At 65.8% G+C, this 54,678-nt stretch carries 56 protein-coding genes and 2 tRNA genes (2 of these 58 running past the window's edge); 29 read left to right on the top strand and 29 right to left on the bottom strand.

All coding sequences use genetic code 11. The features are described from left to right. Window positions 1-260: the start of a PhoH family protein gene (locus KT882_RS27405; protein ID WP_161073811.1), read on the bottom strand. It extends 799 nt beyond the left edge of the window; only the first 260 of its 1,059 coding nucleotides appear in the window; it begins with the start codon at window positions 258-260; the stop codon falls past the left edge of the window. Window positions 261-416: 156 nt separating this feature from the next. Between KT882_RS27405 and KT882_RS27400 the strand changes: the two genes are divergently transcribed. Next, entirely contained in the window at window positions 417-719 is a 303-nt protein-coding gene (locus KT882_RS27400) for a hypothetical protein (protein ID WP_161073810.1), read from the top strand. Window positions 720-956: 237 nt separating this feature from the next. After that, a complete protein-coding gene (locus KT882_RS27395; protein ID WP_161073809.1) occupies window positions 957-1,286 on the top strand; it encodes a hypothetical protein in 330 nt (109 codons plus the stop codon). A gap of 44 nt (window positions 1,287-1,330) precedes the next feature. Here KT882_RS27395 and KT882_RS27390 read toward each other — a convergent pair whose 3' ends face one another. Then, on the bottom strand, window positions 1,331-2,176 hold the full coding sequence (locus KT882_RS27390; protein WP_161073808.1) for an HDOD domain-containing protein: 846 nt from the start codon (window positions 2,174-2,176) through the stop codon (window positions 1,331-1,333). Beyond that, a complete protein-coding gene (locus KT882_RS27385) occupies window positions 2,173-2,517 on the bottom strand; it encodes a hypothetical protein (protein WP_228893803.1) in 345 nt (114 codons plus the stop codon). Before KT882_RS27385 ends, KT882_RS27390 begins: the two co-directional genes overlap by 4 nt. Window positions 2,518-2,657: 140 nt before the next feature. Between KT882_RS27385 and KT882_RS27380 the strand changes: the two genes are divergently transcribed. The 4 genes from KT882_RS27380 to KT882_RS27365 all read left to right on the top strand — a co-directional run bounded on the left by KT882_RS27380 (window position 2,658) and on the right by KT882_RS27365 (window position 5,515). Further along, complete coding sequence (locus KT882_RS27380) at window positions 2,658-4,250, top strand: sensor histidine kinase (RefSeq protein WP_161073807.1); 1,593 nt, start codon at window positions 2,658-2,660, stop codon at window positions 4,248-4,250. A gap of 61 nt (window positions 4,251-4,311) precedes the next feature. Then, a complete protein-coding gene (locus tag KT882_RS27375) occupies window positions 4,312-4,863 on the top strand; it encodes a DUF1697 domain-containing protein (RefSeq protein ID WP_228893802.1) in 552 nt (183 codons plus the stop codon). Between the two features lie 28 nt (window positions 4,864-4,891). Next, window positions 4,892-5,293, top strand: a complete 402-nt coding sequence (locus KT882_RS27370) for a DUF3224 domain-containing protein (RefSeq protein ID WP_161073805.1) — start codon at window positions 4,892-4,894, stop codon at window positions 5,291-5,293. A gap of 45 nt (window positions 5,294-5,338) precedes the next feature. Beyond that, window positions 5,339-5,515, top strand: a complete 177-nt coding sequence (locus tag KT882_RS27365; protein ID WP_228893801.1) for a hypothetical protein — start codon at window positions 5,339-5,341, stop codon at window positions 5,513-5,515. On the opposite strand, the gene KT882_RS27360 is transcribed toward KT882_RS27365, so the two are convergent. Beyond that, window positions 5,512-6,390, bottom strand: a complete 879-nt coding sequence (locus tag KT882_RS27360) for a LysR family transcriptional regulator (RefSeq protein ID WP_228893800.1) — start codon at window positions 6,388-6,390, stop codon at window positions 5,512-5,514. The two genes, KT882_RS27365 and KT882_RS27360, sit on opposite strands and share 4 nt — an antisense overlap. Window positions 6,391-6,467: 77 nt before the next feature. On the opposite strand from KT882_RS27360, the gene KT882_RS27355 reads away from it, so the two are divergent. Further along, window positions 6,468-7,865 (top strand): MFS transporter, encoded by a 1,398-nt coding sequence (locus KT882_RS27355; protein ID WP_228893799.1) that lies wholly within the window; start codon window positions 6,468-6,470, stop codon window positions 7,863-7,865. Window positions 7,866-7,891: 26 nt separating this feature from the next. Here KT882_RS27355 and KT882_RS27350 read toward each other — a convergent pair whose 3' ends face one another. Beyond that, on the bottom strand, window positions 7,892-8,500 hold the full coding sequence (locus KT882_RS27350) for a PEP-CTERM sorting domain-containing protein (protein ID WP_228893798.1): 609 nt from the start codon (window positions 8,498-8,500) through the stop codon (window positions 7,892-7,894). Window positions 8,501-8,684: 184 nt separating this feature from the next. Here KT882_RS27350 and KT882_RS27345 point away from each other — a divergent pair, with 184 nt between their 5' ends. The 11 genes from KT882_RS27345 to urtE all read left to right on the top strand — a co-directional run bounded on the left by KT882_RS27345 (window position 8,685) and on the right by urtE (window position 19,297). Further along, the gene (locus KT882_RS27345) at window positions 8,685-9,509 is read left to right on the top strand and encodes a ChaN family lipoprotein (protein ID WP_161073801.1); all 825 of its coding nucleotides are present in this window, start codon (window positions 8,685-8,687) and stop codon (window positions 9,507-9,509) included. Between the two features lie 28 nt (window positions 9,510-9,537). Continuing rightward, window positions 9,538-9,861, top strand: a complete 324-nt coding sequence (locus tag KT882_RS27340) for a thioredoxin family protein (protein ID WP_161073800.1) — start codon at window positions 9,538-9,540, stop codon at window positions 9,859-9,861. Next, complete coding sequence (locus KT882_RS27335) at window positions 9,862-10,488, top strand: peptidoglycan recognition protein family protein (RefSeq protein ID WP_161073799.1); 627 nt, start codon at window positions 9,862-9,864, stop codon at window positions 10,486-10,488. Window positions 10,489-10,500: 12 nt separating this feature from the next. Beyond that, window positions 10,501-11,778 carry an MFS transporter gene (locus KT882_RS27330; RefSeq protein WP_228893797.1) on the top strand — a complete coding sequence of 426 codons (1,278 nt, stop codon included), beginning with the start codon at window positions 10,501-10,503 and terminating at the stop codon, window positions 11,776-11,778. 189 nt (window positions 11,779-11,967) lie between these two features. Beyond that, the gene (locus KT882_RS27325; RefSeq protein WP_228893796.1) at window positions 11,968-12,510 is read left to right on the top strand and encodes an REP-associated tyrosine transposase; all 543 of its coding nucleotides are present in this window, start codon (window positions 11,968-11,970) and stop codon (window positions 12,508-12,510) included. Window positions 12,511-12,651: 141 nt separating this feature from the next. After that, entirely contained in the window at window positions 12,652-13,770 is a 1,119-nt protein-coding gene (locus KT882_RS27320) for a porin (RefSeq protein ID WP_228893795.1), read from the top strand. An 80-nt stretch (window positions 13,771-13,850) separates the two neighbouring features. Continuing rightward, window positions 13,851-15,050 (top strand): urea ABC transporter substrate-binding protein, encoded by a 1,200-nt coding sequence (gene urtA / locus KT882_RS27315; protein ID WP_228896771.1) that lies wholly within the window; start codon window positions 13,851-13,853, stop codon window positions 15,048-15,050. Further along, on the top strand, window positions 15,050-16,672 hold the full coding sequence (gene urtB, locus KT882_RS27310; RefSeq protein ID WP_228893794.1) for an urea ABC transporter permease subunit UrtB: 1,623 nt from the start codon (window positions 15,050-15,052) through the stop codon (window positions 16,670-16,672). Before urtA ends, urtB begins: the two co-directional genes overlap by 1 nt. Further along, a complete protein-coding gene (urtC, locus tag KT882_RS27305) occupies window positions 16,669-17,817 on the top strand; it encodes an urea ABC transporter permease subunit UrtC (protein ID WP_228893793.1) in 1,149 nt (382 codons plus the stop codon). Before urtB ends, urtC begins: the two co-directional genes overlap by 4 nt. Next, window positions 17,814-18,590, top strand: a complete 777-nt coding sequence (urtD, locus tag KT882_RS27300) for an urea ABC transporter ATP-binding protein UrtD (protein WP_161073793.1) — start codon at window positions 17,814-17,816, stop codon at window positions 18,588-18,590. The genes urtC and urtD overlap by 4 nt, the downstream gene beginning before the upstream one ends. Before the next feature lie 8 nt (window positions 18,591-18,598). Then, window positions 18,599-19,297: an urea ABC transporter ATP-binding subunit UrtE gene (gene urtE, locus KT882_RS27295; RefSeq protein ID WP_161073792.1), complete on the top strand. Its 699-nt coding sequence runs from the start codon at window positions 18,599-18,601 to the stop codon at window positions 19,295-19,297. A gap of 127 nt (window positions 19,298-19,424) precedes the next feature. Here urtE and KT882_RS27290 read toward each other — a convergent pair whose 3' ends face one another. The 3 genes from KT882_RS27290 to KT882_RS27280 all read right to left on the bottom strand — a co-directional run bounded on the left by KT882_RS27290 (window position 19,425) and on the right by KT882_RS27280 (window position 24,151). Beyond that, on the bottom strand, window positions 19,425-20,393 hold the full coding sequence (locus KT882_RS27290; RefSeq protein WP_161073960.1) for a response regulator transcription factor: 969 nt from the start codon (window positions 20,391-20,393) through the stop codon (window positions 19,425-19,427). Continuing rightward, on the bottom strand, window positions 20,374-23,832 hold the full coding sequence (locus KT882_RS27285; protein ID WP_161073959.1) for a hybrid sensor histidine kinase/response regulator: 3,459 nt from the start codon (window positions 23,830-23,832) through the stop codon (window positions 20,374-20,376). Before KT882_RS27285 ends, KT882_RS27290 begins: the two co-directional genes overlap by 20 nt. Window positions 23,833-23,893: 61 nt before the next feature. Beyond that, on the bottom strand, window positions 23,894-24,151 hold the full coding sequence (locus tag KT882_RS27280; protein WP_161073958.1) for a hypothetical protein: 258 nt from the start codon (window positions 24,149-24,151) through the stop codon (window positions 23,894-23,896). Window positions 24,152-24,294: 143 nt separating this feature from the next. Between KT882_RS27280 and cynS the strand changes: the two genes are divergently transcribed. Next, entirely contained in the window at window positions 24,295-24,765 is a 471-nt protein-coding gene (gene cynS / locus KT882_RS27275; protein ID WP_161073957.1) for a cyanase, read from the top strand. Here cynS and KT882_RS27270 read toward each other — a convergent pair. The 10 genes from KT882_RS27270 to KT882_RS27225 form a co-directional block, all read right to left on the bottom strand. Next, complete coding sequence (locus KT882_RS27270) at window positions 24,750-25,184, bottom strand: MarR family winged helix-turn-helix transcriptional regulator (RefSeq protein ID WP_161073956.1); 435 nt, start codon at window positions 25,182-25,184, stop codon at window positions 24,750-24,752. The genes cynS and KT882_RS27270 overlap by 16 nt on opposite strands. Further along, on the bottom strand, window positions 25,181-25,612 hold the full coding sequence (locus KT882_RS27265) for an Rrf2 family transcriptional regulator (RefSeq protein WP_161073955.1): 432 nt from the start codon (window positions 25,610-25,612) through the stop codon (window positions 25,181-25,183). The genes KT882_RS27270 and KT882_RS27265 overlap by 4 nt, the downstream gene beginning before the upstream one ends. Before the next feature lie 164 nt (window positions 25,613-25,776). Continuing rightward, window positions 25,777-27,258: an efflux transporter outer membrane subunit gene (locus KT882_RS27260; protein ID WP_161073954.1), complete on the bottom strand. Its 1,482-nt coding sequence runs from the start codon at window positions 27,256-27,258 to the stop codon at window positions 25,777-25,779. 1 nt (window position 27,259) lies between these two features. Further along, window positions 27,260-30,451: an efflux RND transporter permease subunit gene (locus KT882_RS27255; RefSeq protein ID WP_228893792.1), complete on the bottom strand. Its 3,192-nt coding sequence runs from the start codon at window positions 30,449-30,451 to the stop codon at window positions 27,260-27,262. 2 nt (window positions 30,452-30,453) lie between these two features. Beyond that, window positions 30,454-31,632 (bottom strand): efflux RND transporter periplasmic adaptor subunit, encoded by a 1,179-nt coding sequence (locus KT882_RS27250; protein WP_228893791.1) that lies wholly within the window; start codon window positions 31,630-31,632, stop codon window positions 30,454-30,456. A gap of 144 nt (window positions 31,633-31,776) precedes the next feature. Beyond that, window positions 31,777-31,853: transfer RNA gene (locus KT882_RS27245), tRNA-Met, on the bottom strand. 7 nt (window positions 31,854-31,860) lie between these two features. Further along, window positions 31,861-31,937, bottom strand: a tRNA-Met gene (locus tag KT882_RS27240). 105 nt (window positions 31,938-32,042) lie between these two features. Then, window positions 32,043-33,011 carry a tRNA (adenosine(37)-N6)-dimethylallyltransferase MiaA gene (gene miaA / locus KT882_RS27235; protein ID WP_228893790.1) on the bottom strand — a complete coding sequence of 323 codons (969 nt, stop codon included), beginning with the start codon at window positions 33,009-33,011 and terminating at the stop codon, window positions 32,043-32,045. Between the two features lie 24 nt (window positions 33,012-33,035). Then, entirely contained in the window at window positions 33,036-35,012 is a 1,977-nt protein-coding gene (gene mutL / locus KT882_RS27230) for a DNA mismatch repair endonuclease MutL (protein WP_228893789.1), read from the bottom strand. A gap of 58 nt (window positions 35,013-35,070) precedes the next feature. Further along, entirely contained in the window at window positions 35,071-36,000 is a 930-nt protein-coding gene (locus KT882_RS27225; protein WP_228893788.1) for a peptidylprolyl isomerase, read from the bottom strand. A 142-nt stretch (window positions 36,001-36,142) separates the two neighbouring features. Here KT882_RS27225 and KT882_RS27220 point away from each other — a divergent pair, with 142 nt between their 5' ends. Both KT882_RS27220 and KT882_RS27215 read left to right on the top strand, forming a co-directional pair. Then, window positions 36,143-36,787, top strand: a complete 645-nt coding sequence (locus KT882_RS27220) for a VTT domain-containing protein (protein WP_161073948.1) — start codon at window positions 36,143-36,145, stop codon at window positions 36,785-36,787. Window positions 36,788-36,883: 96 nt separating this feature from the next. Beyond that, window positions 36,884-37,984, top strand: a complete 1,101-nt coding sequence (locus tag KT882_RS27215; RefSeq protein WP_161073947.1) for a carbonic anhydrase — start codon at window positions 36,884-36,886, stop codon at window positions 37,982-37,984. Between the two features lie 44 nt (window positions 37,985-38,028). Here the strand turns inward: KT882_RS27215 and KT882_RS27210 are convergent, their stop codons facing one another. The 3 genes from KT882_RS27210 to tsaE are packed head-to-tail and all read right to left on the bottom strand — an operon-like array spanning window position 38,029 to window position 40,741. Next, entirely contained in the window at window positions 38,029-38,823 is a 795-nt protein-coding gene (locus KT882_RS27210) for a D-hexose-6-phosphate mutarotase (RefSeq protein ID WP_161073946.1), read from the bottom strand. A gap of 14 nt (window positions 38,824-38,837) precedes the next feature. Beyond that, on the bottom strand, window positions 38,838-40,292 hold the full coding sequence (locus KT882_RS27205; RefSeq protein ID WP_161073945.1) for an N-acetylmuramoyl-L-alanine amidase: 1,455 nt from the start codon (window positions 40,290-40,292) through the stop codon (window positions 38,838-38,840). Continuing rightward, complete coding sequence (tsaE, locus tag KT882_RS27200; protein ID WP_161073944.1) at window positions 40,256-40,741, bottom strand: tRNA (adenosine(37)-N6)-threonylcarbamoyltransferase complex ATPase subunit type 1 TsaE; 486 nt, start codon at window positions 40,739-40,741, stop codon at window positions 40,256-40,258. Before tsaE ends, KT882_RS27205 begins: the two co-directional genes overlap by 37 nt. A 42-nt stretch (window positions 40,742-40,783) precedes the next feature. Here tsaE and queG point away from each other — a divergent pair, with 42 nt between their 5' ends. Beyond that, window positions 40,784-41,872 (top strand): tRNA epoxyqueuosine(34) reductase QueG, encoded by a 1,089-nt coding sequence (queG, locus tag KT882_RS27195; protein ID WP_161073943.1) that lies wholly within the window; start codon window positions 40,784-40,786, stop codon window positions 41,870-41,872. Here the strand turns inward: queG and KT882_RS27190 are convergent. The 6 genes from KT882_RS27190 to KT882_RS27165 form a co-directional block, all read right to left on the bottom strand. Then, window positions 41,822-42,412 carry a hypothetical protein gene (locus KT882_RS27190; RefSeq protein ID WP_228893787.1) on the bottom strand — a complete coding sequence of 197 codons (591 nt, stop codon included), beginning with the start codon at window positions 42,410-42,412 and terminating at the stop codon, window positions 41,822-41,824. The genes queG and KT882_RS27190 overlap by 51 nt on opposite strands. After that, complete coding sequence (locus tag KT882_RS27185) at window positions 42,375-42,647, bottom strand: BrnT family toxin (protein WP_161073941.1); 273 nt, start codon at window positions 42,645-42,647, stop codon at window positions 42,375-42,377. Before KT882_RS27185 ends, KT882_RS27190 begins: the two co-directional genes overlap by 38 nt. 62 nt (window positions 42,648-42,709) lie before the next feature. After that, window positions 42,710-43,564, bottom strand: a complete 855-nt coding sequence (locus KT882_RS27180) for a CPBP family intramembrane glutamic endopeptidase (RefSeq protein ID WP_161073940.1) — start codon at window positions 43,562-43,564, stop codon at window positions 42,710-42,712. Window positions 43,565-43,591: 27 nt separating this feature from the next. Beyond that, window positions 43,592-44,032, bottom strand: coding sequence for a MarR family winged helix-turn-helix transcriptional regulator (locus KT882_RS27175; protein WP_228893786.1), 441 nt, complete (start codon window positions 44,030-44,032; stop codon window positions 43,592-43,594). Between the two features lie 100 nt (window positions 44,033-44,132). Continuing rightward, on the bottom strand, window positions 44,133-44,720 hold the full coding sequence (locus tag KT882_RS27170; protein WP_161073938.1) for a response regulator transcription factor: 588 nt from the start codon (window positions 44,718-44,720) through the stop codon (window positions 44,133-44,135). A gap of 10 nt (window positions 44,721-44,730) precedes the next feature. Continuing rightward, entirely contained in the window at window positions 44,731-46,731 is a 2,001-nt protein-coding gene (locus KT882_RS27165) for an ATP-binding protein (RefSeq protein WP_228893785.1), read from the bottom strand. A 127-nt stretch (window positions 46,732-46,858) separates the two neighbouring features. On the opposite strand from KT882_RS27165, the gene KT882_RS27160 reads away from it, so the two are divergent. The 7 genes from KT882_RS27160 to KT882_RS27130 all read left to right on the top strand — a co-directional run bounded on the left by KT882_RS27160 (window position 46,859) and on the right by KT882_RS27130 (window position 52,503). Next, entirely contained in the window at window positions 46,859-47,845 is a 987-nt protein-coding gene (locus tag KT882_RS27160) for a TRAP transporter substrate-binding protein (RefSeq protein ID WP_161073936.1), read from the top strand. 72 nt (window positions 47,846-47,917) lie between these two features. Next, window positions 47,918-48,490, top strand: coding sequence for a TRAP transporter small permease (locus KT882_RS27155; protein WP_161073935.1), 573 nt, complete (start codon window positions 47,918-47,920; stop codon window positions 48,488-48,490). Further along, a complete protein-coding gene (locus tag KT882_RS27150) occupies window positions 48,487-49,767 on the top strand; it encodes a TRAP transporter large permease (protein WP_161073934.1) in 1,281 nt (426 codons plus the stop codon). Before KT882_RS27155 ends, KT882_RS27150 begins: the two co-directional genes overlap by 4 nt. Before the next feature lie 360 nt (window positions 49,768-50,127). After that, window positions 50,128-50,649 (top strand): methylated-DNA--[protein]-cysteine S-methyltransferase, encoded by a 522-nt coding sequence (locus KT882_RS27145; RefSeq protein ID WP_161073933.1) that lies wholly within the window; start codon window positions 50,128-50,130, stop codon window positions 50,647-50,649. After that, entirely contained in the window at window positions 50,625-51,527 is a 903-nt protein-coding gene (xerD, locus tag KT882_RS27140; RefSeq protein ID WP_161073932.1) for a site-specific tyrosine recombinase XerD, read from the top strand. Before KT882_RS27145 ends, xerD begins: the two co-directional genes overlap by 25 nt. Window positions 51,528-51,600: 73 nt before the next feature. After that, window positions 51,601-51,780 carry a hypothetical protein gene (locus KT882_RS27135; RefSeq protein WP_161073931.1) on the top strand — a complete coding sequence of 60 codons (180 nt, stop codon included), beginning with the start codon at window positions 51,601-51,603 and terminating at the stop codon, window positions 51,778-51,780. 120 nt (window positions 51,781-51,900) lie between these two features. Further along, the gene (locus KT882_RS27130; RefSeq protein WP_228893784.1) at window positions 51,901-52,503 is read left to right on the top strand and encodes an immunoglobulin domain-containing protein; all 603 of its coding nucleotides are present in this window, start codon (window positions 51,901-51,903) and stop codon (window positions 52,501-52,503) included. Between the two features lie 128 nt (window positions 52,504-52,631). Here KT882_RS27130 and KT882_RS27125 read toward each other — a convergent pair whose 3' ends face one another. Both KT882_RS27125 and KT882_RS27120 read right to left on the bottom strand, forming a co-directional pair. Continuing rightward, window positions 52,632-53,414: a hypothetical protein gene (locus KT882_RS27125; protein WP_228893783.1), complete on the bottom strand. Its 783-nt coding sequence runs from the start codon at window positions 53,412-53,414 to the stop codon at window positions 52,632-52,634. After that, window positions 53,414-54,678: the end of an efflux RND transporter permease subunit gene (locus KT882_RS27120; protein WP_161073928.1), read on the bottom strand. It continues 1,867 nt past the right edge of the window; only the last 1,265 of its 3,132 coding nucleotides appear in the window; its start codon lies beyond the right edge, outside the window; its stop codon occupies window positions 53,414-53,416. Before KT882_RS27120 ends, KT882_RS27125 begins: the two co-directional genes overlap by 1 nt.

Genomic DNA, 54,678 nt, shown 5'->3' with positions numbered 1-54,678 from the left:
TCCACCAGGGCCAGCTGCACTTCCTCCACCGGCACCACTTTCTGCGCCACGTTGTAGAACTGCTCCAGGATCTGCACCGCGCGCTCGGCGTTGGCGCCGTTGACGATGAATTTTTCGCCGCGGCGGAAGATGGTCACATCCAGCGCGGCGGAAATCTGGCGCAGATTCTCATCCAGCGGCCCGCACAGGTGCGCCAGGCGCGTGTTGTCGAGCGGTTCTGGGATGAAATAGTGCGGCTGGACTGGTGTCTTGGTTTTCAATGGGCGCTGCCTGGTAGGTGTGTACTGAATGCCGGTAGTTTACCGTATCGCGGCGGCGGCGGTGTTTTTCCCGGACTTGTTGATGCTTCGTCATTGCTTTCGGCCGGGCTTGCCCTACAGTCGTTGTGAGGGTCTTACTTTTCAATGGAGCAAGCCATGGCAGTCAGTGCGATTCCCAGCACCAGCAGCACCCCGGCGCAGCAGACCGGCGCCGTCGCCGACCAGCGCGCCGAACAGGCCCGCCAGGCGCGCCGCGAGGAGGCGGCGCGGCGCGAACAGGAAACCGCCAGCGCCGAGCAGCAGACCCAGCAATCCCAGCAGGCCGCGCGCGCCGAGCAGGAGCGCCAGACCCAGCAGGCCGACGCCGTGAAGCGGCAGCAACTCGAATCGCAGCAGAGCAGCCAGAACAGCACGTCGCCATCCGCCCGGATCGGCCAGAATATCAATACGACTGCGTAACCCCCCCGCCTAAGCCCGCCTTCTGCGGGCGATTTTATTTCCTAAAAGTTCTTTCGTGCGCCACGGAATATTCCCGTGTGTTGAAATGGCATTGTTGCTAAGAATTCTAGCGGGTGCTTGACCTAACGCAAGCTTCGCTAGTTGCAGCTTGGCCTGAACGGGCTGGTTTGGTATTAGAATTGTTATTGAAATTGCAATGCCATTCCGGGATAGACAACTCACTAGACGAGGAAAATCATGGCACACCACGCCCTTGCTTCTCAAGAAAGCTACAACCCCAACCACCTGCTGGATATGCTGCTGGGAAAAATGCAGCTGAAGAACGACGCCGCGCTGTCGCGCATGCTGGAAGTGGCGCCGCCGGTCATCAGCAAGATCCGCCACCACCGCCTGCCGGTCGGCGCCTCGCTGCTGATACGCATGCACGAAGTGACCGGCATGAGCATCCGCGACCTGCGCGACCTGATGGGCGACCGCCGCACCAAGTACCGCCTGTCCGACGCGCAAGGCCGCCCCAAGCCCGAGGACCGGCCGGAAAAGCAGGAAGCCGGCAGCTACGCGCACTGAGGCGCGCAGTGACGACGCCGGGGCCGGGACTGAAAAGTGCCGGCTTAGCTCAGCAGCACCATGGCGATTTCTTCGTATTGCAGTTCCGTTTCGCGGAACAGTTGTAGATAGATGGTTTCATCGAGGCCCAGCGCAGTCCAGGCCACGGTGGAGACCGGCGGCACCAGGCCGTCAGGCATTTGCGCCAGATCGAGCGCATGGGCAATGGCGTCCGCCACGTGGATGATGGCCGCCAAAAAGCCCGCACCCGGTGCTTCCGGGTTGTGGTGGTGGGCGATCGCCAGCCGCATCGTGTCCGAAAAATTCCAGTGTTCCGCCAGCGCCATGCCGGCATCGACGTGGTCGATGCCCAGTACCGCGCGCTCCGCCTCCAGCGGCAGGCAGTCATGCTCGCTGCGGTAGGCCAGCGCCTGCTCGTACTCTTTCGGGAAACAGGCCACCAGCACCAGCCGGCCGATATCGTGCAGCAGGCCGGCCGTGAAGGCGTAGTCCTGGTTGAAGCGCATCTGGCGCGCCAGCACCTTGGCGCAGGCAGCGCTGGCGATCGAATGGCGCCAGAAGGCCTTGTGGTCGAAGCCGGCGCAGGAGCGCTCGGCGAAGCAGCCGGTCAGCGCGGCCGCCGTGATCAGGTTGCGCGTGGCCTGGAAACCCAGGTAGGTGATGGCCTGCTGGATGGTGGTCACCTTCACCTGCAGGCCGTACAGCGAGGAATTGGCCAGGCGCAGCGTCTTGGCGGTCAGCGCCTGGTCGTGCGAGACCTTCTTGGCCAGCACGGAAATGTCCACGTCCTCCTGGTCTATGCTGTTGAGCAGTTCCATCACCACGGCTGGCAGCGAGGGCAGGTCGTCCAGGTTTTTTACTACATCGTCGTATGTCAGCATGGTGCTCATTCTTCTGCCGGGGCCAGGCCCAGGCGGTAATCGGTGACGAAGCGGCGCAGCAGGGCGGTGGCCCAGTCGGTGTCGCTGTCCGGGTCGTTCTTGCGGAACAGGTGCTCGATGCGCGCGACGCGCTGCTCCTGGCTGGCGGCCTGCTCGGCCTCGCTGGGCTGCTCGGGCAGCGCAATCGGCAGCATGGCGATGCCGTGGCGCGGCATCAGCGCCAGCGTGGCGTCGGTCAGCACCGTGCCCTGCGGCAGCAGCACATGGCCCTGCGCGTCCAGCAGTTCATCCGACAATATCATTCCGGCTTGCACCTGGCCCAGGGGCAGGTGCTGATAAGTGGCAGTCATCGCGCCTCCGTCATTCTCGTCGCATGATCTTACCATCGGCGCCGCGGCGCGGTCGAAAATCTTGCCAAGTTGCTAGCCATACTTTACATTGGGGCGTTGCCGTCATATCCGTGCCGCGCAAGACTGGGAGGAGCTGCTCGATGTTTGGAATTCAAGGTCGGCTGACCTTGCTGTTCGTGGTGATCGTGACCCTGGTGCTGGGCATCTCCGGCACCTATGCGCAATACAGTCTGAGCCACGAACTGGAAGTGAACAACCAGCGCCTGCGCCAGGGCGTGCTGACGCGGCTGCAAACCAGCTTGCCGTCCGCGCTGTGGGACCTGGACAAGGCCAAGGTGGACAACATCGTGGCCGCCGAAATGCTGCCGCCCGAGCTGGTGGCGATCCGCGTCTACGACACCTCGGTGGGCCTGTTCTCGGGCAAGCTGCGCGCCGACAGCGGCAGCATCAGCGCCATCGAATCGGACACCGCCGTGGGCGGCGCGCCGGTGGTGGCCGACCTGGCCTACCGCGACGCCGGCGCGGCCGGCAGCGCGCCCAAGCCGGTCATCGTGGGCCGCGTGGTGGTCAACTTCAGCCGCGCGCAGATGGACGCCACCCTGCGCAGCGAGGTGCAGCGCAAGGTGATCGAAGTGCTGCTGCTGGACTCCATCCTGGTGGCGGCGCTGGCGCTCAGCCTGCGCATCGTGTTCGACCCGCTCAAGCAGTTGCGCGACGGCCTGCACGACCTGGCCACGCGCGGCTCGGACGAGGTGGGCGAGCTGCCGGAAAACCGGCGCGACGAACTGGGCCAGGTGATACGCGGCTTCAACGCCATCCAGCGCCGCGTGAAGGCGATTATCGGCCGCACCCGCGAGGCCGAGGACGAGGCGCGCCGCGCCGCGCAGGAAACCGCGAAAGCGCTGGACGACCTGCGCCGCACCCAGGAATCGCTGCTGCAGGCCGAGCGCCTGGCGTCGCTGGGCGGCCTGGTGGCCGGCGTGGCGCACGAGATCAACACGCCGGTGGGCATCGCGCTGACCAGCGCCTCCATCCTGGCCGAAGCGACCGAGAAGGTACACCAGGCGGTGGCCGACGGCGCCATCAAGAAGTCGGAGATCCTGAAATACCTGGAAACGGCCAGCGAGAGCACCAAGCTCATCATGAACAACGCCTACCGCGCCGCGCACCTGATCCACAGCTTCAAGCAGATCGCGGTGGACCAGGTGAGCGAGGCGCGGCGCCGCTTCGAGCTGCGCGAATACATCGGCGAGGTGGTGTCCAGCCTGCAGCCCAAGCTGAAGAAGACGCATATCAAGGTGGACATCGCCTGCCCGGCCGAGATTGTGCTCGACAGCTATCCGGGCGCGCTGGCCCAGGTCATCACCAACCTCACGCTGAACTGCGTGGAGCACGCCTTCGAACCGGACGCCGAGGGCCGCATCGCCATCAACGTCAAGCCGGATGGCGACTGGATAGAGATGCAGGTGGTGGACAACGGCAAAGGCATCCCGCCCGACATGCTGGACAAGGTGTTCGATCCCTTCGTCACCACGCGCCGGGGGCAGGGCGGCACGGGGCTGGGGCTGAACATCGTGTTCAACCTGATCGCCAAGCAGTTCGCCGGCACCATCACGGTGGCCAGCACGCTGGGGCAGGGCGCCAGCTTCGTGCTGCGCATGCCGCGCGTGACGCCGATCGAGAGTGGGCCGGGCAGCGCCGAGCCGCATGCGGACGCGCCGCTGCACGTGTAAAGCGCACGCCGCTTAAATTCCAGCTGCCGCATACTATGGCTTTGCCGTGAAGGAGACAAGGATGGCAATACGCAGGCAGATCGCCCTGCTGCGCGGCATCAACGTGGGCCGCGCCAAACGCGTGGCCATGGCCGACCTGCGCAAGCTGATTACCGACCTGGGTTATGACGACGTGCGCACGGTGCTCAACAGCGGCAACGTGGTGTACGACTGCCCGGACGGCGCCTGCGGCGGCGCCGAAGCCGCCGTCCGCATCGAGGAGGCGCTGGTGCTCAAGCTGGGCGTGGGCGCGCGCGTGACGGTGCTGGAGGCCGGCCAGCTGTCCCAGGTGGTGGAGGACAACAGCCTGCACGCGCTGGCGGACGATCCGGCGCGCCTGCTGGTGGCCGTGCTGAACAACCCGGCCGACAGCGGCAAGCTGCAGCCGCTGGCGCACCAGGACTGGACCCCGGAAGCGTTTGCGCTGGGCCGCTGGGCGGCCTACCTGTGGTGCGCGGACGGCGTGCTGGCCAGCCGCGCGGCCGCCGCCATGGGCAAGCTGCTGGGCGACGCCGTCACCACCCGCAACTGGACCACGATCAATAAATTGCACGCGCTCGCTTGCGAGCGCTGAGTCCCCAAATTCACACGAGGAGCGCATCATGGCAGTGGTGGAAGGCGAGTTCAACGTCACAATGAGTCCCGAACACATGTCGGTGGGCGCGTCCGGCTTCGGCCTGCACCGCATGGTGCTGGACAAGCGCTACCACGGCGCGCTGGAGGCCAGCGGCAACGGCGAAATGCTGAGCTTTATGGGTGCGGCGCAAGGATCGGCCGGCTACGTTGCCATGGAGCGCGTGGAGGGCACGCTCAATGGCCTGAGCGGCGGCTTTACCCTGCAGCACAGCGGCATCATGGACCGCGGCCAGCCCAGCCTGAGCGTGCTGGTGGTGCCCGATTCGGGCAGCGGCGAACTGACCGGCCTCAGTGGTAAACTGGACATACGCAACGAAGGCGGCAAGCACTTCTATACACTCGATTATGTGATTGCAGCCCTGCCTTAGCGTTTGCGCTACAATGGCGCATTATTTTGCTCTACGGCAACAAAAATGAACAAAGATCTCTACAAGGGCGCGCTGATCATGGCTGGCCTGGTGGTGGCGCTGGTGGTGGGCTCGTTTGCGCTGTCGGACAACGGCTTGCAGAAGGCCAGCTGCGTCGGCCGCGCCATTACCAGCGGCATTTCGGTCGGCAATATCGCCGCCGTGTGCGGCCTGGGCCGCTAGGCTTCGGGGCTAATTCCGGCGTCGAAGCACGCCGCGAAAGCGTGCCGCGCCGGATGGTGCAGCACGTCGCCGCGCCAGACCAGCATGGTCTGCACCAGGGCCGTCTGCGGCGGCAGCGCGTGGCACTGGATGCTGCTTCCAAGCTGGCGCTGCTTCAACACCTCTTTGGGCATCAGCGCCACGCCCATGCCGGCGGCCACGCAGCCCAGTATCGCCTCGAAGGTGCCGAATTCGGAGATGCGGGTGGTGGCCACGTCCGCCTCCGCGAACCAGTTTTCCAGCCGCCGCCGGTAGGCGCAGCCGCTGCGGAACACCAGCAGCGCGCGCCGCGCCACGTCGCGCGGGCTGCGCACCGGGCCTTGCGCGGCGTCGGTCAGCAGCACCAGCTCCTCCTCGAACACCGCCAGCTGCGCCAGTTCCGGCCGCAGCACCGGCGCGGCCACCAGGGCCACGTCCAGCTTGTGGTTCAGCACCGCCTGCACCAGCTGGTCGGTGGGGGCGGTTTCCAGCAGCAGGTCCACCTCAGGATGCCGGCGGTGGAAGGCCGCCAGCACCAGCGGCAGGCGCGCCGCCGCCGCCGTTTCCATGGCGCCGATGCGCAGCTGCCCGGCCGGGCGCTGGTCGCCGCGCACCGCCGCCTGCGCCTCGTCGGCCAGGGTCAGCAAACGGCCGGCGTAGGCCAGCAGGCGCTCGCCCTCGGCGGTAATCAGCAGGCGCCGGCCGGAGCGGTGGAACAGCGGCACGCCCAGCGCCTCCTCCATCTGCGCCAGCCGGGCCGACACATTGGACTGCACCCGGTTCAGCCGCGCCGCCGCCTGCGTGACGCTGCCTTCTTCGGCCACGGCCTGGAAAATGCGGAGCGCGGACAGTTCCATGATGTTTCTCGATATGTGATGAATGTCTTCATTATTATTCATTTTTCGGGATATGCAAATCCGCCTATAGTGGAAGCATGAAAACCGCCACCACACCCTCGCGCGCTGTATTGCTGGCCTGCAGCTTCGCCTTCATCATCGTCCAGCTCGACGTCACCATCGTCAACGTCGCCTTGCCCCGCATGGGGCGGGATCTCGGCGCCAGCGTTGGGGACCTGCAATGGGTGGTGGACGCCTACACCCTGGGTTTCGCCGTCTTCCTGCTCTCGGCCGGCGTGCTGGGCGACAAGTTCGGCTCGCGCCGCGTCTTCCTGGCCGGCTTCTGGCTGTTCACGCTGGCCTCGCTGGCCTGCGCGGCGGCCACCGGCGCCGTCATGCTCAACCTCGCCCGCGCCGTCCAGGGCATAGGCGCGGCGCTGCTGGTGCCCAGTTCGCTGGCCATCCTGAACGCGGCCTACGCGCACGACAAGGCGCAGCTGGCCAAGGCCGTGGGCTGGTGGACGGCGGCCGGCGGCGTGTCGATCGCCATCGGCCCGGTGCTGGGCGCGGTGCTGCTGGAGCTGGCCGGCTGGCGCAGCATCTTCTGGGTCAATATTCCGCTCTGCCTGGCGGGCGGCTGGCTCACGCTGCGCACCGTGCCGGCCGCGGCGGGCAAGGATCCCGGCCGCGCCTTCGACATGCCGGGCCAGCTGCTGGCCGTGGTGGCGCTGACCGCCTTTATCGGCGCCGTCATCGAAGTGCATGCGCTGGGCTGGACCCACGCGGTGGTGCAGGGCGGCCTGGCGCTGGCCGCCGCGGCCTTCGCCGTGTTCCTGCTGGTGGAGGAGCGCAGCAAGGCGCCCATGCTGCCGCTGGCGCTGTTCCGCAGCGCGGGCTTCAGCGGCGCGGTGGCCTTCGGCGTGCTGGTGAACTTTGCCTACTACGGCGTGATCTTCGTGCTGAGCTTTTACCTGCAGAGCGTGCGCGGCTACACGGCGCTGGCGGCCGGCGTGATGTTCTTGCCGCTGACGGGCACCTTCATCTTCTCGAATATCGCCAGCGGCCGCGTGTCGGCGCGCACCGGGCTGAGGACGCCGATGATAGTTGGCGGCCTGATCGGCGCGGGCGGCTATGCGCTGCTGGGCCTGTTCGGCATCTCGGACCATGCGGGTTTCTGGGCCATGCTGCCCGGCCTGGCTTTGATCCCGGCCGGCATGGGGCTGGCCGTGCCGGCCATGACCACCTCCATCCTGTCCAGCGTGGGCACGGGCCAGGCCGGCACCGCGTCCGCCGTGCTGAACACCGCGCGCCAGGTGGGCGGCGCGCTGGGTGTGGCGGTGTACGGCTCCATGGTCGCCTCCGTCTATCCCGGCGCCGCCATGAGCGGGCTGCGCATTGCGCTGGCCATCTCGGCCGTGCTGCTGCTGGCCGCCGCTGGCATCGCCTGGCAATGCGTCGGCCGCGCCGGCCGCGTAGGGCGGGTTAGCGAAGCGTAACCCGCCGTTGCCGGCCCGCTTTACCCTTACTCGGGTTTGCGCTTGCGGCGCGTTGCCGCCAGGCCTGCCAGGCCCAGGCCGAACAGGGCCATCGAGGCCGGTTCCGGCACGGCCGACGCAGGGCCGAAGGAGGTCACGGCATTGTTGCCGTTCCAGTTGCCGATGGCCATATAGCTGCTGGTGAACTGCGACAGGTCGATGGTGTTTGGCAGGTTGAGCGAGTTGTACAGATTCAGGTTGGTGCCGTTGGCCAGCGTCAGGTCGAAACGGCCGAACGGCGTGGTATCGGCACGGAAGACCACCTGGTCGCCGGCCCAGAAGTTATTGGTCACCATGGCGTACAGGTCGATGGTCTGATGCAGGCTGCCCAGGTTGATGCTGGTCTCCAGCAGCGGGCTGTCCCAATATTGGTAGCCCGTGACCGTGCCCATGCCGCCATAGGCGTGCTTGTAGGCTTGCGCGGCGTCGTAGGTGATGATGCCGCTGATCTTGTCGCCGGTATTGAGCGAGAATTGCGCCAGGTTCGCGCCGCCGTAGGTGGCGCTCCACGAGAAGGACACCGGCGTGGCTTGCACAGGCTGGGCGATGGCGGCTGCGGCCAGTGCGCAGGCGAGAAGGGAGTGCAGTTTTTTCAATTGCGGCTTTCTTTATAATAGTTACCTAAACATGCAATAAAGCAATATTTATGCCAGTGAGGAAATGTCCTTTAAAATCAGCTGGCTAATGGAATATTTGCAAAAGAGCAGGCCGGAAGTGTAAAGAAAATCGACACTTGGGATAGACTAGGGGGGATTTGATCCACCCACCAACCCAAGACATATGAACCGCTCCCTACCCGCGCTGCTGCTGGTCGCCGCCGCCATCGCCGGCTGTGCAGGCAGCAAGAACAAACCCCCATCCGAACCCGTCACCGCCAACCCGCAAGTCCTGCTGCTGGGCGAGGTGCACGACAATCCCGACGGCCACAAGCTGCGCTACCAGCACCTGTTCCAGCGCGTGGAGGCCGGCTGGCGTCCCGCCATCGCCATGGAACAATTCGACCGCGAAAACCAGGCCTTGCTCAACAAGGCGCAGAAGGACTGCCGCGACGCGCAGTGCGTCATCCTCGTGATGGCCGGGCCGCGCTGGGACTGGGACCAGTACCGCCCCATCATCGACCTGGCGCTGCGCTACGACCTGCCGCTGATCGCCGCCAACCTGTCGCGCAAGGACGCCTCGCTGGTGGTGCGCGACGGCGTGGCCTCCAGCTTCGACGACAAAACCGTGGCCGACTACCGCCTGAAGGAAGCGCTGCCGTCCGACATCGTGCAGGGGCAGCAAAAGGAAATCGTGGCCGGCCATTGCAATATGCTGCCGGACATGATGGTGCCCGGCATGGTCAACGCCCAGGTGGCGCGCGACATCTGGATGGCCAAGCTGTTGCGCGCCCAGCAGCCGCGCGACGTGGTGCTCATCGCCGGCAACGGCCATGTGCGCAAGGACTACGGCGTGCCGCGCTGGCTCAACGCGCTGGAGCCGAAGCTGACGGTGCGCAGCGTGGGCTATGTGGAGAGCGCCGCCGCGCCCGGCCTGTACGATGCCAGCTACACGGTGCCGAAGAAGCAGCGCCCGGACCCGTGCGCCAGCCTGAAACCGAAATCGTAGATCATGCAGGCATAAGGAGGACGGGATAATGGAAACGACCTACAAGGAAAGCGCGCCCACGCGCGCCGAGATCGACGCGCTGCGCGGACCGGCGGTGCTGGAGTTCGGCACCAATTGGTGCGGCTACTGCCGCTCCGCCCAGCCGGCGCTGGCGGAAGCCTACGCTGACCACGCGCAGGTGCCGCACTACAAGGTGGAGGATGGGCCGGGCCGCTTGCTGGGCCGCTCCTTCCGCGTAAAGCTGTGGCCCACGCTGGTCTTCCTGCGCGACGGCCAGGAAGTGGCGCGCGTGGTGCGGCCCGAGAATGCCGACGAAATCCGCGCAGGCTTTGCGCACATAACAGGAGAATAAATGCGTTCCTTGATTTACGTAGCCACCGCCACCGCAGCCTTGCTGCTGCAACTGCCCGCCTGGGCCGCGCCCCTGCCGCCCGCGCTGGCGGAAACCGAAAACCGCATCGTATCGGTGGCCGCCTGGGGCGGCACCCCGGCCGATCCGGCCAAGGCGCGCAAGCACACCATCAAGCACATCACGCTGCACCACCAGGGCGAGCCTTTCCCCGAGGGGAAGGACCCGCAGCTCTACCTGCGCAACCTGCAGACCTGGTCGCGCAACACCAAGCACTGGCTGGACATCCCTTACCACTACATCATCGACCTCGACGGCCGCATCTACGAAGGCCGCAGCATAGACTACGCGGGCGATACCAACACCGAATACGACCCCACCGGCCACGCGCTGATTGAAGTGGTGGGCAACTTCGAGGAAGTGCAGCCCAACCAGAAGCAGCTCGACGCCACCGCCGACCTGATGGCGCTGCTGGCAATGAAATACAATGTAGCCCCGGCCACCATCCACGGCCACAAGGATTACTCGGCGCAAACCGTCTGCCCCGGTGTCAATCTGTACCGCTATCTGGAAAACGGCTACCTCCGCGACCAGGTGACGCAGCGTTTGCAATCGTCCCTTCCCAAGTAATCCAGGAGTGTTATGAGCCAGTCCCAACCCGGCGCGCACAAGGTCAATTCGCCCGGCACCGTTTTGTTCGCCAGCCTGATCGGCACCACCATCGAATTCTTCGATTTCTATATTTACGCGACCGCCGCCGTGCTGGTCTTCCCCAAGCTGTTCTTCCCGGCCAGCGACGCGGCCGCCGCCACCTTGCAGTCGCTGGCCACCTTCGCCATCGCCTTCTTCGCGCGGCCGATAGGCTCGGCCGTGTTCGGCCACTTCGGCGACCGCATCGGCCGCAAGGCCACGCTGGTGGCGGCGCTGCTGACCATGGGCCTGTCCACCGTCGCCATCGGCCTGCTGCCGACCTACGCCAGCATCGGCACGCTGGCGCCGCTGCTGCTGGCGCTGTGCCGCTTCGGCCAGGGCCTGGGCCTGGGCGGCGAGTGGGGCGGCGCGGTGCTGCTGGCCACCGAGAACGCGCCGCCGGGCAAGCGCGCCTGGTACGGCATGTTCCCGCAGCTGGGCGCGCCGATAGGCTTCTTCCTGTCCGGCTCCATCTTCCTGCTGCTTAGCCAGGTGCTCACCGACGCGCAGTTCTTCGCCTACGGCTGGCGCATTCCCTTCGTTTCCAGCGCGCTGCTGGTCATCGTCGGCCTGTACGTGCGGCTGAAGATCACCGAAACGCCGGACTTCCAGAAAGTGCTGGACAAGGGCGAGCGCGTGAAGGTGCCGGTGGTGGCCGTGCTGCGCGACCACACCCGCATGCTGGTGCTGGGCACGCTGATGGCCATGGCCACCTTCGTGCTGTTCTACCTGATGACGGTGTTCACCCTGAGCTGGGGCACCACCGCGCTGGGCTACACGCGCAAGGACTTCCTGATACTGCAGCTGTTCTCGGTGCTGTTCTTCGGCCTGACCATACCCGTCACCGCGCTGGTGGCGGACCGCTACGGCCGCCGCCTGACGCTGATCGTGGTGTCCGCGCTGATCATGGCCTTCGGCCTGGTGCTGGCGCCGCTGTTCGGTTCCGGCAGCACGGTGGAAGTGACGCTGGCCATGTCGATCGGCCTGGGCCTGATGGGCATGACGTATGGCCCGCTGGGCACCATGCTGTCCGAGCTGTTCCCGGCGGAAGTGCGCTACACCGGCGCCTCGCTCACGTTCAACCTGGCCGGCATCCTGGGCGCCTCGCTGGCGCCCTACGCGGCCACCTGGCTGGCCACGCATTACGGCCTGGGCTACGTCGCCTACTACCTGTCCACTGCGGCGGGCCTGAGCCTGATCGCGCTGCTGCTGTGCCGATCGCGCAATTGATGGCGTGACGTGGCGGCGGGTTACGGCTCCGCCTAACCCGCCCTACGCGGCTGAAAATACCCGGAATTGTGAAACATGCGTAGGGCGGGTTAGACGCGCAGCGTCGTAACCCGCCAAACTTTGATCCGCCGCAAACCTCGCAATCTCACACCCCTTAGGCTCATCCTGTCACCATGACAAGGACAAGCCATGCCCAACTATCGTCGTCTCTACCTCCCCGGCGGCAGCTACTTCTTCACGGTGGTCACCGAACAGCGCCGACCCATCCTGTGCGAATTGCCTCTGCGCGCCGCACTGAAACGCGCGATAGCCTCGGTGCGCCGCAAGCATCCATTCCACATCGCCGGCATGGTCCTCCTCCCTGACCACCTGCACATGATCTGGACCCTGCCCGAAGGCGACAGCGATTTCCCTTTGCGGGTGCGGTTGATCAAATCGCACATGAGCAAAGCCTGCAGCGCGCTACTGCCGGATTCAGCGCCGAATCCGCGCCGCCAGCGCAAGCAATGCAGCGCCTTATGGCAGCACCGCTACTGGGAGCATGCATTGCAGTCGGAGGATGATTTCAGGTTCCATCTCGATTATGTGCACTGGAATCCGGTCAAGCACGGGCTGGTGCAGCGCGTGCGGGACTGGCCCTGGTCGAGTTTTCATCGCTATGTGGCGGAGGGCGTCTATCCGCAGGACTGGTGTGCGCCGGCCGATGTGGCGGGTTACGCGCTGGCGCGCTAACCCGCCCTACGATGCCCCGGACGGTCGACGATTGCGTAACCCGCCAATGTTTGGCAAGTACGTAGGTTGACGTATGTCTTAGTTTGCGCGCAATGGTTAATCTCATGTCAATAGTGAACCACAACATGAGAGAGGCCCGGAATGACGACGATACGAAAACGAGCGCTATGCGCCATGCTGGCCGCCGCGCCCATGCTGGCGCAGGCCGGTGCAACCATCAAGGTAGGCGAGGATAAGTCGGTCAGCGTGGGCTTCGGCATGCGCGGCTCTTATTCCAGCATCGAGGACGGCGCCTCCAACGGCACCTCGCGCTCGAATGACCTGAACCTGGACAGCGCCCGCCTGTTCTTCGGCGCTTCGCTGAACAAGAACATCAAGGGCATGTTCAACACCGAGTGGGACGGCGACAAGATCCGCGTGCTCGACGCGGCGGGCCAGTTCGCCATCTCGCCCGAACTCAATATCTGGGCCGGCCGCCTGCTCTCGCCGAGCGACCGCGCCAACATGGCCGGGCCTTACTACTCGCTGGGCGGCGGCTACTGGGCCGGCGTCTCTTCCCGCTACGGCTACAACGGCGGCATCTTCCGTGGCCGCGACGACGGCGTGGTCGTCTGGGGCAATGTGCTCGAGGGCGGCAAGCTGGGCTACTCCTTCGGCGCCTTCGAGGGCCACACCTTCGGCATCGGCTCGCTGACCCAGAACCAGGCCAAGGCCGCCGGCGTGAAAACCTCCGACTCGCTGATGTACGCGGGCCGCCTGCAGTACGACTTCTGGGACGCGGAACCGGGCTACTACGGCACCGGCAACTACCTCGGCGGCAAGGACATCCTGGCCATCGGCATGGCCGCGCGCCAGCAGAAGGACGGCGTGCTGACGGTGTCCCGCGTGGGCGACTACAGCGCCTGGAACGTCGACTTCCTGCTGGAGAAGCGCATCCCCGGTTCGGGCGCCGTCGCCGTCGAAGCGGCTTACTACGACTACGACACGGACAACGTCATCAAGTCCGAGCAGGGCGAAGCCTGGTCCGCAGGCGTGTCCTACATCTTCGACCAGGGCCTGGGCTGGGGCAAGCTGCAGCCCTTCGCGCGCTTCCAGAAATTCAAGCCGGACACCAACCTCAATACGCGCCAGAGCGACATTGGCGTGAACTACATCATCGACGGTTACAACGCGCAGATCAGCGCCGTGTACTCGCGCACCAAGGTCGCGGCCGCACCGGACCAGAACAAATTCGTCGTCGCGCTGCAACTCCAATATTGAACCCACACTTTACGAGGCCCGCCATGCAAACTCGCCGCACATTTATCGCCACCTTCACCCAGATCGCCGCCGGCGCCGTCATGCTGATCGGAGGCGTTTCCGCGCAAGCGGCCGACACCATCAAGGTCGGCATCCTGCATTCCCTGTCGGGCACCATGGCCATTTCCGAAACGTCGCTCAAGGACGTGGCCTTGATGACCATCGACGAAATCAACGCCAACGGCGGCGTGCTGGGCAAGAAGCTCGAAGCCGTGGTGGTGGACCCGGCCTCGAACTGGCCGCTGTTCGCCGAAAAGGCGCGCCAGCTGATCGCCAAGGATAAAGTCGCCGCCGTCTTCGGCTGCTGGACCTCGGTGTCGCGCAAGTCCGTGCTGCCGGTGTTCAAAGAGCTGAACAGCGTGCTGTTCTACCCGGTGCAGTATGAAGGCGAGGAGCTGGAGAAGAACGTGTTCTACACCGGCGCCGCGCCCAACCAGCAGGCCATTCCCGCCGTGGAGTACCTGATGAGCAAGGATGGCGGCTCGGCCAAGCGCTTCGTCCTGCTGGGCACCGACTATGTGTATCCGCGCACCACCAACAAGATCCTGCGCGCCTTCCTGAAAAGCAAAGGCGTGAAGGACAGCGACATCGACGAGGTCTACACTCCGTTCGGCCACGCGGACTACCAGACCATAGTCGCCAACATCAAGAAGTTCTCGGCGGGCGGCAAGACGGCGGTGATCTCCACCATCAACGGCGACTCCAATGTGCCGTTCTACAAAGAGCTGGGCAATGCCGGCCTGAAGGCGACCGACGTGCCGGTGGTGGCGTTCTCGGTGGGCGAGGAGGAACTGCGCGGCGTGGACACCAAGCCGCTGCTGGGCCACCTGGCGGCATGGAACTACTTCGAGTCGGTGAAGAACCCGGTCAATTCGGAATTCATCAAGAAGTGGAAGGCCTACGCCGTCGCCAAGAAGCTGCCCAACGCCAGCACCGTCGTGACCAACGACCCGATGGAAGCAACCTATGTCGGCATCCATATGTGGAAGCAGGCGGTGGAGAAGGCCGGCACCACGGACACCGACAAGGTGATCGCCGCGATGGGCGGCCAGAGCTTCAAGGCGCCGTCCGGCTTCACCCTGACCATGGACCAGACCAACCACCACCTGCACAAGCCGGTGATGATAGGCGAGATCAAGGGCGACGGTCAGTTCAGCGTGGTGTGGAAGACCAAAGACCCGCTGCGCGCACAGCCATGGAGCCCCTTCATCAAGGGTAACGAAGGCAAACAGAAGATGTGATGATGACGACCGCGACTCTTAAAGTGGCGCGGCGCGCGGTCGTCGCCGCTGCGCTCTGCCTGCAAGCCCTGGCTGCGCATGCCGCCATCGATCCCGCGCTGCTCGCTCCGCTGGCCGGCGGCGATCCGGACGCCCGCATTGAAGCGGTCGGTAAGATCGCCGCGCTGGCGGATGCGGATGCGCTCAAAGTCCTGCAGGCGCTGAACGGCGACACGCTGTACGCCACGCCGGACGGCGTCATCCTCGTCGTTGACGGCGACAAGGCCTGGAACCCCGCCACCGGCGCCGCCGGCCCCGTGCCGGACGGCGTGGACGGCGTGGTCGTCAACAACCGCCTGCGCGGCGCGGTGGAGGGCGCGCTGTCGGGCATGGCGCTGCTGTCGCCGGACCGCGAACAGCGCCTGGCCGCAGCCCTGCAGCTGCAGGCCAAATCCGCCGACGCCGCCCAGGCGCCGCTGATACGCAAAGCCTACGCGCTTGAGAAAGACACTGCCATCAAGGCCATCATGCTGTCCCTGGTCGCCACCGCCGATCTGCAGTCGCCCGACGCCGCCGTGCGCAAGGCCGCCGTCTCCGCGCTGGCCGACAGCGGCGGCGCCGCGCTGCGCCCGGTGCTGCAAGCCATGCTGGCGCAGCAGGACGGCAGCTACGCCGAACCCGACGCCTCGGTGCGCGCCGCCGTTGTCGATGCGCTGGACCTCATCGACAGCCGCATCGCCCGCACGGAATTCGTCGGCAAGCTGTTCTACGGCGTGTCGCTGGGCAGCGTGCTGCTGCTGGCCGCGCTCGGCCTGGCCATTACCTTCGGCCTGATGGGCATCATCAACATGGCGCACGGCGAACTGCTGATGATAGGCGCGTACACCACCTATCTGTGCCAGTCCCTGTTCCGCAACTACTTCCCCGGCGCGCTGGACTGGTATCTAGCCGCCGCACTGCCCGCCGCCTTCCTGGTGGCGTTCGCGGTCGGCGTGGCGCTCGAGCGCACGGTAATCCGCTGGCTTTACGGGCGCCCGCTGGAAACCCTGCTGGCCACCTGGGGCATCAGCCTGATGCTGATGCAGCTGGTGCGCACCATCTTCGGCGCGCAGAACGTGGAAGTGGCCAACCCGTCCTGGATGTCCGGCGGCGTGACCGTGCTTGGCTCGCTGGTGCTGTCGTACAACCGCATCGCCATCATCGCCTTCGCCGTCGTGGTGGTGGCCGCCGTGTGGCTGATACTGAACAAGACCCGCCTCGGCCTGTTCGTGCGCGCCGTCATGCAGAACCGCCGCATGGCCGACTGCGTGGGCGTGCCCACCGGCCGCATCGACATGATGACCTTTGGCCTCGGCTCCGGCATCGCCGGCCTGGGCGGCGTGGCGCTGTCCCAGCTCGGCAACGTGGGGCCGGACCTCGGGCAGGCCTATGTGGTGGACTCCTTCATGGTGGTGGTGCTGGGCGGCGTGGGCCAGCTGGCCGGCACCCTGATCGCCGCGCTGGGCCTGGGCGAAGTGAACAAATTCCTTGAACCGCTGGCTGGCGCCGTCATGGCCAAGATCGCCATCCTCGTGTTCATCATCATCTTCATCCAGCGCAGGCCGCAAGGGCTGTTTGCGATGAAAGGCAGGAGCGTAGAATGAGCACCCCACTGTATTCCTCCCGCGCGTGGACGCTGATCTGCGCCGCCGTGGCGGTGGCCGCGCTGCTGCCGGTGCTGAACCTGGCCTTCCCGGCGGGGCATGCGCTGCACGTGTCCAGCTACGCCATGGGCCTGATCGGCAAATTCATGTGCTACGCGCTGGCCGCGCTGGCGCTGGACCTGGTGTGGGGCTACACCGGCATCCTGTCGCTGGGCCACGGCGTGTTCTTCGCGCTGGGCGCCTACGCCCACGGCATGTACCTGATGCGCGCCATCGGCCGCGACGGCGTCTACCAGAGCACGCTGCCGGACTTCATGGTCTTCCTCGACTGGAAAACCTATCCCTGGTACTGGTCCATGACGGACAATTTCTGGTACTGCATGGCGCTGGTGGTGCTGGTGCCGGGCGTGCTGGCCTTCGTGTTCGGCTACTTCGCCTTCCGCTCGCGCATCAAGGGCGTGTACTTCTCCATTATCACGCAGGCCATGACCTATGCCTTCATGCTGCTGTTCTTCCGCAACGACACCGGCTTTGGCGGCAACAACGGCTTCACCGACTTCAAGCGCATCCTCGGCTTCAGCGTCACCGCCCCCGGCACCAAGGCCGTGCTCTACCTGGTCACGCTGGGCTTCCTCGCCGGCGCGCTGGTGCTGTGCCGCTGGATCGTCACGTCAAAACTGGGCCGCGTGCTGCAGGCCGTGCGCGACTCCGAATCGCGCCTCATGTTCATCGGCTACAACCCGATGTGGTTCAAGCTGTTCGTGTGGACCTTGTCGGCGGTGCTGTGCGGCATAGCAGGCGCGCTGTACGTGCCGCAGGTGGGCATCATCAACCCGTCCGAAATGTCGCCCGCGAACTCCATCGAGATGGTGATCTGGGCGGCAGTGGGCGGGCGCGGCACGCTGGTCGGCCCCATCATCGGCGCCTTCACCGTGAACGGGCTGAAAAGCTGGTTCACCGCCGCCTTCCCGGACCTGTGGCTGTTCGCACTCGGCCTCCTGTTCATCCTCGTCACGCTGTTCATGCAGAAGGGCATACTTGGCTTGATGGAAAAACTGAAACGGGGCGCACCGCCGCCCGAGCCGGAGCCTGCATCCGAAGCCGCGCCAGCACCTGCCGCCGTCCCTGCGAAGGAGGCAGCATGAGCGTCAAACGCGAAGGGCTGGACACGGAACACGGCGTCATCCTCTACCTGGACGACATCACCGTTTCCTTCGACGGCTTCAAGGCGCTCAATAAACTGAGCCTGGATATCGCGGTGGGCGAGCTGCGCTGCATCATCGGTCCCAACGGCGCGGGCAAGACCACCATGATGGACGTCATCACCGGCAAGACGCGGCCCACTTCCGGCAGCGCCTTCTTCGGCCAGACCTACGACCTGGCGGGCATGACGGAATACGACATCGCGCACGCCGGCATAGGCCGCAAGTTCCAGCGGCCCACGGTGTTCGAGCAGCACACGGTGTTCGAAAACCTGGAGCTGGCCGCCAAGATGGACAAGCGTGTGCGGCCCACGCTGTTCGCGCGCCTGAGTTCCGAGCAGCGCGACAAGATCGCCGAGATCCTGCGCCTGATACGCCTGAACGGGCAGGAGGACCGCCTGGCCGGGTTGCTGTCGCACGGCCAGAAGCAGTGGCTGGAGATAGGCATGCTGCTGATGCAGGAGCCGCAGCTGATACTGCTGGACGAGCCGGTGGCCGGCATGTCGGACGCGGAAACGGCGCGCACCGCCGAGCTGCTCAACGAATTGCGCGGCAAGCATTCCATCATGGTGGTGGAGCACGACATGGGCTTTGTCGCGGAGATTGCGCAGCAGGGCGAGGTGACGGTACTGCACGAGGGATCGGTGCTGGCGCAGGGCCGCATGGACCAGGTGCAAGCCGATGAACGCGTGATTGAAGTCTATCTGGGACGCTAGGGAGCCATATGCTGCAAGTCGAACAAGTGAACCAGTACTATGGCTCGTCGCACACGCTGCGTGGCGTGTCGCTGACGGTGGAGAAGGGCGAGTGCCTGACGCTGCTGGGGCGTAACGGCGTGGGCAAGACCACGCTGCTCAAATGCCTGACCGGCGTGCTGCCGGTGGCGCGCGGCAAAGTGACGTTCAACGGGCGCGACATCACGCGCCTGAAGCCGCACCAGCGCGCGGCGGCGGGCATCGCCTACGTGCCGCAGGGGCGGGAGATTTTCGCGCGGCTCACGGTGGAGGAAAATCTGCTTATGGGCATGGCCACCCTGTCGCGGCGCGAAGCGGCCACCATCAGCGGGGAAGTGTACGAGCTGTTTCCCGTGCTGAAGGAGATGCTGGGACGGCGCGGCGGGGATCTCTCGGGCGGGCAGCAGCAGCAGCTCGCCATTGCGCGCGCCATGCTGGCCAGGCCCAAGCTGATTATCCTGGATGAACCGACGGAGGGCATCCAGCCTTCCATCATCAAGGACATCGAGCGGGTGATACGGCTGCTGCGGCAGCGCGGGGATATCGGCATCCTGCTGTGCGAGCAGTATTTCGACTTCGCGCGCGCGCTGGCGGACAACTTCGTGGTGCTGTCGCGCGGGGAAGTTGTCGCCGCCGGAGCTCCGGAGCTGATGGACGGCGAAGACGTGCGGCGGCATTTGGCGGTGTGACGGAGCCGGCGGGTTACGTGCTGCGCACTAACCCGCCCTACGGCGTTTGAATCTGCCGCCGAGGATACGTAGGGCGGGTTAGCGGGGCGCGCCGAGCGCAGCGTAACCCGCCGCGCTCGCCGCCGGCTCACGCGCTCGCCGCCATCGCCTCCGCCGAGCCGCGCAGCTTGTTGATGGCGAGGGACGCCGCAGCCGTGCGCGTCTCCACGCCCAGCTTCTCGAACACATGCTCCAGGTGCTTGTTCACCGTGCGCGGGCTGGTGCCGAGGATGTCGCCGATGTCCCGGTTGGTCTTCCCCTTGATCACCCAATGCAGCACCTCGGACTCGCGCATGGTCAGCTTGAACAGCGCCACCAGCGCCTGCACCTGCGCCGCGTCCGATTCCTCGCGCAGCACCACCATCCACTGCTCCTGGTTGTTCACGTCCGCCGCGCTGAAGATCAGCCGCGCCGCGCCCTGGATCACGTTCAGCGGCGGATAGTCCTGCCCCGCGCGCCGCGCCTCCACCGTGGCCGCCAGCCACGCGGTCAGCTCTGCCGGCGTATCGGCCAGCTGCCCCGTGCCCGGCAAGCCGAAATAATTCTGCATCAGCTGCCGCGCCAAGGGCGTCTGCCACACGATGCGCCCGGTGCGCGGCCCTATCGCCAGCGTGGCGTTGCCGAAGGCGTCGAGCGCACTGCGCGCCTGGTTCATCAGCCGCGCCGTCTGCAAGTGCGCGGCGATGCGCGCCAGCACCTCGCTCTGCCGCACCGGCTTGCTCACATAGTCCGTACCGCCCGCGTTGAAGGCCGCCAGCACATGCTCGGTCTCGGTCAGTCCGGTCATGAAAATAATCGGCACATGCCGCGTGGCGATCTGCGCGCGCAATTGGCGGCAGGTCTCAAAGCCGTCCATGCCCGGCATAACCGCGTCCAGCAGGATAATGTCCGGTACCGCCTGCGCGCAGCGCTCCAGCGCGGCCGCGCCGCTGTTCGCCACCAGCACCGTGAAGCCGGATTCGTCCAGCGCGTCGTGCAGCACGGCGAGGTTTTCCGGCACGTCGTCTACGATCAGCACCAGGTGGCCGGGGCGGTGCTCAAACTGCTTCGGTATCATGGTTGACTCCTTTTTTCTGTTCATGTTGTTCCAGCAGGCGCGCCATCGCATCCAGCTGGAAGCGGGCCGCGTGGCCGCGCATGGCGGCAATGAAGGCTGAGTATTGCGGTCCGAGCATGGCGATTTCGTCCAGCTGGTGGACGATGCCGCGCACATAGCCCAGCTTGAGCTGCGCGCGCAAGGGCTCCAGCTGCGCGGCGGGTGGGAAGATGAGCGCAGGCTGCGCCGCGGTTCCCGGCTCCACGATCTCGCTGCTGATGCCCTTGGGCGCCGCGTGCGATATCCATTCCAGCTGCAGGCGGCGGCCTATCCAGTCCAGCAGCTCGGCCACGTTCACCGGCTTGACGAAGAAATCTTCGGCGGCGATGGCGGCCGGGTTTTCCAGACCCTTGTCATAGGCATTGGCGGAGACGATGGCGATCGGCACGTCGGACTGGTGCACCTTGCGGATAATGTGGCTCGCTTCCCAGCCGTCCATCACCGGCATGGCCAGGTCCATCAGGATCAGGTCCGGGCCGAAGGCCGCGTAGTTCTCCACGCAGTCCGCGCCCGACACCGCCTGCGCCATCTCGAAGCCCAGCGGCGCCAGGATGTTGACCAGCAGCTCGCGGTCCACGCGTTCGTTGTCCACCACCAGCACCTTGCGGCGCCGGCCCGCGTAGCCGGTGCGCACCGGTTCCGGCGCGCCGTCCGCGCGCGCTTCCGTGTGCACGCGCGGCAGCATCAGCCGGATCTTGAACACGCTGCCGCTGCCTGGCGTGCTGTCGAGCGTGAGTTCGCCGCCCATGAGCTGCGTCAGCATTTTGCTGATCGGCAGGCCCAGGCCGGTGCCGGCGGCCCCCGCCTGGTCGCCGGCGCTGCCGCGCGTGAAGGGCTCGAAGATGCGTTCGCGTTCCGCGTCCAGGATGCCGGGGCCGCTGTCCTCCACCTCGAACGCGGCCATGTCGCGCGCGTAGCGCACCCTGAACACGATGCCGCCGTGCTCCGTGAACTTGACCGCGTTGCCGAGGATGTTGATCAGGATCTGGCCGAGCCGCTTGCGGTCCGCGCGCACCACGCGCGGCAGCTCGCCTGTCAGCTCGTAGCGGAAGGACAGCCCTTTGCTGCTGGCCTGCTGCTCGAACATGCGCACGATCTGGCCGATAAAGTCCGGGAACTTCACCTCCTTCAGGTCGAAACTGAGCTTGCCGCCTTCGATGCGCGCGATATCGAGCGTGCCTTCGATCAGCGACAGCAGGTGCTCGCCGCTGCCGCGTATCACGCGGATGGCCTGCTGGCGGTGCTCGGGTATCGACGGGTCGTTGTCGAGCAGTTGCGCGTAGCCCAGGATGCTGTTGAGCGGCGTGCGGATCTCGTGGCTGATGCCGGCGATATAGCGGCTCTTGGCCTGGTTGGCCTGGTCGGCCTGCTTCTTTGCCTGCTGCAGCTGCGCGTCGGTCTGGCCGTGCAGTTCGATCTCGCGCGTCAGCAAGCCGGTCTGGCGGTTGGATTCCTCCTGTGCCACGCGGCGGCTTTCACTGGTGAGCACCAGCCACCACGCCACGATGCCGCTGGCCAGCAGCAGCGCGCCGAAGATCTTGATGAAGGCCAGCCGCAGCTGCGGCAGCAGGGTGGATCCGGCCTCGATCAGCAGCCGTTCCTCGTGCACGTAGATCAGGCCAAGCAGGCCGCCCAGGAACAGCACCGTCACCATCATCAGCAGCAGGTAGTGACCCAGGCCGCTGGTAATGTAGGGCCACATGGACTTGGGCAGCAGGGCCTTCATGGCACTGTCCCACTGCGCGGTAAAGCGCGCGTGCGGCTTGCACACGTCGTTGCAGCGCGCGTCCAGGCAGCAGCACAGGGAGCAGATCGGCCCCTGGTAGGCCGGGCAGTGCGCCATGTCCTCCTGCTCGTATTCGCGGGAGCAGATGCAGCAGACCTTGTTGAGCGTCGCCGCCGGCGCGGGCTGGCGCGCGATGTAGTACTTGCCCTTGGTGGCGATGGCGATCAGCGGCGAGGCGATGAAGGCCGTGCCCAGCGCGATGAAGGCAGAGAAGGCCTGCGCCTGCGCGCCGAACAGCCCTGCGAAGGCGGCCACCGACAGGGCGGAGGCCAGCACCATGGCGCCCACGCCCACCGGGTTGATGTCGTACAGGTAGGCGCGGCGGAACTCGATGCCCTTGGGGCTCAGGCCCAGCGGCTTGTTCACCACCAGGTCCGCCACCACGGCGGTGATCCACGAGATGGCGATGTTGGAGTACAGCCCCAGCACCTGGTCCAGCGCCTGGAACACATCCAGTTCCATCAGCAGCACGGCGATCAGCGCGTTGAACACCGCCCACACCACGCGTCCCGGATGGCTGTGCGTGAGGCGGGCGAAGAAGTTGGACCAGGCCAGCGAACCGGCGTAGGCGTTGGTGATATTGATTTTGACCTGGGAGATGATGACGAAGAAGGCCGTCACCAGCACGGCGGCGGTGGGGCTGGAGAACACCTGCTGGAAGCCCGCCAGGTACATCTGGTTGGGATTGACCGCCTGGGCCAGCGACACGCCGCTATTGATGGCCAGTACGGCCAGCAGCGCGCCGCCCAGCATCTTGGCGATGCCCAGCAGGATCCAGCCGGGACCGGCGGCCAGCACGCCCAAGTGCCACTGGATGCGGTTCTTCGCGGTCTTCTCCGGCATGAAGCGCAGGAAGTCCACCTGTTCGCCGATCTGCGTGATGAGGGCCACGCCGACGGCGGTGGCGGCGCCGAACATGAGGATGTTGAACTTGCCGTTGTCCGGCGACTGGCCAGCGAAGCTGCCCAGCTGCGACAGCAGTTCCGGCTTCTTGGCGATGATGGCGATGAAGGGCAGCACTAGCAGCACCAGCCACACCGGCTGCGAAATCATCTGGATGCGGCTGATGAGCGTTACCCCGTGCGTCACCAGCGGTATCACCACCAGCGCGCTGGCCATATAGCCCAGGTAGAGCGGCAGGTGGAAATACAGCTCCAGCGCATAGGCCATGATGGCCGCCTCCAGCGCGAACAGGATGAAGGTGAAGGAGGCGTAGACGAAGGACGAGATGGTGGAACCGATGTAGCCGAAGCCGGCGCCGCGCGTGAGCAGGTCCATGTCCACGCCGTATTTGGCGGCATAGTAGCTGATCGGCAGGCCGGTGAGGAAGATGATAAGCCCCACCGCCATGATCGCCCAGAAGGCGTTGATAAAGCCGTAGTTGACGGCGATGGTGCCGCCTATCGCTTCCAGCACCAGGAAAGAGATGGCGCCGAAGGCGGTGTTCGAGACGCGGAACACCGACCATTTTCGGAACGAGCGAGGCGTGTAGCGCAGCGCGTAGTCTTCTATGGTTTCGTTGGCCACCCAGGTGTTGTAGTCGCGGCGTATCTTGACGATGCGCTGCGGCGGTTCCTGATCGGCCACGCCCGTTTTTGGTGCAGACACCGTCATTTCACATTCCCAGGTAGCGTAGTCCTGGTATGTCTAGCAAGATTTACGCCTGGGAGGCGGATTACTGCACCAGCAGCCGCTCCAGTATCTGGTCCCGGTGCGTCATGACGAAATCGACAAAGACCGGTTCCTTCAGGGTCAGGCGCACCAGGCCGGGGAGCAGGGCGTAGGAATAGGTGGCCAGCGTGCGCATGGCCGCGTCGTTGCCCAGCAGCGCGCGCGCGTTGCCGTTGGCCTTCCCGCCCAGCATGGGCAGGATTTGTTCGCGGTGCCGGGTCAGCACCTGGGTCAGGGGGATCATCAGTTTGTCTGGATTCATGTCGGCCTCGCGCGTGGAAAGGAGCTTCGATAATGGCGCGGGCCGGAAGCGGATGTTCTGCGCTGGCGCAAACTGGTGCAAAAAACTGGCATGGTAGTTGCATCGTGGGAGGAACCAACCCTTCAACCTTGAAAGGAATCACCATGCTGCAATCGACCCACACGCAGGACGCGCATATGGCGCTGAGCGCCCAGATCGTCACCGCCAAGGCCATGAAGGATTTAACGTGGGCGCAGCTGGCGGAGGGCACGGGCCTGAGCGTGCCCTATGTGACGGCGGCCTTGCTGGGCCAGCACGCATTGCCGAAGCCGGCCGCACTGGCCGTGGCCGAGCGGCTCGGCCTCGATGCGCAGGCGGCTGCGCTGCTGCAAACCATCCCGCTGCGCGGCAGCATACCCGGCGGCGTGCCGACCGATCCCACCATCTACCGCTTCTACGAAATGGTGCAGGTCTACGGCACCACGCTCAAGGCGCTGGTGCATGAGCAGTTTGGCGACGGCATCATCAGCGCCATCAACTTCAAGATGGACATCCAGAAGGTGGACGATCCGGAGGGCGGCTCGCGCGCCATCATTACGCTGGACGGGAAATTCCTGCCTTACAAACCGTTCTGAGTGAGGGAGCGCAGTTCGGCGCGCAGGGCGGCGGCGCGTTCGGCGCCCACGCCGGCTTCGTATTCGGCCTGCGCCTGCGCCCAGTAGCCGTGGGCTTCCTCGAACTTGGCCTGGCCTGCGGCGGTGAGGGAGAACACCAGCTTGCGGCTGTTTTCCGGATCCGGCGCCTGCAGCACGTAGCCGTCGCGCGCGAGCGGCTTGATGGCGCGCACCAGGCTGGTCCTGTCCATCACCATGCGCTCGGACAGCTGCTGCATGCCGATGCCGGGCAGGGCGCGGATATGCGCCAGCAGGCTGTATTGCGAGGTGGCCAGGCCGGACGGCGCCAGGTGGCGGTCGTACAGCGAGGTGACGTGGCGCGCCGCCTGCCGCAGCGCGAAGCAGTTGCAGAGCGGGGTGTCGAGATCGGCGGTGCTCATGGACGCTCCTTGAGCTGGATGCTGTCAATCAGGCTGGCCAGCGTGCGCGCGGCCAGCCGTGCTTCGAAGCCGGCTTGCGCGTCGTCCAGTACTTCGGCCATGCTCTCCTTGATATGGTCGCTCACCGGGCATACCGGCTGCACGTCGTAGTCGTGGATGGCGAAGGTGGCAGGGGCGGCGCTGGCGCGGTAGATGTCGAGCAGCGAAACGTCCTGCGGCGGGCGGGCCAGTGTGCAGGCGCCGTTCTTGCCGCGCGTGGCGGAAACGATGCCGGCCTTGGCCAGCTTGGCGATGGAGCGGCGCACAAAGGTCGGCTCGGCGTTGACGCTGCCGGCCAGGATGGCCGACGTGACGTCCTCGCCATAGCGGTAGCCGAGTACGGCCGCGATGTGGGCGGCGACGGTAAATTGGACGTTCTTCTGTGACATGGTAGAGCTTTCGGACGGGCTTTCAGCGGCAAGTGTAACGTATGTGGCGGCGGCCTGGCGGGTTACGCGCTTTCGCGCTAACCCGCCCTACGCAGTGGCACGGCGGCTCGTGCATTCGTAGGGCGGGTTAGCGTGCGCAGCACGCGTAACCCGCCATGCACGCGTCAAACCGGCGCCTGCCCCCAGCCCCCGCCGAGCGCGCGTATCAGCGCCACGGTGGTCACCGCGCGCTGTCCGCGCAGCTGCACCGCCGCGCGCTCCACCGCCGCCAGATTGCGCTGCGCGTCCAGCAGCTCCAGGTAGCTCGAGCGTCCCGCGCTGTACAGCTTCTGCGCCAGCTCGGCCGAGCGGCGCGCCGACAACACGGCCTCCTCGATCTGCCCTGCCTGCCCCGCCAGTATGCGCAGGCCCGCCAGATTATCTTCAACCTCCGCAAACGCCACCAGCACGCTTTGCCGGTACGCCGCCACCGACTCGTCCAGCACCGCTTCGCTGCGCGCCACATTGGCCTTGTTGCGGCCGCCGTCTATCAGCGGCGCCGACAGCAGCGCGCCCAGCAGCCAGGAACGGCTGCTGATCTTGAACACGTCCGAAAACGCGCCGCCCACGCCACCGCCCGAGGCGCCGATGTTCAGCGCCGGGAACATGGCCGCGCGCGCCACGCCGATGCGGGCGTTGGACGCTTCCATCACGCGCTGCGCGGCGGCGATGTCCGGACGCCGTTCCAGCAGCGCGGACGGCAGCCCTGCCGGGATGGCCGGCATCAGCGCCGTATCCAGCAGCGGGCTGGCGCCTGCCGTGAAATCGGCCGCCGGTTTCCCCAGTAGCACCGCCAGCGCATGCTCGGTGGTGGCGCGCTGGCGCTGCAGGCCGATGGCTTCGGCCCGCGTGGAGGACAGCTCCGTCTTGGCCCGCGCCAGGTCGAATTCGCCGATGTCGCCCAGGTCGAAACGGCGCTGGTTGACCTTCACGTTCTCCTCGCGCGTCTGCACGGTGCGCGCCAGCGTTTCCAGTTCGGCGTCGGTGGCGCGCAGGCGGAAGTAGGTCTGCGCCACGTCGGCCTGCAGGGCCAGCAGCACGGAGCGGTAGGTCGCTTCGGCTGCCGCTGCGTCGCCGTGCGCGGCCGACACATTGGACGCCACGCGCCCGAACAGGTCCACCTCGTAGCTGGCCGTCAGCTTGGCCGTGTAGCCGGTGTGTGGCGACATGGGCGTGCCGGCCGGCAGTCCGGCCTGTGTGGGCGAGGACAGGGCACGCTGCGCGCCAGCGCTTGCGCCCACTTGCGGCACGCGGTCCGCCTCGGCGATGCCGGCGATGGCGCGCGCCTGCTTCACGCGGGCCGTGGCGCCGGCCAGGCTGGCGTTGTTGCGCGTGGCCTCGGTGACCAGCGCATTCAGCGCCGGGTCGTTGAAGGCCAGCCACCATTCGCCGCGCGGCTGCTGCTCTGCGGCGCGGGCCTGCCGCCATTGCGTGCCGTCGGCGGCGGTCTGCACGGCGCCGGTGGCGGCGCCCTGCGGCGCCTCCTTGAATGCCACGGGGACGGCGATGTCCGGCTGCTTGAACGCCGGCGCGGCGCAGGCGCTCAGCAGCAGGGCTGCGAGCAAGGGCGCCAGCAACGGCGCGGCGCGGTTGGAAAAGTTTTTCATATCAATGTCCTTCCAGGTTGGCTGCCGGCGCTTCCAGCGCATCGCCGGCGGCGGCGCGTTTGCTTTCCAGGCGCTTGGCCAGGGTGCGCAGCAGCACGTAGAACAGCGGCGTGAGGAACAGGCCGAAGAAGGTCACGCCCAGCATGCCGGCGAAGACCGCCACGCCCATTGCGTGGCGCATCTCGGCGCCTGCGCCGTGCGAGAACACCAGCGGCAGCACACCCATAATGAAGGCGATCGACGTCATCAGGATGGGGCGCAGGCGCAGGCGGCACGCTTCCAGCGCCGCTTGCAGCACGGTGCGTCCGTGGTGCTCCAGCTCGCGGGCGAATTCCACGATCAGGATGGCGTTCTTGGACGCCAGCCCCACCAGCACGAACAGCGCAATCTGCGTGAAGATGTTGTTGTCGCCGCCGGTCAGCTTCACGCCGACCAGCGCGCTCATGATGGACATCGGCACGATCAAAATCACCGTCAGCGGCAGCGTCCAGCTTTCGTACTGGGCGGCCAGCACCAGGAACACCAGCAGCACGCACAGCGGGAACACATAGACCAGCGTATTCCCGGCCAGGATGTTCTGGTAGGTCAGCTCGGTCCATTCATACGTCACGCCCTGCGGCAGCACTTCCTGCGCAATGCGTTCCAGCGCCGCCTGCGCCTGGCCGGACGAGTAGCCCGGCGCCGGACCGGCGTTCACGTCGGCCGCCGTGTAGGCGTTGAAGCGCTGCACGCGGTCCGGCCCATAGCTGTCGCTGATGCGCATGAGCGAGGACAGGGGAATCATTTCGCCCTTGTCGCTGCGAACCTTCAGCTGCGCCACGTCTTCCACGTGCGAGCGGAATTGCGCATCCGCCTGCACGCGCACTTGATAGGTGCGGCCGAACTGGTTGAAGTCGTTCACGTACAGCGAACCGAGGTTGATCTGCAAGGTCTGGTAGATGGTCGCCAGCGGCACGCCCAGCTGCTTGGCCTTGTCGCGGTCGATGTCCGCATACAGCTGCGGCACGTTGATCTGGTAGCCGGAGAACACGCCCGCCAGTTCCGGCGCGGCGCGCGCTTTCTGCACCAGCTTCTGCGTCGCCTCGTACAGCGCGTCGTAGCCAAGGTTGCCTCGGTCTTCGACCATCATCTTGAAGCCGCCTATGGTGCCCAGGCCGTTCACTGGGGGCGGCGGAAACACCATCACAAAGGCGTCCTGGATGGAGCCCACGCGCTTGTTGATTTCCGCCGCGATGCCGGGACCGCTCACTTCCTTGGTGTTGCGGGTTTCCGGCGCCAGTTCGCCCACGAAGACGATGCCGGAATTGGGCGCGTTGGTCAGGTCGTTGACCGACAGGCCGGGGAAGGCCACGGTGTTGCGCGCGCCCGGCACGCCCAGCGCGATATCGGCGGTGCGGCGGATGACGGACTCGGTGCGGTTCAGCGAGGCGGCGTCCGGCAGCTGCGCGAAGCCCACCAGGTAGCCCTTGTCCTGCGACGGCACAAAGCCGGCCGGCACCAGCTGGAACATCACGGCGGCCAGCGCCACCAGCACGAGATAGAAGCCGACAGAGGCCGATTTGCGCGCCAGTACGCCTTTCACGCCGCCTTCATAGCGGTGCGATGCGCGGCCGAAGAAGCCGTTGAACCAATTGAAGAAGCGGCCGAAGACCTTGTCCATCACGCGGGTCAGCGCGTCCTTGGGCGCGTCGTGCGGGCGCAGCAGGGCGGCCGACAGGGCGGGCGCCAGCGTCAGCGAGCTGAATGCCGAGATAACGGTGGAAATGGCGATGGTGAGCGCGAACTGGCGGTAGAACTGGCCGGTGAGGCCGGGCACGAAAGCGATAGGGACGAACACGGCGCACAGCACCAGCGCGATGGCGATAATGGGGCCGCTCACTTCCTTCATGGCCTGCACGGTGGCCGCGCGCGGCGTGAGCCCGTTGGCGATATTGCGCTCCACGTTTTCCACCACCACGATGGCGTCGTCCACCACGATGCCGATGGCCAGCACGAGGCCGAACAGCGTCAGCGTGTTGATGGAGAAGCCGAAGCCCAGCATGACGGCAAAGGTGCCCACCACGGATACCGGCACCGCCAGCAGCGGGATGATGGACGCGCGCCAGGTTTGCAGGAACACGATCACCACCAGCACCACCAGCGCGATGGCTTCCAGCAGCGTGTGGATCACGGCAGTGATCGAATCGCGCACGAACATGGTCGGGTCGTAGGCCACGGAGTACTGCACGCCTTGCGGGAACTGCTTGTTCAGCTCCGCCATCTTGGCGCGCACGTCGGCCGACAGCTGCAGGTCGTTGGCGCCCGGCGAGGCGAAGATGGCCAGCGCCACGGCGGGCTTGTTGTCCAGCAGCGCGCGCAGCGCATAGGAACCGGAACCCAGTTCAATCCGGGCCACGTCGCGCAAGCGTGTCAGTGCGCCGTTTTCATTGGTGCGCACGATGATGTTGCCGAAGTCTTCCTCGGTTTTCAGGCGGCCCTGCGTGTTGAGCGTGAGCTGGAACTCGCTGTCCTTGCTGGGCGAGGCGCCCACCACGCCGGCGGCCACTTGCACATTCTGCTCGCGGATGGCGTTGGTGACGTCGGTGGCCGTCATGTTGCGGGCGGCGACTTTTTGCGGGTCGAGCCAGATGCGCATGGCGTAGTCGCCCGAGCCGAGGATGTTGACCTGGCCCATGCCGGGGATGCGCGCCAGCTGGTCCTTCACATTCAGCACCGCGTAGTTGCGCAGATACAGTTCGTCGTAGCTGTTGTCCGGCGAAACCAGGTGCACCACCATGGTCAGGTTGGGCGAGGTTTTCACCGTCGTCACGCCGATCTGGCGCACTTCCTCCGGCAGGCGGGGCAGCGCGCGCTGGACGCGGTTCTGCACTTCGGTTTCCGCCTGCTGGATATTGGTGCCGATCTTGAAGGTGACCGTCAGCTTGAGCGCGCCGTCGGAGGTGTTTTGCGAGGACATGTAGATCATGTGCTCCACACCGTTGATCTGCTCCTCCAGCGGCGCGGCCACCGTTTCGGCGATCACCTTGGGATTGGCGCCCGGGTACTGGGCGGTCACCACCACCGAGGGCGGCACCACGTTGGGGTATTCGGAGATGGGCAGCTTGAAGATGGCGATCAGGCCCGCCACGAACACGATGATGGACAGCACCGCCGCGAAGATCGGTTTGTCCACGAAGAATCGGGAGAAGTTCATGATCAGTTGCCTTTCGCGGCAGCCGGCAGCGCGGCCAGTTTGTCGGCGGCCTGGCCGTCCATCAGCACCATCTGCGGCGACAGCGGCGCGCCGGGACGCACGCGCTGCAAGCCGTTGACGACGATTTTCTCGCCGGCCTTCAGGCCGGAACGCACGATGCGCAGGCCGTCCACGGTCTGGCCCAGCGTCACCTGGCGGTAGTCGGCCTTGTTGTCCGGCGTGACCACGAAGACGAATTTGCGGTTCTGGTCCGTGCCGATGGCCTGCTCATTGATCAGCAGGGCCGCGCCGCGCGCCTGGGCGCCGCTGTCCAGCTGCACCTTGGCGAACAGGCCGGGGGCCAGCAGATTGGCCTCGTTTGCGAACACGGCGCGCATGCGCACGGCGCCGGTGCGCGGGTCCAGCTGGTTGTCCACGAATTCCAGCTTGCCCTCGTGCGGGAAGCCGCTCTCGGTGGCCAGGCCTATGCGCACCTTGACCGGCTGGCCGCCGTGCGCCCGCGCGCCCACGTTCAGATAGGTCGACTCGTCGCCGTCGAAGCTGGCGTAGATCTTGTCGTCCGAGACCACGGAGGTCAGCACGGCGGACGCGTCGATCAGGTTGCCCACGGTGATCTCGGCCTTGCTCACGCGGCCGTCGATAGGGGCGGTCACCTGCGTGTAGCCCAGATTGAGCTTGGCGTTTTCCGCCTGCGCCAGCGCGGCGCGCGCGTTCGCGTCCAGCTCTTTCAGGCTGGAGGCGCGCTCGTCGTACTCGCGCTGGGCGATGGCTTTGTCGGCCAGCAGCTTTTCCGCGCGCGCCAGTTCCAGGCGCGCCAGCTCGGCCTTGGCCTGTGCCGCGTGCGCGGCGGCGTCGGCGCGGTTGGCCTCGGCCTGGAAGGGGCGGGTGTCGATCACGAACAGCACCTGGCCTTTTTTCACCTTGCTGCCGGGCTGGAAATTCACCGCCGTGATGTAGCCGGCCACGCGCGAGCGGATCTGCACCCGTTCGATGGCTTCCAGCCGGCCCGAGAACTCCTGCGTCTCGGTCACGGGTTTTTCCAGCACCACGGCAGCGGTGATGGGGGCGCCCTGTCCGGCGGCGGCTTCTGTAGGCTTGCTGTTGGCGTCGCCGCAGCCGCTCAGGATGGCAGCGGCCAGGCCGGCGGTGGCGAGCAAGGCCACGGTAGGTCGGAGGATCATGGTGATTTCCTTAATGTTGACGACTGTTTTACGGGAAAATGTGTGTATGCACACTTCAATTGAATGTGATTATAATCGTCGCATTTAAGAAGTCAACAAAAAAGCCCTGCGCCGTTTCCGGGGCAGGGCTTTCTTGACGTATCCTGGTGGTGATAGATGGACTTGAACCATCGACCCCAGCATTATGAATGCTGTGCTCTAACCAACTGAGCTATATCACCGAAAGGTTGGTGGTGATAGATGGACTTGAACCATCGACCCCAGCATTATGAATGCTGTGCTCTAACCAACTGAGCTATATCACCGCAACGGCCAGCATTATCGCGGTTTGGGCCGGGGGCTGTCAAGGAAAGCGCCTAAATAATTTGCTGCTGAGCTGTTTTTGATGTCAGTTGCATAACTTCGCGGGGTCAGACCCCTGGGGTCTGACCCCAGGTGTTGATCGCGGCCAGCATCGTCCCGGCCGCGTCCGGCTTCAGGCAATCGATCACCACGCGCTCGGGCATGGAGCGCAGCCAGGTCAGCTGGCGCTTGGCGAGCTGGCGCGTGGCAATGATGCCGGTCTCGCGCATGGTCTTGAAGTCTATCGTGCCGTCCAGGTATTCCCAGGCCTGGCGGTAGCCCACACAGCGCATGGACGGCAGGCCGGGATGCAGGTCGCCACGGCGGCGCAGCTGCTCCACTTCGGTGATCAGGTCGCCGTCTTCGGTTTCCTTCAGCATCAGGTCGAAGCGCTGCGCAATGCGTTCGTGCAGCACGGCGCGGTCGGACGGCTCCAGCGCGAACGACAGCAGCTCGAACGGCAGCTCGGTCTTCTCGCGCAGGGCCAGCAGTTCGGACATGGGCTTGCCGCTGAGCGCGATGATCTCCAGCGCGCGCTGGATGCGCTGGGCGTCGTTGGGCGCCAGGCGGGCGGCGGTGGCGGGGTCCTGCTGCGCCAGGCGCGCGTGCATGGCGGGCCAGCCCTCGCGCGCGGCGTCTTCTTCCAGCGCGGCGCGCAGGGCCGGGTCGGCGCCGGGCAGGTCGTCCAGGCCGTCGGCCAGGCCTTTGAAGTACAGCATGGTGCCGCCCACCAGCAGCGGCAGCTTGCCGCGCGCGGTGATCTCGTCCACCAGGCGCAGGGTGTCGTTGCGGAACTGGGCCACCGAGTAGGAGTCGAGCGGGTCGATGATGTCGATCAGGTGGTGCGGCGCGGCGGCGCGCTCCTCGCGCGTGGGCTTGGCGGTGCCGATGTCCATGCCGCGGTACACCAGCGCCGAGTCGACGGAGATGATTTCGGACGGGATCTGCCGCGCGATGGCCAGCGCGGCGGCGGTCTTGCCGCTGGCGGTGGGACCCATGATGGCCACGGCCAGCGGTTTTTTAGCTTGTTGCGTCATGATGCCTGTCTTGCTGAACTTTGATTACTGGCCGCGCAGGAACAGCTTGTCCAGCGCGTTGATTTCCACCTGCACCCAGGTCGGGCGGCCGTGGTTGCACTGGTCGGCGCGTTCGGTGCTTTCCATCTGGCGCAGCAGGGCGTTCATTTCCTGCACCGACAGGATGCGGTTGGCGCGCACGGCGGTGTGGCAGGCCAGGGTGCCGAGCAGTTCGTTGCGGCGCTCGATGAGCACGCGCGAGCCGCCGAATTCGCGCACGTCGCGCAGCACGTCGCGCGCCAGGGTTTGCGCGTCGGCGTTCTTCAGCAGGGCGGGCACGGTGCGCACCGCCAGCGTGGTGGGCGACAGGGCGGCAATGTCGAAGCCCAGCGAGTGCAGGGTTTCCTGGTGCTCTTGCGCGGTGCCCACTTCCACTGCGTCGGCGTAGAAGGTGACGGGGATGAGCAGCTGCTGCACCTGCATGTCCTGGCCGGACACTTGCGCGTCCAGCGCGTTTTTCAGCTGCTCGTACAGGATGCGCTCGTGCGCGGCGTGCATGTCCACCAGCACCAGGCCTTTGCTGTTCTGCGCCATGATGTAGATGCCGTGCAGCTGCGCCAGCGCGAAGCCGAGGGGGAATTCTTCGTCGGCCATGGTGGCGGAGGAGGCGACGTAGGGGGCGGCCTGGGGCAGGGCGTAGCCGCTGCCGGAGCCGGGCAGGTCGCCGGAAGTCGCGCCGCCGCCGTCCGCGCCGTCAACGCCATAGCTGGCGCGCGCGCCGAACGCGCTGCCGCCGCTGAACAGGGCGCCGTAGCGCTCGGTGCTCTGGGCCACGCCGCCTTGGTTGCCCACATCACCGAACTGGCGCTGCGGCTGGCCGAAGGGCGAGGCCGAGAACGTGGGCTGGTAGTCGGGATTCAGGATGGAGCCGAACGAAGTCTGCTCCTGCGGGCGCCATGGCGTGGTGGCGGTCAGGCCGTCGGCTGCGGGCAGCGGCGAGGGCACGCTGCCGTGCGAGGTGGCCGAGGTTTGCGCCAGCGCGCGCTGCACCGCGTGGAATACGAACTGGTGCACCGCGCGGCTGTCGCGGAAGCGTACTTCGATTTTCGACGGGTGCACGTTCACGTCCACCAGCGCCGGGTCCAGGTCGAGCGCCAGCACATAGGACGGGAAGCGGTCGCCGTGCAGCACGTCCTCGTAGGCCGCGCGCACCGCGTGCATCAGCACCTTGTCGCGCACGAAGCGGCCGTTCACGTAGAAGAACTGGCCGTCGGCGCGCGCCTTGGAGGCGGTGGGCAGGCCGGCGTAGCCGTGGATGCGCAGCGGGCCGGCGTTTTCATCGATGGACAGGCGCGCGCTGGCGAAATTGTCGCCCAGGATCTGCGCGCTGCGCTTGGCCATTTCTCCCACCATCCAGTGGTCCACGGTCTTGCCGTTGTGCGACAGCGAGAACGACACGTCCGGCCGCGCCAGCGCAATGCGGCGCACCACGTCGGCGCAGTGGCCGAATTCGGTCTGCTCGGATTTCAGGAATTTGCGCCGCGCCGGCGTGTTGAAATACAGGTCGCGCACGTCGATGGTGGTGCCGTGCGCGCCGGAGGACGGCGTGACGGTGGCCAGGTGCGAGCCGGTGATTTCCCAGGCGTGGGGCGCGTCGGCCGTGCGCGAGGTCAGCGTCACCGCCGCCACGGAGGCGATGGAGGCCAGCGCCTCGCCGCGGAAGCCCAGGGTGTTGACGTTTTCCAGGTCGTCCAGCGAGGCGATCTTGGACGTGGCGTGGCGCGCCAGCGCGAGCGGCAGCTGCTCGGGGGCGATGCCACGGCCGTTGTCGGTGATGGCGATACGCTTTACGCCGCCTTCCTCCAGCCGCACCGTGATCTGCGTGGAACCCGCGTCGAGCGCGTTTTCCAGCAATTCCTTGACCACGGCCGACGGCCTTTCCACCACCTCGCCGGCGGCGATCTGGGAAATCAACTGGTCGGGCAGGGCCTGGATGGGACGGTGTGGGGCGGGAGCGTTCATGCCGTGATTATAAACCGGGAACCCCTGGGGGCAGTCCCGGCGGGACTGACCCCGGCGTTTACTTGCCGATCTCGCGCACGGGGATGGTAACGTTGCACAGCTCGATATAGCCGGCCGGCACCTTGGTCCACGGGCCGCCCCGGTTGCGCTGGGCTTCGGCCACGGCCTGGAAGCTGGCCGAGTCGGTGCGCATCACTTCGAGCTTCACGCGTTCGGCTTCGGGCACGTCGGCCGCCAGGCGCACCGACTTGATCGGCGTCCGCTGCTCGGGCTTCTCGTAGAAGCCGAGCGCGCCGGTGCCGCGCGGCAGCGACGACAGCAGCGGCATGCCGGACACCACGCGGCCCACCACCGTGATGTTGCGGTCCAGGTGGCGCGGCGCGTGGCCGGTGACGGCGTACAGCGAGCTGCCGTTGGCGCTGTCGCTGTCCACGTCGCGGCCCACGCCCACCATGCCGTAGCAGTGCGCCAGCCAGGCGCGCCCGGTTTTCGGGTCGCGCGCGGACGGGAAACCGTTCGAGTGGCCGACCTGGGCGGCGTAGCCGTCGCGGTCCGGCAGCAGGGTGAAGTGCTTGTCATTGGCCATGGGGACCGTGAATTCGCCGGGCAGCTTGGCTTTCGCGGTCTTGAAGGCGCGCGGGTTCTTTTCGTCCGGGTCGCCCCATTGGGCCACGTAGTTGTCCTGCGAACGCAGCACGGCCAGGCCGTCGAAATAGCGGTCGCGCGCCAGGGCGCGCAGGTTGGCGGCGTGGGCGGGCGCGAAGTCGGGCGCCAGTTCGATCACCACGCGGCCGGCGGGCAGGTCCATATACAGCGTGTGCTCGGGGTCCAGCGGGCGCCATTCGGCCGGCTTGGAGGCTTTGACCACGTCGGCCACGGTGGGCTTGGGCGGGTTGGCGGCCGGCGCGGCCGGGGCCGCGTGGGCGGTTTGCCAGAGCAGGGCGGCCAGCGCCGGGATCGCCAGCGCTTGCTTCGTCGTGTAATCCATCCATTTGTCTCCTGGTGATGAGTGCGGGAATTGTAATACCGGCATGCGTCCCCATACTGCAGCTTGGTGAAATTTAACCGTCACTACGTTCTTGCACTGCTCAGTGTGGTGTATGATTCCGGCGCTACCTTTTGGGATTTTTATGGATTTCATGCAATTACTAGACATGCTGGTGCATGTCGACAAGGCTCTGGATGGGTTGATCGCGCAGTACGGCCTGTGGGTCTACGCGGTGCTGTTCTTCATCATTTTCAGCGAGACAGGCCTGGTAGTGCTGTTTTTCTTCCCTGGGGACACCTTGCTGTTCATCGCCGGCGCCCTGTGCGCCACCGGCCAGATGAACCTGCCGGTGCTGATCGCGCTGCTCATCACGGCGGCCGTCAGCGGCAACACGGTCAATTACTGGATAGGCGAAGCCATCGGGCAACGGGTATTTACCCATGACTACCGCTGGCTCAACAAGGACGCCCTGCACCGCACGCACAACTTCTTCGAGAAGCACGGCGGCAAAACCATTATCCTGGCGCGCTTTATTCCCGTGGTGCGCACCTTCGCGCCCTTCGTGGCGGGCGTGTCGGACATGACGTTCAGCCGCTTCCAGCTCTACAACGTCACCGGCGCCGTGGCGTGGGTGGTGTCGCTGACCGTGGGCGGTTATCTGTTCGGCAACATCCCTGTCGTGCGCGACCACCTGACCACCATCGTCATGGTGGGCGTGGGCGCGGCCATTGTTCCGCTGATGCTGGGCGGGGCCTGGAAGCTGGGACGGCGCGTGCTCGGACGCTAAGCGGGACGCTGATCCCGCGCTGATTCGTCCTGCACAGCTCAAGTTTTCCCGCTGTGCAACCGTTAATCCAGGTATGCACTTTATACCTGGACTCCCATGCGCAACCTGATCGCCCTGACTGCCTGCTGGCTCGCCATTGCGGCGGCGGGTGCCGCCGATCCCGCGCCATATGCGCCGCCGCTGACCAAGATGGCGCAGGCCAACATCAATAACATCCGTCCGTCGAACCCGCAGCCTATCGGCGGCAGCGGGGCCGGCGCTGCCAGCGGCACCGCTACCGGCGCTGGCGCGCCCACGGCTACCGGCGCCGCCAAGTTCGGCGCCAAGCCGGCCGCGAAAGCGCCCGCCGCGCCCAAGCTGAGCGAGCGCGAACGCGAGGAGCAGGCGGAAGCCGAGCTGTCGGCCAAGATCGCCGAGCGCCTGGCGCAGATGCGCGCCAACCAGGCCGCGCGCGCCGCCGCAGCGGCCCAGGCCAGGAAGGCGGCCGCCATCAAGGCCGCCGCGCCGCCGCCGCGCGCCAACGGCACCCATTGGGGCTACGAGGGCGAGTTCGGCCCGGCCAACTGGAGCAAGATCAATGCGGACTGGGCCAAGTGCAGCACCGGCAACCGCCAGTCGCCCATCGATATCCGCGACGGCATGAAGGTGGACCTGGAGCAGATCACTTTCGACTATCGCCCGTCTTCGTTCAACGTGCAGGACAACGGCCACACCGTGCAGGTGACCATGGGCGGGGGGAACTTCCTGTCGGTGGGCAACCGCATGTATGAGCTGGTGCAGTTCCACTTCCACCGTCCTTCGGAAGAGCGCATCAACGGCAAGGGCTTTGAAATGGTGGTGCACCTGGTGCACAAGGACGGCGAAGGCCGCCTGGCGGTGCTGGCGCTGCTGCTCGAGCGCGGCAAGCCGCAGCCGGCCATCCAGACCGTGTGGAACAACCTGCCGCTGGAGAAGGGCGACGTGACCGCGCCCTCCATCGTGCTCGACCCGAACGACCTGCTGCCGCAGCGGCGCGACTACTACACCTACATGGGTTCGCTGACCACGCCGCCGTGCACCGAGAACGTGCTGTGGCTGGTGATGAAGGAGCCGGTGCAGGCGTCGCCGGCGCAGATGGCGCTGTTCAGCCGCCTGTACCCGCTCAATTCGCGCCCGATCCAGCCTGCCTCGGGCCGCATCATCAAAGAGTCCATGTAGGGCGGGTTAGCGCGCAGCGCGTAACCCGCCGGTGCCGGGCCGGTTCATCCCGCGACAGTAATGGTGTGATGGCCGGTCCATTCGGCGCCGGCTTTCAACTCTTGCTTGTCCACGCGCGCGGGTTCGATGCACAGGAACTCGCGCCATTCGTGGTCCGCCATATCGGTCAGCTTGGCCGCGTTCTCGGCGCCAGGATTCCACACCACCCATTCCGTAAAGCCCTGCTGGCGCAGCTGCAGCTGGCTGTCCGCCGTGCGCAGTTCCAGTTCGGCCGGCGCGGCGTAGATATTGTCCAGCGGCGGGCCGAAGGCGATCTTGCCCTGCTCCAGGCCTTGCAGCGTGGTTTTCAGGAAGTCGCCCGCCGCGTAGTAGGTGTGCAGCGCGCTGGCGAAGCTGAAGCTGTCCGCGCCCGTGTTGCGCACATTGAAGCGCATGTGCAGCGCATTGCCTTGCAGCGCGAAGCGCAGGCGCAGCGCGAAGTCGTGCGGCCAGCCTGCGGCCAGCGGCGCGGGCACGTCGGCCTGGGTCAGTTCGAACTCCGCGTACACGCCGTCCTCCGCCGAGCCGGATGCGCCCAGGCGCCAGTGCGACAGGCGCGCCACGCCGTGGCGCTGGCCGTCGCCGCGCGTGGAGAACTGCGGGAAAATCACCGGCACGCCGCCGCGTATGGCCGCGCTGCCGTCCATGGGCGAGCACGCGCTCAGGAACAAACGCTCCTTGCCGTCCGGGGTCTTCCACGACAGCAGGTGCGCGCCGTACAGCGCAATGGTGGCCTGGGCGCCGTCGGGCGCGGTGATGCGGATGGCCGGCAGCTCGCCGTGCCTGGTGTGGCTGATCATGTGGTCTTCCTGGCTTAAGTCATGCGGCTCTTGGCGAGCGGCGGATTTTTGGCGAAGTACTGGCGGATGCCTTTCACGACGGCGTCGGCCAGCTTGTCCTGGTAGTCGTTGTCCTTCAGGCGGGCTTCCTCCTCCGGGTTGGAGATGAAGGCCGTTTCAATCAGGATGGACGGAATGTCGGGCGCTTTCAGCACCGCAAAGCCGGCCTGTTCGACCGAGCCTTTGTGCAGGCGGTTGATGCCGCCGATTTCGCCCAGCACGGCCTTGCCCAGCTTCAGGCTGTCGTTGATCTGGGCCGTGGTGGACAGGTCGAACAGCACGCTGGCGAGCTGCCTGTCCTGGCTTTGCACGTTGGCGCCGCCGATGTTGTCGGCGTCGTTTTCCTTGTTGGCCAGCCAGCGCGCGGCGCTGGAGCTGGCGCCTTTTTCGGACAGCACAAACACCGACGAGCCGCGCGCGGACGGCTGCACGAAGGCGTCCGCGTGGATGGAGACGAAGAGGTCGGCCTGCACCTTGCGCGCCTTGTCCACGCGGGTGCCGAGCGGCACGAAGTAGTCGCCGTCGCGGGTCAGCATGACGCGGATGTTGGGGTGCTGCTCCAGCTTGCCCTTGAGCCGCTTGGCGATGGACAGCACGATGTCCTTCTCGCGCGAGCCGCTGGAACCGATGGCGCCGGGGTCTTCGCCGCCGTGGCCGGGGTCGAGCGCGATGGTGATCATGCGCGCCACCTTCTGGCCGGGCCGGGGCTTGGCTTGCGGCAGCGGGTCCTTGTTTTCAGGGCGGGCTTCCGGCGGCGTGTGCGCCAGGTCCGGCTTAGGCGCGGCCGCTTCGGTTTTTGCTTCGGCCTTGATCTCGGCGCGCGCTTCGGCTTTCGCTTGCGCGGCCTGCGTGGCCTGATTGGCTTGCACGCCGCTGCCCGGAGCCGGCACAGGCGCTACGGCCTCGCCGTGCGGCAGTTCGGGCGCGTTGCTCCAGTCGCCTTTTTCTATCATGGCCGCGATCGGGTCGACCGCTTTCACCGGATACAGGTCGAAGATCAGGCGGTGCTTGTACTGGCCGGCCGGCGCCAGCGCGAACACCTGCGGCGTGATTTCTTCTTTCAGGTCGAACACCAGCCGCACCACGTTGGGCCGGTTCTGGCCCACGCGCACCTGGCGGATGTAGGGGTCGTTGGACTGGATCTTGGCGACCAGGGTTTTCAGCGTGGGATTGAGCTCCAGGCCTTCGATGTCGACCACCAGGCGCTCCGGGTCCTTCACGATGAAATGGGTGGCCTTCAGGTTGGAATCGTTCTCCAGCGTCACGCGGGTGTAGTCGGCGGCGGGCCAGACGCGCACCGCCAGGATCTGCGCGGCGCGCGCCGGCAGCGGCGCCATCACGGACAGCAGCAGCGCGCTGCCGGCCCTCAGTACCGTGCGCCTGTGGCGGGACTTTACATGTTCGGTGCGAATTTGAGGCGTTGCAGGCATGACAGACCTAAGGCAGAGGACGCTTGCAATTCTACATCACGTCCCTCGCCAGCCACAGCCAAGAATACATGCAGGTCCGGCGGCGGCAGCACGGGGCCGGCCTTCTCCGGCCATTCGACGATGCAGATGTTGTCGCCGTTGAAGTCCTCGCGGAAGCCGGCGTCGAGGAATTCCTCGGGGCTGCTCATGCGGTACAGGTCGAAGTGGATCACGTTGACGGCGCGCCCTTCCAGCTGCACGCTGTAAGGTTCGGACAGCGTGTAGGTCGGGCTTTTCACATTGCCCGCGTGGCCGGCGGCGTGCAGCAGCGCGCGCGTGAGGGCGGTTTTGCCCGCGCCCAGGTCGCCGTGCAGATAGATCGCCATGCCCGGCAGGATGGCGCGCGCCAGGGCCGCGCCCAGGGCGGCGGTGCCGGCTTCGTCGTGGAGATGGGATTTAAAGTGCTGCATCGAATAAAATGTGAGGTTGTAAACCGTTGCATTGTAAAGCCGATGTCCCTTGCCGATCTCAATTTAGACGAACTTGCACTATCCATCAAGGAATGGGGCACGGAGCTGGGCTTTGCGGAAGTGCGCGTGGCCGACATCGACCTGTCGGCGCAGGAGGCCGGGCTGCAGGCCTGGCTGGACGCCGGCATGCACGGCGAAATGGACTACATGGCGGCGCACGGCATGAAGCGCGCCCGCCCGGACGAGCTGGTGCCGGGCACGGTGCGCGTGATCACGGCGCGCATGAACTACCTGCCCGCCTCGCTGGAGGAGGACTGGCGCGAGCGCGAGGCGGCGCGCATCGCCGATCCGTCGGCGGCGGTGATCTCGGTCTATGCGCGGGGGCGCGACTACCACAAGGTGCTGCGCGCGCGGCTGCAGCAGCTGGCCGACCGCATCCAGCGCGCCATCGGCGCCTTCGGCTACCGCGTGTTCACCGACTCGGCGCCGGTGATGGAGCTGCCGCTGGCCGAGAAGTCCGGCCTGGGCTGGCGCGGCAAGCACACCTTGCTGATCAACCGCAGCGCCGGGTCGATGTTCTTCATGGGAGAAATCCTGGTCGACCTGCCGCTGCCGGTCGACCCGCCGACCGGCGCGCACTGCGGCCAGTGCAGCGCCTGCATCAGCGCCTGTCCCACGCAAGCCATCCTCGGCCCGGGCCGGCTGGACGCGCGGCGCTGCATCTCCTACCTGACCATAGAACTGAAGAACGCCATTCCCGAGGAGATGCGCCCGCTGATCGGCAACCGCGTGTACGGCTGCGACGACTGCCAGACGGTCTGCCCCTGGAATAAATTCGCCCAGCGCGCCACCCTGCCAGACTTCGACGAACGGCACGGCCTGGGCAGCGCAGGCATGGTGGAGCTGTTCGGCTGGAGCGAGGATGAATTCAACCGCAAGATGGAAGGCAGCCCGATACGCCGCATCGGCCACGAGCGCTGGCTGCGCAATATCGCGGTCGGCCTGGGCAACGCTGCCGCCGCCGGCGCGCGCGGCGACGCGGCGATTGTCGCCGCGCTGGAGTCGCGCCGCAGCCACGAATCAGCGCTGGTGCGCGAACACGTCGAATGGGCGCTGGCCCGGCACCACTGAAGTTGACAGACTGACGCAGACCCAGTCTTCGTCGATAGGCAATATCGCTTCCCCCATCATTCCCGACGTATGAGCAAAATGCAGAATGCGATGGACTGATGCGTCGGATTGGTATTCGGAGCGAAATTTTGCGCAACAAACCCACAGCGTTCCTTTCGCCGCCAGGCGGTCCCGCGCTGAGTTCAGCAGGGTTTCGACATCGAGCTGGGAGTGCGCGAAAAGGATCACCAGTTCCGCAGCGGCGTCAGTCTTGTTGAGGCTCTCCGGCGGTAATTGCGAGACGAATGCGCTGTTTTCCTCGCGCGCATTGAGTACAGCGATAGATGAAGCCGTTGGCGCTCCCATGACTTCGGCTGCCGGCAATCCGCTTCGTTGGTGCCGGTATTCGCCAGGCATGATGACTCTACCTGGTCCCCATTCGCCTTCCAGTTCTTCGACCGATGGAGATGGCGGCAGATCTTCCTCTGGCATTGCATCATAGAGCGCTTCGATCTGCTCGGGGCTAAGGTAAAACGTTGGCCAAGTATTCCTTCCGTTCATGTTTGTTCGCCTTCCGACACGAAATAAAGCGAGGGCTGTCCTCTGGCGGCGCCCAGATCAACACGACGATGTCTCCACGGAACCAGCCTATGCTGCGCATGCGTTCTTCCGGATAATCCCGGGATCTGTCTTCTTGTGTAACAACCGGGGCGGCGAACACTTCATCTACGTCGTTCAGATCGATGCCGTGCTTGTGCAGATTGGCCAGTCGCTTTTTGGGATCGCAGGTGCCCATGAACTGATCATATGGGTCATCCTGAAATGCTTCTTAGATATTAGGCGTGGATATGATTTCCATCAAGCGGCCTTGGCTGGCGTGCGGGCGGGGCGCAGCAGGATGGCGACGGCGATAACGGCCAGCAGGGTGACGGCGGAGGCTTCGATGCCGTAGTTGCCGCCGCTGAGCCATTCGGGGCCGCTCAGGCGGCCGATGATCCAGCCTTTGGCGGCGCCGCCGGAGACGGGCAGCGAGAACACGGTGCCGGTGATGAAGTTCCAGGCGAAGTGCAGCCCCGCTGCCAGCCAGATGCGGCCGGTTTTCAGGTAGGCGGCGCCGAACATCACGCCGGCGGCCACGGTGATCACCAGGCCGAGCGCGCTCACGCCGTCGTTGGGGAAGTGGGCCAGCGCGAACAGCAGCGAGGACAGCGCCAGCGCCCAGCGCGTGCCGAGCGCCACTTGCAGTATGCGCAGCAGCACCGCGCGGAACAGCAGTTCTTCGAACACGGCCACCAGTACCAGCTCGGCAACCGGCTTGAAGATGACGGTCCAGCTGTTGTTGCCCACCACCTGGAACGCGCCGGCCGCGGCCAGCGCGCCGATCACGCCCAGCGACAGCGCCGTGCCCCAGGCCAGGCCCACGCTGGTTTCGCGCGCGGCGCCGTCAGAGGACAATTCGTCCGGCACGCGCCGTTCGATTTTCGCCACGTAGTAGCGGTAGCCCAGCACGCACAGCGCGGCGGCCAGCAGCTGCGGCCACGCCACGCGCATGGATTTCTCCAGCACCACATTGGCGAACACCAGCACCGCCGCCACCGGCAGCACCATGGCCAGCGTGGCCAGCAGGATGCGGACCACCGGCTGGCGCGCGGCGCGCGCGCCCAGGCTGGCGGGGACGGGGGAAACCGGAACAGCGTGCTGCGTTGTGCTCATGATGTTCTCCAGGTGGTGCTGCGGGTTTTATTTCTGCTTGCTGCGCGCGGCGCGGATGCGCTCGCCGAAAGATTGCTGCCGCAGGGCGGCGATGGCGTTGGCCAGCGCGTCCGACAGCGGATAGGGCAGGTCGCCATCGAGGCTGCGGGCCGCCGCCGCCGTGGCTTGCCAGCATTGCTGCAGCTGGGGCAGCAGCGCGCGGCCTTGCGCGCTCAGGCTGATCATTTTCTGCCGCCCGTCCAGCGCGCCCGGCTCGGACACGATGAGCCCGGCCTTGAGCATCAGCGCGATGGTCTGCGTGGCGGCCGGCTGCGTAATGCCGGCGGACTCGGCGATCTGGCCTATGGTGCGCGCCTCGCCCTGCGTCAGCGCGCGCATCACCGGCGTGTAGCGCGGCCGGTAATCCAGGCCCGCTTCCTCATAGGCGGCGCCCACCGCTCCGTCCAGCAGATCGATCAAATGGCGCAATTGGGTTCCGAGTCCAGGTTTCATGAGTAAATAATATCAGCAGTTATATAAGCGGTAAAGTAATTTTGCGCAGCACGCTGCGGAGCTACAGCGCTGCGGCTTATTTCAGCAGGCCGGCGAGTTCGACTGCGGTTTTGACCTGCATCTTGTCGAAGATGTGGGCGCGGTGGACTTCCACCGTGCGCATGCTGATGCCGAGCTGGTCGGCCACCACCTTGTTCATCTTGCCGGCCAGGATGAGGTCCAGCACTTCGCGCTCGCGGGTGGACAGGGTGGCCAGCCTGGCGTGCACCGCCGCCGCCGCGCTGGCGTCGCGCGAGGTGGCCAGGCCTTCCTGCACCCGGTCCATCAGCTGGTTGTCGTTGAAGGGCTTTTCGAAGAAGTCGAAGGCGCCGCGCTTGAGGGTGTCGACCGCCATCGGCACGTCGCCGTGGCCGGTCAGGAAGATCACCGGCAGGCGCTGCGTCAGCCCGCGCGCGGCCAGCTGGTCGAACACGGCCACGCCGCTGATGTCGGGCATGCGCACGTCGAGCAGCACGCAGTCGCCCATGGCGTCGAACTCGGCGCGCCCGGCCCAGGCCAGGAAGTCGGCCGCGCTGGCGTAGGCGGTGGCGGGGATGGCGCGCGACGAGGCCAGCCAGGAGAGCGAGTCGCGCACTACGGCTTCGTCGTCCACGATGTGCAGCATAGTTGTCCTTTCAGGGCGCGCCGGCGGCCGGCAGCGTGAATGTGAAAATGGTGCCGCCGCCCGGATTGGGCTTGTGCACCAGCGTGCCGCCATGGAATTCTATCGCGGTGCGGCAGATACTCAAACCCATGCCCATGCCTTCGGCCTTGGTGGAGAAGAAGGGCGCGAACAGGCGCTCGGCCACGTCGTCCGGTATGCCGTGGCCCTGGTCGATCACCTCCACCGCCACCTGCGCGGCGGCCGCGTCGTACCGCGCGCGCACGCGCAGCAGGCGCCGCTCGGGCGGCACCTGGGCCATGGATTCGATGCCGTTGCGGGTCAGGTTGAGCAGCACCTGCTCTATCATCACGCGGTCGGCCAGTACCGGGGGCAGCGCGGCCGGGATGTCGGTCTGCAGCGCCACGTAGCTTTGGCGAGCCTGCAGCTCGATCAGCGCTTCGATGCCGTCGAGCAGGGACTGCACCGCCACTTCGCGCCGCTCCGGCTCGCGCTTTTTCACGAATTCGTGCACGCTGCGGATGATCTGCCCGGCGCGCTGGGCCTGCGCGCCTGCTTGCTGCAGGGCCGGCTTGAGCATGCCGCAGTCGAGCGGCTGGCCTGAGTCTTCGGCGCGCGCCATCACGTTCAGCGCGCCGGTGGTGTAGCTGGAGATGGCCGCCAGCGGCTGGTTCAGCTCGTGCGCCAGCATGGAGGCCAGCTCGCCCATGGTGGCCAGGCGCGCGCTGGTCTGCAGCTTCTGTTCCTGCTGCCGGTTCAGTTCTTCGATGCGCTTGCGGTCCGAGATGTCGAGGATGGAGCCCATCCAGCCGGTCTGCTTGCCGTTGTTGTCCACCAGCGGCGCCTCGAAGATCAGCACCGGCACCCGCTCGCCGCTGGCGCGCTGGAAGATGGTCTCGAACTGCGGCGTGACGTTGCCGGCCAGGACGCCGGCGAAGCGGTGCTGGTATTCCGTCATCACTTCCGGCGCCCAGTAGGGCATGGGCGGCAGCTTGCCCACCAGCTCTTCCGGCGGATAGCCGACGATCTGGCAGAAGGCTGGGTTGACGTAGGTGACGCGACCTTCCAGGTCGCGCGCGCGCAGCCCGGTCACCAGCGAATTTTCCATGGCAGTGCGAAAGCTCATCTGCTGGCGCAGCGCGCCTTCGGCGGCCAGGCGGCGCGAGATGTGGCCCCACAGCGCGAGCAAACTCCACAGCAGGGCCAGCGACAGCGCGATCACCGAGCCCACCAGCAGGTTGGGCAGCAGGCGCGGCTCGCTTTTCACGCTGTCGGTGACCAGGGTGACCGAGGTGCCGGGCAGGTCCAGCGCGCGCTTGTGGGTGTAGACGCCGTGGCCGGCGCCGGCGGCCGAGCGGCGCGCCAGCACCTTGTCGTCGCGGTCGAGCAGGGTAATCTGGTTGTCCTGCGCAAACCACCACGGCACCAGCTCGTCGAGCACGGTGCTCAGTGCGTAGTGCGCCACCAGGCTGCCCAGGTAGTGCTCGCCGTTATAGATGGGGTAGTGGTAGTCCAGGCCGGGCTTGCTGCCGCCTGGCAGGATCTCGGGCTGGCTGTAGACCGGCCTGCGCGCGCGCCGCGCATGGTCGGCGGCGGCCAGCGAGGCCGGGCCGAGTCCGGACCCTGCCGCCGGGGCCGCGCCGGCCGCTTCGCTGGTGGCGGCCACCGCGCCGTCCGGCGTGAGCCACAGCACGCGGCGGATTTCGTGTCCCGTTTGCAACAGTTGCACCAGCCGCGTGTGCAGCTGTGCCGGGCTCAAATGGCCGGCGGCGATCTCGCCGCTGAGGGTGCGCATGGCTTCTTCATGGCGCCCGAGCTGGAAGCGGATGGTCTGTTCCACCCACAGCGTGTCGGCAATCAGCTGCTCCTGGCGCTCGCTGCTTTCCATCTGGCGCGCCTGCCAGGGCAGCCAGATCAGCACGGCGAGGAAGAACAGCACCAGCACCACCGGCAGCAGCCAGCGTACCGGGTTGGCGAAGTGCAGGCGCGGCGGACGGTCGGTGGCGTTGGGCATGGGGCGGAGCATTCAACTTTAGTGTGTCAGCGGCTATTGTGGTTTTCCACAGTTGCCGTGTATCTTAGGACTGTTCCAAACTGCTAACGTAAGCATAATAATGTAATTCATTCACGGGAGACCCCACATGAAATTGAAAGCCACCCTGGCCGCCTTGTGCGCCATCGCCAGCTTCAGCGCCTACGCGCAAGCCCCCATCGTCATCAAGTTCAGCCACGTGGTGGCGACCGACACGCCGAAGGGCCAGGCCGCCGAGCGCTTCAAGCAGCTGGCCGAGAAGGCCACCAACGGCCGCGTGAAGGTGGAGCTCTACCCGAACAGCCAGCTGTACAAGGACAAGGAAGAACTGGAAGCGCTGCAGCTGGGCGCGGTGCAGATGCTGGCGCCGTCGCTGGCCAAGTTCGGCCCGCTGGGCGTGAAGGAATTCGAAGCCTTCGACCTGCCTTACATCTTCCCCACCAAGACTGCGCTGTACAACGTGACCGAAGGTCCGATCGGCAAGGGCCTGCTGAAGAAACTGGAAAGCAAGGGCATCACCGGCCTGGCTTACTGGGACAACGGCTTCAAGGTGATGTCGGCCAACAAGCCGCTGCGCACCCCGGCCGACTTCAAGGGCCTGAAAATGCGTATCCAGTCGTCCAAGGTGCTGGACGCGCAGATGCGCACGCTGGGCGCCAACCCGCAGGTGCTGGCCTTCTCCGAGGTGTACCAGGCGCTGCAGACCGGCGTGGTGGACGGCACCGAGAATCCGCCGTCGAATATGTACACCCAGAAGATGCACGAGGTGCAGAAGCATGTGACCGTGTCCAACCACGGCTACCTGGGCTATGCCGTCATCGTGAACAAGAAGTTCTGGGACGGCCTGCCGGCGGATATCCGCACCTCGCTGGAAACCGCGATGCGCGACGCCACCACGTTTGAAAAAGCCATCGCCCAGCGCGACAACGACCTGGCCATGGACGCCATCAAGAAGGCCGGCAAGACCGAGATCTACAACCTGAGCGCCAAGGAACAAGCCGAATGGCGCAAGGCGCTGCTGCCGGTCCAGAAGGACATGGAAGGCCGCATCGGCAAGGATCTGATCCAGGCCATCAACAAAGAAGCCGCCAAGTAAGCCGGCTGTAGCGGGGCGGCGTCCTGCCGTCCCGCATTTTTCTATCCCTCTTTCTTTGGAAAGATATCGACCATGAAATTCCTGGACCACCTGGAAGAATGGATCATTGCGACCCTGATGGGTCTGGCCACCGTCATTATCTTCGTGGCGGTGGTGCACCGCTACCTGGCGGGCCTGCCCATTCCCGGCCTGCAAGACGCCCTGATCCAAATTAACACTAGCTGGGCGCAAGAGCTGTGCATCTACATGTTCGTGTGGATGGCCAAGTTCGGCGCCGCCTACGGCGTGCGCACCGGCATCCACGTCGGCGTGGACGTCATCATCAACCGCATGAGCACGCCATGGCGCAACAAGTTCGTGGTGTTCGGCCTGCTGGCCGGCGCCGCCTTCACCGGCATCGTGGGCACGCTGGGCGCCAGTTTTGTGTGGGAAATCGGCCACACCGACCAGACCTCGGCCGACCTGGAAGTGCCGATGTGGCTGGTCTACCTGGCCGTGCCGCTGGGTTCCTATCTGATGTGCTTCCGCTTCCTGCAAGTGACGGTGGCCTTCCTGCGCACCGGCCATCTGCCGAAACACGACCACTCGCATGTCGAGGGCCTGGAAGACGAACTGACGGCTGAAGAAAAAGGAGCCAAAGCATGAACGCCATGATTATCTTCGTGCTGCTGCTGGCGCTGATGTTGACCGGCATGCCGATCTCCATCTCGCTCGGCCTGACGGTGCTGACCTTCCTGTTTACCATGACCTCGGTGCCGATCGAATCGGTGGCGCTGAAGCTGTTCACCGGCATCGAGAAATTCGAGATCATGGCCATCCCGTTCTTTATTTTGGCGGGCAACTTCCTGACCCACGGCGGGGTGGCGCGGCGCATGATCAACTTCGCCAGCTCCATGGTGGGCCACTGGCACGGCGGTCTGGCCTTGGCCGGCGTGCTGGCCTGCGCGCTGTTCGCGGCGGTGTCCGGCTCCTCGCCGGCCACCGTGGTGGCGATCGGCTCCATCATCCTGCCGGCCATGGTGCGCCAGGGCTATCCGAAAGGCTTCGGCGCGGGCGTCATCACCACCTCCGGCGCGCTGGGCATCCTGATCCCGCCGTCCATCGTGATGGTGATGTATTCGGTCACCACCAACACCTCGGTGGGCAAGCTGTTCATGGCCGGCGTTATCCCCGGCATCATGCTGGCCTTCCTGCTGGGCGTGACCACCTGGTTCCTGGCCAAGAAGCACAACTATCCGCGCATGCCCAAGGCCAGCTGGGGCGAGCGCTGGGTCACCTTCCGCAAGAGTGCCTGGGGCCTGCTGCTGATCGTCATCGTGATGGGCGGCATCTACAGCGGCGCGTTCACGCCGACCGAAGCGGCCGCCATGGCAGCCGTGTACGCCTTCGTGATCGCCGTGTTCGTCTACAAGGACCTGAGGCTCAAGCAGGTGGGCAAGGTGCTGCTGGATTCGGCGGCCATGTCGGCCATGCTGCTCTACATCATCACCAACGCGGTGCTGTTCTCCTTCCTGATGACCAGCGAAAACATCCCGCAGGCGATGGCAGAGTGGATCACGGGCCAGGGCCTGGGCGTGGTCAGCTTCCTGCTGGTGGTCAACATCCTGCTGCTGCTGGCGGGTAATGTGATGGAGCCGTCGTCCATCGTGCTGATCATGGCGCCCATCCTGTTCCCGGTGGCGATGAAGCTGGGCATCGATCCGGTTCACTTCGGTATCCTGATCGTTGTCAATATGGAAGTGGGCATGTGCCATCCGCCGGTCGGCCTGAACCTGTATGTGGCGTCCGGAATCACCAAAATGGGGATTACGGAATTGACCGTGGCGGTGTGGCCGTGGCTGCTTACCATGCTGGGATTCCTGGTGCTGGTGACCTACGTACCACAAATTTCGCTGTGGTTGCCTAACTTAATTTACTCCTAAACTAAAAAAATTCATGGCTCAAAAAAATGAGCAAAAAGCGAAGTGGATCAGTTATGATTGCTTCGCTCCAGAGGCAAACAAAACAAATAACGATATCTGGTCTGGTAGCAAGAACATGAAGTTTAGTGGGGAGAGTAAATAAAAAAACGGCACGCATGCCGCATATACATTGAGGAGACACACGGTTCACAGTATGTCGTTGGAAGATTGACGAAGGCCGCCACAAGTGAGCTACGTCGACGCCAAACGGCCGGTTCCGTGACAGCAGGATTGAAAGCGCACTCTTATAGTGCGCTTTTTTTTTGCCCCGCCCCATTTTGGTGGTGTAGTATTGATGCAACAATCAGCCAGACAATTGTGATGGATAAACAACAGAGTAGCCATATTTTTAACGCCGTCGTCGCCACGCCGTTCGGCGCCATGGGCGTGCGCACCGGCGGCGCGCTGGTGACCGAACTGGTCTACCTGCCGGCCGGCTACGCCGAGAAGGACGCCGAGGACGCGGTGGCGGCGCTGGCCGCCGAGCAGATCCTGCGCTACTGCGCCGACGCCGACTTTCCCTTCAGCCTGCCGCTGGCGACGGTCGGCAGCGCCTTCCAGCGCCGCGTGTGGGGCGCCATCAACAGCATTCCGCGCGGCCAGGTGCGCACTTACGGCGAACTGGCCAAGTTCCTGGAATCGGCGCCGCGCGCCGTGGGCCAGGCCTGCGGCGCCAACTGGTTCCCGCTGGTGGTGCCCTGCCATCGCGTGACGGGCGCCAACGGCCTGGGCGGATTCGCCCACCACGACGACGCCAACGGCTTCCACCTGAACGTGAAGCGCTGGCTGCTGGCGCACGAAGGGCATAGCGAATACGCATGGCAACAGACAACGCTGCTCTGATCGACGAGTTCTGCGACGCGCTGTGGCTGGAGGACGGCCTGGCCAAGAACTCGCTGGACGCCTACCGCCGCGACCTGCGCCTGTTCGCGCGCTGGCTGGAGGTGGCGCGGCCGGACGTGGCCGGCCTGAACGCGGTGGCCACGCACGATATCGACGCCTATTTCAGCGCGCGCCACGAGGACACCAAGGCCAGCTCCTCCAACCGCCGCTTGTCAGTGCTGAAACGCTATTACCAGTATGCGCTGCGGCAGAAGCTGGTGGCGGCCGATCCGTGCCTGAAGCTGGCCTCGGCCAAGCAGGCGCAGCGCTTCGTCCACACGCTGAGCGAAGCCCAGGTGGAGGCCTTGCTGGCCGCGCCCGACACGCGCACCCCGCTGGGCCTGCGCGAACGCACCATGCTGGAGCTGATGTACGCCAGCGGCTTGCGGGTGTCCGAACTGGTGGCGCTGAAGACCTTCGAGCTGAGCCTGAACGACGGCGTGCTGCGCATTACCGGCAAGGGCGGCAAGACGCGGCTGGTGCCGTTCGGCGGCCAGGCGCGCCAGTGGATAGAACGCTATATGAAGGAGGCGCGCTGGGCCATCCTGGACGGCCAGCAGGACGACGCGCTGTTCGTGACCGGGCGCGGCGGGCCGATGACGCGCCAGATGTTCTGGGTGATTATCAAAAAGCACGCCCACAAGGCCGGCATCACCTCGCCGCTGTCGCCGCACACCATGCGCCACGCGTTTGCCACGCATTTGCTCAACCATGGCGCCGACCTGCGCGTGGTGCAGCTGCTGCTGGGCCATGCCGACATCTCCACCACGCAAATCTACACCCACGTGGCGCGGGAGCGTTTGAAGCATTTGCATGCGCAACATCATCCCCGCGGCTGAAATATTTGCGCGCGCCGCATCTGCGTCATAATGTAGCTGAACAAACATAGTTCGCAACATGGGAGAGGTGCAAATGGCTAAGACAAATTTCCAGTACGAAAAACGCCAACGGGAGCTGGAGAAGAAAAAGAAGAACGAGGAAAAGGCCAGGCGCAAGCTGGAAGCCAAGAACAGGCCGGAAGGCGAGCAGGGCGAGGCGGCGGACGAGGACGATGACGCTGCGCCAGCCCCGCCGGCGCCCGGACAGGAATAAGGACGCCCGCGCCGCTGTTACGTTCTGATACACTTTATTTCTTAAATTTACAGCAACTAGTGTCGTCAGGCATTGCGGCGGTCCTATACTCTCGCTGACTTCATTCCAGCGGGAACCCCTATGAAAAAGTATGTGCTTCAACTGTCGGCCTGCGCAATGGCCGTGGCCCTGGTTGCCTGCGGCGGCGGCGGCGGCGATTCCACCGAGGCGGAAACCCAGCCCGTCATCACCACCCAGCCGGCTTCCGTGACCGCCGGCGCCGGCAGCGACGCCAGCTTCAGCGTGGTGGCCACCGGCGGCAACCTGAAATACACCTGGCGCAAGGACGGCGTGGTATTGCCGGACATCACCGCGCAGAAATTCACCTTCAGCCCGCTGATCGCGGCCCGCGCGGGCGTGTACGACGTGATCGTGTCCAACAAGGTCGGCAGCGTCACCAGCACGGCGGCGACGCTGGTGGTGGGCATCCTGCCCGCCATCACCACGCAGCCGGTCGCGCAAAGCGTGGCGGCAGGCGGCTCGGTGACCTTCACCGTGGTGGCCACCGGCAGCGACACACTGGGCTACCAGTGGCGCAAGGCCGGCACCAACATCACCGGCGCCAACTCGGCCAGCTACACGCTGAGCAACGTCACCAGCGCGGACGCGTCCACCTATGACGTGGTCATCACCAACACCTACGGCACCGCGAGCAGCGCCGTGGTGGCGCTGACGCTGAAATAAGGACGGTGGCGGGTTACGCGTGCCGCAAGCGGCCCGCTAACCCGCCCTACGCCGTGCAAGCATGACCGGAAAATCGTCATGCGTAGGGCGGGTTAGCCGCGCAGCGGCGTAACCCGCCATGCCTGCGCTTACGCGGCTGGCTTCGGTTCCTGCGCCTCCACGAACTGGATCTCGATCAGTTCGTCATCCAGATAGATCTTCTCCCCCAGCGGCGGCACGTAGCCCATGCCGTCGCTGCTCAGCTGGAGCGGCACCCGCTGCTCGCCATGCAGCAGCGTGGCGCTGGCCACTGCCCGCTGCGTCACCTTGTGCAGCTTGATTTTTTCATGCCCGCACCAGTCCGTCGTCAGCAGTATGGTGTTGACCAGGCTGGTGAACCAGAATCCGATTTCCTCCTTGGCCGTGGCCACCAGCACCTTGCATTCGAGCCGCAGGTCGCCCAGCCGCCGCATGCCTTGCGGCACGCCGGCGCTGTGGATGTCCGGCTCCCAGCGGTAGCCGCCTTTCGGCTTGTTCAGCAGCAGGTCCGCGTTCTCCCGGCGCGCCTCCTCGCTGCGCGGCAGCGAGAAGGTATGGTCGGCCGCCACCGGCAGATGGATGGAAACGCTGTCGCCTGCAACGCGGATGGCCAGGTTTTCCATTTCCACATTCTTGGCGCCGCTGCGCGCGCGCAGCCTGAAGCGCACTTCCGGCGCGGCGGGCGCCAGCGTGTGGTAGTCGTCGAAGGCGTCCAGCCCCGCCGCCATCACGCGGTAGGTCTTCAGCTCGGGATTGCGGATGCCCTGGATCACCACCGGCGGCGGCTCCTTGGACTGCGCTTTGGCGGGCTCGGCCGGTTCGGCGGCGAAGGCGCCCGTGGCGCAAGGCGACAACAGCAGCGCGGCCAGCGCGCCCAATACGGTTTTTTTCATCAAGCGGTCTTTTTCGAGGGGTGGAGTTGTTCCGCCACGGCGGCGGCGGTGGCGGCTTCCTGCTTGCCGCCCAGCCAGCGCGCGCAGCGCTTGCCCAGCGTGTCGAGATAGGTGTAGGCCACCGGCACCACCACCAGCGTCAGCAGGGTGGAGGTGATGACGCCGCCGATCACGGCGCGGCCCATGGGCGCTTGCGTTTCGCCGCCGTCGCCCAGGCCGATGGCCATGGGCAGCATGCCGAAGATCATGGCCAGCGTGGTCATCATGATGGGGCGCAGGCGCACCTGGCCGGCCTGCATGATGGCGGCGCGCTGGTCCAGGCCTTCCTTCTGGCCGTGGTTGGTGAAGTCCACCAGCAAGATCGCGTTCTTGGTCACCAGGCCCATCAGCATGATAAAGCCGATCACCGAGAAGATGTTCAAGGTGCTGCCGGTAATGAGCAGCGCCAGCAGCACGCCGATCAGCGACAGCGGCAGCGAGGTCATGATGGCGACCGGCTGCAGGAAGCTGCCGAACTGCGAGGCCAGCACCAGGTAGATGAAGATCACCGCCACGCCCAGCGCGGTGACGGCGCCGCCCATGGTTTCCTGCATCTGCTGCGCGTTGCCGGCCACGTCGAAGCGCACGCCGGGCGGCAGGGTGATGGACTTGATGGCCTTCTGCACGTCGGCGTCCACGTCGCCGCCGGGACGGCCTTCCACGCCGGCGTAGACCGCCACGCGGCGCTGCAGCGCCTGGCGCTTGAGCACCTGCGGGCTGGACGAGGGGATGAACTCCACCACCTGGCGCAGCGGCACCATGCGCGGCGAGCCGTCCGCGTTCAGGCGGCTGGACGCGATGGACAGGTCGGCCAGGTCCATCACGCGCTGGCGGCCGGACTTGGGCAGCTGCACATTGATCTCGTAGTTCTGGCCGTCCGAGGCCAGCCAGTGGCTGACTTTCTCGCCCGCCACGAAAGGCCGCAGCGCCGCGCCCACCTGCTGCACCGACAAGCCGAGGTCGCTGGCCAGCTCCTGGTTAATCTTGATCATGGTGGACGGATTGGCGCCTTCCTGGCTGTATTCCAGGTCGGCCACGCCCTTGATCTTGCGCATCTTGTCCATCAGCTCGCGCGCCACGGCGTCCAGCTTGCCTTCGTCGGTGCCCAGGATGGCGATGAAGATAGGCTTCTGGCCCACCGACAGCTGGATGCCGGCGATCGGCGCCAGCCGTTCGCGGATGGCTTTCTCCAGCGCCTTCTGCGAGCGGCGGTGGGTTTTCTTCA

The organism is Pseudoduganella aquatica (genome assembly GCF_020865585.1).
In the GTDB taxonomy this organism is placed as follows: Bacteria; Pseudomonadota; Gammaproteobacteria; order Burkholderiales; family Burkholderiaceae_D; genus Rugamonas; species Rugamonas aquatica_A.
Note: the sequence above shows the minus strand (reverse complement) of the source record. Positions and strands in the feature narration are given on the sequence as shown.

Excerpts from the sequence above, each read along its gene's own strand:
- KT882_RS27400 (WP_161073810.1), top strand. The coding sequence starts at position 417 with ATGGCAGTCAGTGCGATTCCCAGCACCAGCAGCACCCCGGCGCAGCAG.
- KT882_RS27395 (WP_161073809.1), top strand. The coding sequence starts at position 957 with ATGGCACACCACGCCCTTGCTTCTCAAGAAAGCTACAACCCCAACCAC.
- KT882_RS27390 (WP_161073808.1), bottom strand. The coding sequence starts at position 2,176 with ATGAGCACCATGCTGACATACGACGATGTAGTAAAAAACCTGGACGAC.
- KT882_RS27385 (WP_228893803.1), bottom strand. The coding sequence starts at position 2,517 with ATGACTGCCACTTATCAGCACCTGCCCCTGGGCCAGGTGCAAGCCGGA.
- KT882_RS27380 (WP_161073807.1), top strand. The coding sequence starts at position 2,658 with ATGTTTGGAATTCAAGGTCGGCTGACCTTGCTGTTCGTGGTGATCGTG.
- KT882_RS27375 (WP_228893802.1), top strand. The coding sequence starts at position 4,312 with ATGGCAATACGCAGGCAGATCGCCCTGCTGCGCGGCATCAACGTGGGC.
- KT882_RS27370 (WP_161073805.1), top strand. The coding sequence starts at position 4,892 with ATGGCAGTGGTGGAAGGCGAGTTCAACGTCACAATGAGTCCCGAACAC.
- KT882_RS27365 (WP_228893801.1), top strand. The coding sequence starts at position 5,339 with ATGAACAAAGATCTCTACAAGGGCGCGCTGATCATGGCTGGCCTGGTG.
- KT882_RS27360 (WP_228893800.1), bottom strand. The coding sequence starts at position 6,390 with ATGGAACTGTCCGCGCTCCGCATTTTCCAGGCCGTGGCCGAAGAAGGC.
- KT882_RS27355 (WP_228893799.1), top strand. The coding sequence starts at position 6,468 with ATGAAAACCGCCACCACACCCTCGCGCGCTGTATTGCTGGCCTGCAGC.
- KT882_RS27345 (WP_161073801.1), top strand. The coding sequence starts at position 8,685 with ATGAACCGCTCCCTACCCGCGCTGCTGCTGGTCGCCGCCGCCATCGCC.
- KT882_RS27340 (WP_161073800.1), top strand. The coding sequence starts at position 9,538 with ATGGAAACGACCTACAAGGAAAGCGCGCCCACGCGCGCCGAGATCGAC.
- KT882_RS27335 (WP_161073799.1), top strand. The coding sequence starts at position 9,862 with ATGCGTTCCTTGATTTACGTAGCCACCGCCACCGCAGCCTTGCTGCTG.
- KT882_RS27330 (WP_228893797.1), top strand. The coding sequence starts at position 10,501 with ATGAGCCAGTCCCAACCCGGCGCGCACAAGGTCAATTCGCCCGGCACC.
- KT882_RS27325 (WP_228893796.1), top strand. The coding sequence starts at position 11,968 with ATGCCCAACTATCGTCGTCTCTACCTCCCCGGCGGCAGCTACTTCTTC.
- KT882_RS27320 (WP_228893795.1), top strand. The coding sequence starts at position 12,652 with ATGACGACGATACGAAAACGAGCGCTATGCGCCATGCTGGCCGCCGCG.
- urtA (WP_228896771.1), top strand. The coding sequence starts at position 13,851 with ATGCTGATCGGAGGCGTTTCCGCGCAAGCGGCCGACACCATCAAGGTC.
- urtB (WP_228893794.1), top strand. The coding sequence starts at position 15,050 with ATGATGACGACCGCGACTCTTAAAGTGGCGCGGCGCGCGGTCGTCGCC.
- urtC (WP_228893793.1), top strand. The coding sequence starts at position 16,669 with ATGAGCACCCCACTGTATTCCTCCCGCGCGTGGACGCTGATCTGCGCC.
- urtD (WP_161073793.1), top strand. The coding sequence starts at position 17,814 with ATGAGCGTCAAACGCGAAGGGCTGGACACGGAACACGGCGTCATCCTC.
- urtE (WP_161073792.1), top strand. The coding sequence starts at position 18,599 with ATGCTGCAAGTCGAACAAGTGAACCAGTACTATGGCTCGTCGCACACG.
- KT882_RS27290 (WP_161073960.1), bottom strand. The coding sequence starts at position 20,393 with ATGATACCGAAGCAGTTTGAGCACCGCCCCGGCCACCTGGTGCTGATC.
- KT882_RS27285 (WP_161073959.1), bottom strand. The coding sequence starts at position 23,832 with ATGACGGTGTCTGCACCAAAAACGGGCGTGGCCGATCAGGAACCGCCG.
- KT882_RS27280 (WP_161073958.1), bottom strand. The coding sequence starts at position 24,151 with ATGAATCCAGACAAACTGATGATCCCCCTGACCCAGGTGCTGACCCGG.
- cynS (WP_161073957.1), top strand. The coding sequence starts at position 24,295 with ATGCTGCAATCGACCCACACGCAGGACGCGCATATGGCGCTGAGCGCC.
- KT882_RS27270 (WP_161073956.1), bottom strand. The coding sequence starts at position 25,184 with ATGAGCACCGCCGATCTCGACACCCCGCTCTGCAACTGCTTCGCGCTG.
- KT882_RS27265 (WP_161073955.1), bottom strand. The coding sequence starts at position 25,612 with ATGTCACAGAAGAACGTCCAATTTACCGTCGCCGCCCACATCGCGGCC.
- KT882_RS27260 (WP_161073954.1), bottom strand. The coding sequence starts at position 27,258 with ATGAAAAACTTTTCCAACCGCGCCGCGCCGTTGCTGGCGCCCTTGCTC.
- KT882_RS27255 (WP_228893792.1), bottom strand. The coding sequence starts at position 30,451 with ATGAACTTCTCCCGATTCTTCGTGGACAAACCGATCTTCGCGGCGGTG.
- KT882_RS27250 (WP_228893791.1), bottom strand. The coding sequence starts at position 31,632 with ATGATCCTCCGACCTACCGTGGCCTTGCTCGCCACCGCCGGCCTGGCC.
- miaA (WP_228893790.1), bottom strand. The coding sequence starts at position 33,011 with ATGACGCAACAAGCTAAAAAACCGCTGGCCGTGGCCATCATGGGTCCC.
- mutL (WP_228893789.1), bottom strand. The coding sequence starts at position 35,012 with ATGAACGCTCCCGCCCCACACCGTCCCATCCAGGCCCTGCCCGACCAG.
- KT882_RS27225 (WP_228893788.1), bottom strand. The coding sequence starts at position 36,000 with ATGGATTACACGACGAAGCAAGCGCTGGCGATCCCGGCGCTGGCCGCC.
- KT882_RS27220 (WP_161073948.1), top strand. The coding sequence starts at position 36,143 with ATGGATTTCATGCAATTACTAGACATGCTGGTGCATGTCGACAAGGCT.
- KT882_RS27215 (WP_161073947.1), top strand. The coding sequence starts at position 36,884 with ATGCGCAACCTGATCGCCCTGACTGCCTGCTGGCTCGCCATTGCGGCG.
- KT882_RS27210 (WP_161073946.1), bottom strand. The coding sequence starts at position 38,823 with ATGATCAGCCACACCAGGCACGGCGAGCTGCCGGCCATCCGCATCACC.
- KT882_RS27205 (WP_161073945.1), bottom strand. The coding sequence starts at position 40,292 with ATGCCTGCAACGCCTCAAATTCGCACCGAACATGTAAAGTCCCGCCAC.
- tsaE (WP_161073944.1), bottom strand. The coding sequence starts at position 40,741 with ATGCAGCACTTTAAATCCCATCTCCACGACGAAGCCGGCACCGCCGCC.
- queG (WP_161073943.1), top strand. The coding sequence starts at position 40,784 with ATGTCCCTTGCCGATCTCAATTTAGACGAACTTGCACTATCCATCAAG.
- KT882_RS27190 (WP_228893787.1), bottom strand. The coding sequence starts at position 42,412 with ATGAACGGAAGGAATACTTGGCCAACGTTTTACCTTAGCCCCGAGCAG.
- KT882_RS27185 (WP_161073941.1), bottom strand. The coding sequence starts at position 42,647 with ATGGGCACCTGCGATCCCAAAAAGCGACTGGCCAATCTGCACAAGCAC.
- KT882_RS27180 (WP_161073940.1), bottom strand. The coding sequence starts at position 43,564 with ATGAGCACAACGCAGCACGCTGTTCCGGTTTCCCCCGTCCCCGCCAGC.
- KT882_RS27170 (WP_161073938.1), bottom strand. The coding sequence starts at position 44,720 with ATGCTGCACATCGTGGACGACGAAGCCGTAGTGCGCGACTCGCTCTCC.
- KT882_RS27165 (WP_228893785.1), bottom strand. The coding sequence starts at position 46,731 with ATGCCCAACGCCACCGACCGTCCGCCGCGCCTGCACTTCGCCAACCCG.
- KT882_RS27160 (WP_161073936.1), top strand. The coding sequence starts at position 46,859 with ATGAAATTGAAAGCCACCCTGGCCGCCTTGTGCGCCATCGCCAGCTTC.
- KT882_RS27155 (WP_161073935.1), top strand. The coding sequence starts at position 47,918 with ATGAAATTCCTGGACCACCTGGAAGAATGGATCATTGCGACCCTGATG.
- KT882_RS27150 (WP_161073934.1), top strand. The coding sequence starts at position 48,487 with ATGAACGCCATGATTATCTTCGTGCTGCTGCTGGCGCTGATGTTGACC.
- KT882_RS27145 (WP_161073933.1), top strand. The coding sequence starts at position 50,128 with ATGGATAAACAACAGAGTAGCCATATTTTTAACGCCGTCGTCGCCACG.
- xerD (WP_161073932.1), top strand. The coding sequence starts at position 50,625 with ATGGCAACAGACAACGCTGCTCTGATCGACGAGTTCTGCGACGCGCTG.
- KT882_RS27135 (WP_161073931.1), top strand. The coding sequence starts at position 51,601 with ATGGCTAAGACAAATTTCCAGTACGAAAAACGCCAACGGGAGCTGGAG.
- KT882_RS27130 (WP_228893784.1), top strand. The coding sequence starts at position 51,901 with ATGAAAAAGTATGTGCTTCAACTGTCGGCCTGCGCAATGGCCGTGGCC.
- KT882_RS27125 (WP_228893783.1), bottom strand. The coding sequence starts at position 53,414 with ATGAAAAAAACCGTATTGGGCGCGCTGGCCGCGCTGCTGTTGTCGCCT.